This is a genomic window from Klebsiella sp. JN_Kp127 (assembly GCF_040062505.1).
GTDB classification, from domain to species: Bacteria; Pseudomonadota; Gammaproteobacteria; order Enterobacterales; family Enterobacteriaceae; genus Klebsiella; species Klebsiella quasipneumoniae.
Map to the genome: position 1 here is coordinate 56,132 of NZ_JBEAHS010000033.1, position 57,671 is coordinate 113,802.

Genomic DNA, 57,671 nt, shown 5'->3' on the forward strand with positions numbered 1-57,671 from the left:
GTTGTCAAATCGACGGATAGCGCCGCCCATGGTGATAAATCCGCTGTGCGGATCGACATAGCCCGGCGCGCTGATGGCTATACCTTCGCACGACGGGTGGGCCGCCAGCCACGACAGGATGGTCTGTAAGATATGATCGCCATCGCTGTCATTGATTGACTGCTTCGCGGTTTCCAGCAGCCTGCCGTCGCGGGTCATGACGCCCATCTTTAGCGCGGTGCCGCCGATATCAAATGCCGCAATCTTCATTCATCCCTCCCCTGTCGAGCATAATGCACCGGTGATCCACACGGCGGCCAGTCACAGAAACCGGTTTCAGTCGTATGATGAGGATTCCCTGGCACGGAGGCAAGCACAAGGCTGTACCCGGTTTCATTTTCGTGAGCAGTATCAAATTTGACCATCCGCCAACGGTTTTACGCCGACTGTAAAGCAGGCTCGCAAACGTTTGCTTTCCCTGTTAGAATTGCGCCGATTTTTCTTGCTTACCGCAAACGCGTGGAGACTTCGCAGTGACCGACAAAACCTCTCTCAGCTATAAAGATGCCGGCGTGGATATTGATGCAGGCAACGCTCTCGTCGACCGTATTAAGGGCGTGGTGAAGAAAACCCGTCGCCCGGAAGTGATGGGTGGACTGGGCGGATTCGGCGCGCTGTGCGCACTGCCGCAGAAATACCGCGAGCCGGTACTGGTCTCCGGCACCGACGGCGTCGGTACCAAGCTGCGTCTGGCAATGGATCTGAAGCGTCACGACACCATCGGCATCGACCTGGTCGCCATGTGCGTGAACGACCTGGTGGTTCAGGGCGCTGAGCCGCTGTTTTTCCTTGATTATTACGCCACCGGTAAACTGGACGTCGATACCGCAGCCAGCGTCATCAACGGCATCGCCGAAGGCTGCCTGCAGTCCGGTTGCGCGCTGGTGGGCGGTGAGACCGCAGAGATGCCGGGGATGTACCACGGCGAAGATTACGACGTGGCGGGTTTTTGCGTCGGGGTGGTGGAAAAATCAGAAATCATCGACGGCAGCAAAGTCGCTGACGGCGACGTGCTGGTGGCGCTGGCCTCCAGCGGCCCGCACTCTAACGGCTATTCGCTGGTGCGTAAGATTATTGAAGTTAGCGGCGTTGACCCGCAGACCACCGACCTTGACGGCAAACCGCTGGCCGACCATCTGCTGGCGCCGACCCGCATCTATGTGAAATCGGTTCTCGACCTGATTGCCAGCGTTGACGTCCACGCCATCGCCCATCTGACCGGCGGCGGCTTCTGGGAAAATATTCCGCGCGTGCTGCCGGACAACACCCAGGCGGTGATTGATGAGTCTTCCTGGCAGTGGCCATCCGTCTTCAACTGGCTGCAAACCGCCGGTAACGTCAGCCAGCATGAGATGTACCGTACCTTTAACTGCGGCGTGGGGATGGTTATCGCCCTGCCGGCTGCAGAAGCAGACAAGGCCATTGCCCTGCTGAACGAGAAAGGTGAAAACGCGTGGAAAATCGGGTATATCAAAGCCTCCGATTCCGAACAGCGTGTGGTCATTGCATGAAAAACATTGTGGTGCTGATTTCCGGTAGCGGCAGTAATTTGCAGGCGATCATCGACGCCTGCGGCCGGAAACAGATCAACGGCACCCTGCGTGCGGTATTCAGTAACAAGGCCGATGCGTTCGGCCTTGAGCGCGCGCGCGCGGCCGGGATCCCGGCCCACGCGCTGGCGCAAAGTCAGTTTGCCGACCGGGAAGCGTTCGATCGTCAGCTGATGCATGAAATTGACGCCTACGCCCCGGATCTGGTGGTGCTGGCGGGCTATATGCGTATCCTTAGCCCCGCCTTCGTCAGCCACTATCAGGGACGTCTGCTGAACATCCACCCTTCGTTACTGCCGAAGTATCCTGGCCTGCATACCCATCGCCAGGTGCTGGAAAACGGTGACGAGGAGCATGGGACCTCGGTGCACTTCGTCACCGACGAGCTGGACGGCGGTCCGGTTATCCTGCAGGCCAAAGTGCCGGTCTTTGCTGGCGACAGCGAGGAAGAGGTCACGGCGCGGGTTCAGACCCAGGAACATTCCATTTATCCGCTGGTGATAAGCTGGTTCGTCGAGGGACGTCTGCGCATGGAGGGCAACCACGCCTGGCTGGATGAACGACAGCTTCCCCCCCAGGGCTATGCCGCTGAAGAATGAACAACAGCCCCGCCTTTCGCCATCGCGGGGCTTTTTTTAATTAAAATTGTTTATTAATCAAGTATCTCACAGAAATAATTCTTCTTACTGTCATATAGTTGTGACACAGTAAATCGCTATGCAGAAAAATTCGTCATAATAGTCTACGTCCTGTGAGTAAAACGGAGTGTGAGCGGTAATGGGCCAGGAAAAGCTATACATCGAAAAAGAACTCAGCTGGTTGTCTTTTAACGAGCGCGTGCTGCAGGAAGCGGCGGACAAGAGTAACCCGCTGATTGAGCGCATGCGCTTCTTAGGGATCTACTCCAACAACCTTGATGAGTTTTACAAAGTGCGCTTCGCTGAGCTTAAGCGCCGGATTATTATCAGTGAAGAACAAGGTAGTACCGCCCATTCTCGCCACCTGTTAGGCAAAATCCAGGCCCGCGTGCTGAAGGCCGATCAGGAATTCGATAGTCTGTATAACGAACTGCTGCTGGAGATGGCGCGCAACCAGATCTTCCTGATCAATGAGCGTCAGCTGTCCGTCAATCAGCAGGCCTGGCTGCGCAACTACTTTAAACAGTATTTGCGCCAGCATATCTCGCCGATCCTGATTAACCGCGAAACGGACCTTGTGCAGTTTCTGAAAGATGATTACACCTATCTGGCGGTGGAGATTATCCGCGGGGAAAACATCAATTATGCCCTGCTGGAAATTCCCTCGGATAAGGTCCCGCGCTTCGTAAACCTGCCGCCGGAAGCGCCTCGTCGCCGTAAGCCAATGATCCTGTTGGATAACATTCTGCGCTATTGCCTGGACGACATCTTTAAAGGCTTCTTTGATTACGATGCGCTGAACGCCTACTCGATGAAAATGACCCGTGACGCCGAGTACGATCTGGTGCATGAGATGGAGTCGAGCCTGATGGAGCTGATGTCCTCCAGCCTGAAACAGCGCCTGACCGCCGAGCCGGTTCGCTTCGTCTACCAGCGCGATATGCCGGACGCGATGGTCGAAATGCTGCGCGATAAGCTCTCCATCTCCAACTATGACTCAATGCTGCCGGGCGGCCGCTATCACAACTTTAAAGACTTTATCGGCTTCCCGAACGTGGGTAAGGCCAATCTGGTCAATAAACCTATGCCGCGCCTGCGTCATCTGTGGTTTGATAAATTCCGCAACGGCTTCGACGCCATTCGCGAACGCGATGTGCTGCTCTACTACCCCTATCATACTTTTGAGCATGTGCTGGAGCTGCTTCGCCAGGCCTCGTTCGACCCCAGCGTACTGGCGATCAAAATCAACATCTACCGCGTGGCCAAGGATTCGCGCATCATCGACGCGATGATCCACGCCGCCCACAACGGTAAAAAAGTCACCGTGGTGGTGGAGCTGCAGGCGCGTTTTGACGAAGAGGCCAACATTCACTGGGCGAAGCGCCTGACGGAAGCGGGCGTTCACGTGATCTTCTCCGCGCCGGGCCTGAAGATCCACGCCAAGCTGTTCCTTATCTCGCGTAAAGAAGGCGATGAGGTGGTGCGCTACGCCCACATCGGCACCGGTAACTTCAACGAGAAGACCGCGCGGATCTATACCGACTATTCGCTGTTAACCGCCGATGCGCGCATTACCAATGAAGTCCGCCGGGTGTTTAACTTTATTGAAAACCCCTACCGCCCGGTCAGCTTCGATTACCTGCTGGTGTCGCCGCAGAACTCGCGTCGTCTGCTGTATGAGATGATCGACCGCGAGATCGCTAATGCGCAGAACGGGCAGCCGTCCGGTATTACCCTGAAGCTGAACAACCTGGTGGACAAAGGGCTGGTGGACAGACTGTATGCCGCCTCCAGCTCCGGTGTGCCGGTCAACCTGTTGATCCGCGGCATGTGCTCGCTGATCCCCGGTCTGGAAGGCATCAGCGAAAATATTCGCGTCATCAGCATTGTGGACCGTTTCCTCGAGCACGACCGGGTCTACTGTTTTGAAAACGGTGGCGATAAGCAGGTCTGGCTCTCCTCTGCCGACTGGATGACGCGTAATATCGATTATCGTATCGAAGTTGCCGCCCCGCTGCTCGACCCGCGCCTGAAACAGCGGGTGCTGGATATTTTTGATATCCTGTTCAACGATACGGTAAAAGCGCGCTATCTTGATAAAGAACTGAGTAATCGCTATGTGCCGCGCGGCAATCGCCGTAAAGTGCGCGCTCAGATGGCGATTTACGATTATCTCAAATCACTCGAACAACCCGACTAACCTATGCCAATAAACGAAAAAACCCCTCGACCGCAGGAGTTCGCTGCGGTTGACCTTGGTTCGAACAGTTTTCATATGGTGATCGCCCGTGTCGTTGACGGCGCCATGCAGATCATCGGACGCCTGAAACAGCGCGTACATCTGGCCGATGGCCTCGATGAAAACTCGGTGTTGAGCGAAGAAGCCATGACCCGCGGGCTGAACTGCCTGTCGCTGTTTGCCGAACGCCTGCAGGGATTTTCTCCCTCCAGCGTCTGCATCGTCGGGACGCATACGCTGCGTCAGGCGACCAATGCGGCGGAGTTTCTTAAACGCGCGGAAAAAGTGATCCCCTACCCGATCGAGATCATCTCCGGTAATGAAGAAGCGCGCCTGATATTTATGGGCGTGGAGCACACGCAGCCGGAGCGCGGCCGTAAGCTGGTGATTGATATCGGCGGCGGTTCGACCGAGCTGGTCATCGGTGAAGATTTTGAGCCCCGCCTGGTGGAAAGCCGCCGCATGGGGTGCGTGAGTTTCTCCCAGGCCTACTTCCCGGGCGGGACGATCAATAAGGAAAATTTCCAGCGCGCTCGCCTGGCGGCGGTGCAAAAGCTGGAAACCCTGGCCTGGCAGTTCCGTATTCAGGGCTGGACCGTGGCGCTGGGCGCCTCCGGCACCATTAAAGCCGCCCAGGAAGTGCTGGTGGCGATGGGCGAGAAGGACGGGTTTATTACGCCGGAACGCCTCGAAATGCTGGTCAGTGAGCTGCTGAAACATAAAAACTTCGACGCGCTCAGCCTGCCCGGCCTCTCGGAAGACCGTAAAGCGGTCTTTGCCCCGGGGCTGGCGATCCTGTGCGGCGTGTTTGACGCGTTAGCCATTAAAGAGCTTCGTCTGTCTGATGGCGCGCTGCGTGAAGGCGTGCTGTACGAAATGGAAGGCCGTTTCCGCCACCAGGATATTCGTAGCCGCACGGCGCAGAGTCTGGCGAATCAGTACAACATCGATCGCGAACAGGCGCGCCGGGTACTGGAAACCACCACCCTTATGCTGGAGCAGTGGCAGGAGCAGAATCCGAAGCTGGCCAATCCACACCTCGCGGCGCTGTTGAAGTGGGCGGTGATGCTCCATGAGGTGGGCCTGAATATTAACCACAGCGGCATGCACCGCCACTCGGCCTACATTCTGCAGAACAGCGACCTGCCGGGCTTCAACCAGGAGCAGCAGATGCTGATGGCCACGCTGGTGCGCTATCATCGCAAAGCGATAAAACTCGACGACCTGCCGCGCTTTACGCTGTTCAGGAAAAAGCAGTTTCTGCCGCTGATCCAGCTGCTGCGCCTCGGCGTGCTGCTGAATAACCAGCGTCAGGCCACCACCACGCCGCCGACGCTACGGCTGCAGACGGAAGCTCACCACTGGACGCTGACCTTCCCGCACAACTGGTTTAGCCAGAATGCGCTGGTGCTGCTGGATCTGGAAAAAGAGCAGCAGTACTGGGAAGGTGTGCCGGAGTGGCTGCTGAAGATTGCGGAAGAAGAGCCAGACGCCTGATCGCCTCTGTGGATAGCATTCGAGCCGGGCCATCGCGCCCGGCTTTTTACCGCTTCAGGCGCTCATCCCCTCCGCCAGCTGCGCCAGAGGTACCGGAACGCCAATATCATAGCCCTGCATATAATCTATCCCCAGCGCGATGACCGCCTGGCGTATCTCCGGCGACTCGACATATTCGGCCACCACTTGCATGTTCTTCATCCGCGCCAGACGACAGATAGAGTCCACCACCTGGTAATCAAGACTGCTGGCGAGCAGATTGCGAATAAAGCTGCCGTCGATTTTAAGAATATCGACGTTCATCGTTTTTAACCGCGCATAGCTGGCGTAGCCGGTACCAAAATCATCGATCGCCACCCGGCAGCCCAGCGCACGCAGACGCTCTAATGTCTGGCAAACCAGCTCGGGGTTGCTGAGCGCATAGTTTTCGGTCAGCTCGAAGATAATCTGCCATGGCTCAATGTTATAGGCCTGCAGCAGGTTTTCCACCTCCTCGGGAAACTGACTGCGGCTCAGCGAGACCGGAGAGAGGTTGATCGCCAGCCGCAGACCGGGCAGCGCCCGCCGGTTGGCATCCATAAAGGCCAGGGTGTGCTCAATGACCCACTGATCCACGCGCGTGGACAACCCAAACTCGTGCGCCACCGGCAGGAACTCGTTTGGCCCCGTCAGTTCCCCCGACTCCCCTTTCATCCTCAACAACACTTCATGGTAGTTGTCGCCGCGAATGCCCTGGATAGGTTGCGCCATCAGGACAAAATGGTCTTGCTCCAGCGCCTTGAGGATGCGGTTCATCATCACCACTTTGTCTTTCAGATCCTGCTGGACATGCCCGGCGCCGCGGCGCTGCAAATTCTCCGGATGGCCGCTGGCCAGCGACATGTCGGCAATCGTGTTCAGCTCGCCAAGCAGCAAATACAGATGCTTCACCGGCGAGCGGACGTTGCAATAGCTCATGCCGATCCTCGGCTGCAGGGGGACCCCGTCCCAGTGAAAACGGAACTGTCGCAGGGAGCGCTCAATTAAGTGAATGCGCGCCTGGTGCCCTTCGCTGTTGAGACGAAACACTAAATCGTGACCGGCAAGATGATATACCGCTTCGTTCGGCTGCAGCAGCGCACGCAGGTGATTCGCCAGCATTTGCTTATACTGAATGCGCAACAGCACCCCATAGTGGCGGCCCAGCAGCTCAAGCTCAGGAATACGCAAAAAACAGAGCGTCGACCAGCTCGCGCCGTTCAGCGCCCGGCTCAGCGCCCGCAGATTCGGCATATGTACCACCGGGTCGAGGAAGGCCATCTGTCGGACGCGGGCGTAGATCAGCCGCTGCTGTGTCGCCAGCATCGCCGTATAGGCGACAATAAACGAGAACACCAGATAGCTTGACGAAGTGATCGCCAGCTGAGTGTTATAACTTGGATAAATGGGTAAATAACGGTAATGAAAATGGATCACGGCGATCAGTACCGGCGTCCAAATCAGCGAGATAAAGCGATAGCCAAAACGCATCGCCCCCCACAGCATCACCGGCATCAGTAAGGATAATGTATAATTTGTACTGAATATAGTGCTGCTATCATTAAGCGGCATCAATAATAGCCCCAGCAGCAGGATTAATATCGCCACCCAGCTGATGATTTCAATTTTTTTTATTTTTGGATCAATTTGTAAGCGAACCTGAGAAATAAATCCGCGCAAATAAAAAGGGTTACGAATTACCCGCAGCAGTAAATAACATAAGGGCACGCCGGTCAGGCACCCTACCATCAGCGCCTGAAAGGTGATTAACGACCGTAAACTAAACGGCGAGACGCCGGTCATCTCCGTTGTGCGCGGATGCAGCCCCAGAAACTCGGCGATCTGCGACAGAATCAGAAAAATGACCGAAGGGAGCAGCATTTGCCAGAACAAACGATGCGGCATCAGTCTGACGTTACCGTGCGATACCTGCTGCCGTTGGGGAACAAAGATGCGGTATCCGCCCCAGCAGAGTACGCAGGGGATCAGAAAATGGAACAGTACGCCAAAGGCCTGTTCCGGCGTCATGCCCCGGGCCAGCGTAAGCAGCAGGCCAACGATAATACCGGGGATCGCCGCCCAGCCGAAAAACATCATCAGGCTGAGCACCAGCGCCAGGGGAAGATAATAAAGATAAACCATGTGACCATTCAGCACGGTATATGTATTCATCCCTCTGGCAAGGGGTAATAACAGCACAGGCAGGAGAAGCGGTAAGGCCCACCATTTGTCGCGATATTGTTGATAGTATTTTAATAAATTCATAGGTGCTCTACAGAGAGCCTCTGATCCTGCGAGGCATATTCAGGCAGGCATCCAACCACCCCATGCTGACCGCATAAGTAATTACGATACGGTAACGTCCGCTGATTTTAGTGGCCAAGAGAATGAGGCTGTTGATATAAATCAACAAATGCTGACACCAACATTAATAAAACTTATTTTTTCACCTTTCCCTGGCTAATAAAGTGAGCATGTAAATACGCCGATTATCTTATATAACATTAATTAATGTTTTCTCTGCCGCACTTTTACATCTGCATCAATTGACCCCACCTCGTTCCTGTGCCTTAATACCCCCATCGCCCATCTTCGGGTATACTTCAAGGAACCTTTTGTGAGTCAGGCACCCAGTATGCGTAAACGACATCGATTTAACCGTCGCATGACCCGTATCGTACTGCTTATCAGCTTTCTCTTCTTCTTTGGACGCTTTGTCTACTCCTCCATTGGCGCCTGGTACCATCACCAGGATAAAAAAGCGTCGCAGGAGTCAACACTCACCGTCGAGCCTACCGCCCGCGAGTAACCCGTTGAGCCCGATGCCGGGTGCGCCCCCAACCGCTGTCAGAGACGCCCGTTTTCGAGACTCTATCCCTGACGAGGCATATGTTGCTGCTGGCGATTTATAAGCGCACGGCCTGTAGCAGACGCAGCATTTCCGCCATTCCTTTGGTAATCACTTTATCCTGACGCATGACAACCGCCAGCTGACGGTACAGCGACGGGGCCAGAGAATGTACCGTTAAGCCACAGCGATCCTCCGCCTGCTCCACCGCCATGCGGGGCACAATACTGTAGCCCAGCCCGGCCCGCACCATGCGTTTGATCGCCTCGATGCTTCCCAGCTGCATCACCGGCGTGACCGCCAGGCCCGCCGAACGGAACCAGCGGTCAATCAGATCCCGCGTGCCGCTGCCCGCCTCGAAGGCAATGAGCGGCAGCGCCTGCAGCGCTTCAGGGGTGCACACCGCCGGGATCCCCGCCTCGTGGCTGGGATGAATGACCACGAACTCCTCGTCAACCACTGCGGTCACTGCCAGACTGCGCCCCTGCACGGGCAGGGTAACCAGTCCAAGATCGAGCCGGTTTTCCTCCACCGCCCGGACGATATCCAGCGTGTTGCCGGTGGTTACCCCCACCGTCAGCAGCGGGTGCTGCTGACGAAGATGCTGCAGAAGCGGCGGAAGAAGATGAATGCAGGCCGTCGCGCCGGTCCCCAGCGTCAACGAGCCATTAACTTCCTGGCTAAATGCGCTGACCGACTGCACCGCGCTTTTCACCGCCCGATCGATCTGCTCGCTGTGGGCCAGTAGCGCCATTCCCGCCGCCGTCGCCTTGATCCCACGCCCGGTGCGCTCCAGCAGCCGAGTCTGTAAAAATTGCTCCAGCTGACGCACCTGCAGGCTAACGGCAGGCTGGGAGATCCCCAGCGCGTCGGCGGCGGCGGAGAAGCTGCCGCGCTGTACGACCAGCCGGAAGGTCGCCAGGTTTCCCAGGTTCAGTGTTGTCATGCAAAGTTTCTCTTATACCGCGCATAAGGTGGCCGCTCTGCCAGAACAATAGCCTGCCGGGTATGCTCAGGACAACTGTCTTAACGGAATGAAAAACCATGGAAACACCGGCTATTCCCCGACGCCTCGCCTTCACGGCGGGCGCTCAGCAACTGATCAACTGGGGTATCTCTTTTTATATGCCCGGCACCTTTGCCGGGGCAATCGCCGCCGACAAGGGATGGAGCTCGCCGCAGATTTATCTTGGCCTGACGCTTGCGATGCTGATCATGGCGGCGGTCTCCCCGTTGGTCGCCAGGCTGCTGGCTCGCTTTGGCGGACGGCTGGTGGTCACCAGCGGAACCTTACTGATAGCCGCCAGTTGCGCGATGATGGCCTGGCGCCCTTCGCTGGTCGGCTGGTACGGCGCCTGGCTGCTGACCGGCGTCGGCATGCGGCTGTCGTTGTATGACGCCCTGTTCGCCGCGGTAGTAAATCTTTACGGCCAGCAGGCGCGGAAAACCATCTCTCACATCACCCTCGCCGGCGGCCTGGCCTCTGCCCTCTTCTGGCCGCTGGGGGAGGCTTTACTCACGGTGATGTCCTGGCAGGATGCTCTGGGGATCTATGCGCTGTTTGGCCTGCTGAGCGCATGGCTGAGTTATCAGCTGCCCCGCCAGCGGCTCGGCTCAGCGACGAAAGCGAAAGCTCCGACAGCGGATGGCGATCGGCGTAACGGCATACGTTATGCGCTCTTTATTGCGCTGATCACCTTCATCTCCACCGGCACCTCCACCCATCTGCCGGAGTTTATCAGCCACTTTGGCCTGCCGGTTGCCCTCGGAATGCTGTGGGGATTGGGCCAGACCGGCGCCCGGCTGGGGGAAGTGCTGGCCGGTCGACGCGTCACCCCGCTCGCGCTGACGCGTTTTACCGCGCTCGCCATGCCACTCTGTTTTCTCGTTGGCGTGAGCAGCACGGCTTATGCCGGGTGCGCAGCCGGGTTTGTGCTCGGCTATGGCGCGATAAACGGGCTGGTGACGATTGTTAAAGCGACGCTGCCGCTGGCGCTGTTTAGCGCAGAAAGCTACGCCAGCCGCACGGGTCTCCTGCTGATACCCGGGCAACTCATGGCGGCGGCCGCACCCTTTGCCTATGCATGGCTGAACCATCGGCTGGGCATCGTAGGGGGAATGTGGATTTCCACCGGGTTAACGCTGATCGTTGCCGGACTGGCGCTGGCGATGGTGCGCTCGGCGGGTAAAACAGAGCCGGGCAAGCGTCCAGCCCTCCGCCCGGAGGCAAAACGCGGGCCGGCTGAACATCTGCCGGAACCGTAAACGGCTACATTCACCGGGGACAGGTAGATCCGTCGGAAAGCCCGCAATGGCGGATAGCATTCAGGGATGACAGGATTGAGGATAGGCATAAATTAAAAAACCCTCTGTAACAACAGAGGGTTTCGTTTTATTCAACTCACGCCGGGGATTATTCCCACTCGATCGTTGCTGGCGGCTTACCGCTGATGTCATACACCACGCGGGAGATACCGTTCACTTCATTGATAATGCGGTTAGAGACGCGGCCGAGGAAATCATACGGCAGGTGCGCCCAGTGCGCGGTCATGAAGTCGATGGTTTCCACCGCACGCAGGGAAACCACCCAGTCGTATTTACGGCCATCGCCCATCACGCCGACGGAGCGAACCGGCAGGAACACGGTGAACGCCTGGCTCACTTTGTTGTACAGGTCAGCTTTGTGCAGCTCTTCGATGAAGATAGCGTCGGCGCGACGCAGCAGGTCGCAGTACTCTTTCTTCACTTCGCCCAGCACGCGCACGCCGAGGCCCGGACCCGGGAACGGATGACGGTAGAGCATATCGTACGGCAGACCCAGCTCCAGACCGATCTTACGCACTTCGTCTTTGAACAGCTCGCGCAGCGGCTCAACCAGCCCCATCTTCATCTCTTTCGGCAGGCCGCCCACGTTGTGGTGAGATTTGATGACGTGCGCTTTACCGGTAGCGGAAGCGGCAGATTCGATAACGTCAGGGTAGATGGTGCCCTGCGCCAGCCATTTGACGTCGTCCAGCTTCAGCGCTTCTTCGTCGAACACTTCCACGAAGACGCGGCCGATAATCTTACGTTTCGCTTCCGGATCGTTCTCGCCTTTCAGCGCGTCGAGGAAGCGCTGCTCGCCTTCGACGTGAACAATGTTCAGGCCAAAGTGGTCGCCGAACATGTCCATCACCTGCTGGGCTTCGTTCAGACGCAGGAGACCGTTATCCACGAATACGCAGGTCAGGTTTTTGCCGATGGCGCGGTGCAGCAGCATCGCGGTCACCGAAGAGTCCACGCCGCCGGAGAGGCCGAGGATCACTTTGTCATCGCCAACCTGCTGGCGGATACGCTCAACGGCGTCGTCGATGATTTTCGCCGGGGTCCACAGGGCTTCGCACTGGCAGATGTCGCGCACGAAGCGCTCCAGCATACGCATCCCCTGACGGGTATGGGTCACTTCCGGGTGGAACTGCACGCCGTAGAAGCGTTTTTCTTCGTTGGCCATAATGGCGAACGGGCAGTTGTCGGTGCTGGCGACGGTGACGAAGTCAGACGGGATGGCGGTGACTTTGTCGCCGTGGCTCATCCACACGTCCAGCAACGGTTTGCCGTCCGCGGTCAGAGAGTCCTCGATACCGCGCACCAGCGCGCTGTCGTTAACCACTTCAACCTGCGCGTAGCCAAACTCACGCTCGTTAGAGCCTTCTACATGGCCGCCCAACTGCATCGCCATGGTCTGCATACCGTAGCAGACGCCAAATACCGGCACGCCGGCTTCGAACACATACTGCGGCGCGCGCGGGCTGTTCTCTTCGGTGGTGCTTTCCGGGCCGCCGGAAAGAATGATGCCGCTTGGATTAAATTCGCGGATCTGTGCTTCCGTGACATCCCATGCCCACAGCTCACAGTAGACGCCCAGCTCACGCACGCGACGCGCCACCAGCTGTGTATACTGTGACCCGAAGTCGAGAATGAGAATGCGATGTTTATGAATGTTTTCCGTCATTGACGCTAATTCCGAGGCAAGTGAAACAGAGTAAATAAATCGCCCGACGCAAGGTCGGGCGAAGAAATCAGGAGCCCAGACGGTAGTTCGGGGACTCTTTGGTGATGGTCACGTCGTGAACGTGGCTTTCCTGAATGCCCGCACCGCTGATGCGTACGAATTCAGCTTTGGTACGCAGCAGGTCAATGGTACCACAGCCGGTCAGACCCATACAGGAGCGCAGGCCGCCCATCTGCTGGTGAATGATCTCTTTCAGGCGGCCTTTATAGGCCACGCGGCCTTCGATACCTTCCGGCACCAGTTTGTCAGCGGCGTTATCGCTCTGGAAGTAGCGGTCAGAGGAGCCTTTCGACATCGCGCCGAGGGAGCCCATCCCGCGATAGGATTTGTAAGAGCGCCCCTGGTAGAGTTCGATTTCGCCCGGGGATTCTTCGGTACCGGCCAGCATGGAGCCGACCATCACTGCCGCCGCACCGGCCGCGATCGCTTTAGCGATGTCGCCGGAGAAACGGATACCGCCGTCGGCGATAACCGGAATACCGGTGCCTTCCAGCGCTTCCACCGCGTCGGAAACCGCGGTGATCTGCGGCACGCCTACGCCGGTCACGATACGGGTAGTACAGATGGAGCCCGGGCCGATGCCCACTTTCACCGCGCTGCAGCCGGCTTCCGCCAGCGCGCGCGCGCCTGCGCCAGTGGCGACGTTGCCGCCGATGATTTGCAGGTCCGGGTATTTCGCGCGCGTTTCACGAATACGTTGCAGAACGCCTTCGGAGTGGCCGTGAGAGGAGTCGATCAGCAGGACGTCAACGCCCGCAGCCACCAGCGCGTCAACACGCTCTTCGTTGCCCGCGCCGGCGCCGACCGCAGCGCCTACGCGCAGACGGCCCTGCTCATCTTTACAGGCATTCGGTTTACGTTCCGCTTTCTGGAAGTCTTTTACGGTGATCATCCCGCGCAGGTGGAAGCTCTCATCCACAACCAGCGCCTTCTCAACGCGTTTTTCGTGCATCTTCGCAAAGACCACTTCACGGCTTTCGCCTTCACGAACGGTAACCAGACGCTCTTTCGGGGTCATGTAGACGCTGACCGGCTGGTTCAGATCGGTGACGAAACGCACGTCGCGGCCAGTGATGATGCCGACCAGCTCGTTCTCTTCGGTAACCACCGGGTAGCCGGCGAAGCCGTTACGCTCGGTCAGCTCTTTCACTTCACGCAGGGTGGTGGTCGGCAGAACGGTCTGCGGGTCGGTGACCACGCCGGACTCATGTTTCTTCACGCGGCGAACTTCTTCCGCCTGGCGCTCGATGGACATGTTTTTGTGAATAAAGCCGATGCCGCCTTCCTGTGCCAGGGCAATAGCCAGACGCGCTTCCGTTACGGTATCCATGGCTGCGGAGAGCATAGGAATATTCAGACGAATGGTTTTCGTCAGCTGAGTGCTGAGATCGGCTGTATTCGGCAGAACGGTAGAATGAGCGGGAACGAGGAGGACGTCGTCAAACGTCAGGGCTTCTTTAGCGATACGTAGCATGGGCAATATCTCGACCAGGGTGGATAAATATTGCCGTGGCATTATACAGAGCGTAACCGATTGCATCTACCCTTTTTTGCAAATAATACTTGCCATCCCCTCTGAGCGCGTTACTATCGACTGAATAACCTGCTGATTTAAAGTTTGATCTTGCTCACATGTTACCCTCTCAATCCCCCGCAATTTTTACCGTTAGCCGCCTCAATCAGACGGTGCGTCTGCTGCTTGAGCGCGAAATGGGCCAGGTCTGGATCAGCGGCGAGATCTCTAACTTCAGCCAGCCCTCTTCCGGCCACTGGTACTTCACCTTAAAAGACGATAACGCCCAGGTGCGCTGCGCGATGTTCCGCAACAGCAACCGCCGGGTCACGTTTCGCCCGCAGCATGGGCAGCAGGTGCTGGTTCGCGCCAACATCACCCTGTATGAGCCGCGCGGCGACTACCAGATTATCGTCGAAAGCATGCAGCCCGCCGGCGAAGGGTTGCTGCAGCAGAAGTATGAGCAACTGAAAGCGCAGTTAACCGCGGAAGGGCTGTTCGATCAAAAACATAAGCAGGTGCTCCCCTCCCCCGCCCGCTGCGTCGGGGTCATCACCTCGAAAACCGGCGCCGCGCTGCACGATATTCTTCATGTCCTCAGACGCCGCGACCCCGGGCTGCCGGTGATCGTCTACCCGACCGCGGTCCAGGGTGACGATGCCCCCGGGCAGATTGTGCGCGCCATCGCGCTGGCGAACGCGCGTCAGGAGTGTGACGTGCTGATTGTCGGACGCGGCGGCGGTTCGCTGGAGGATCTGTGGAGTTTTAACGATGAGCGGGTGGCGCGCGCTATCTTCGCCAGCCAGATCCCTATCGTCAGCGCCGTCGGCCATGAAACCGACGTCACTATCGCTGATTTTGTTGCCGACCTGCGAGCGCCGACCCCTTCTGCCGCCGCGGAGATCGTCAGCCGTAATCAGCAGGAGCTGCTGCGCCAGCTACAGGCCGGGCAGCAGCGGCTGGAGATGGCGATGGACTATTTCCTCGCCAGTCGCCAGCGCCGTTTTACCCAGTTGTTCCATCGTCTGCAGCAGCAGCACCCGCAGCTGCGGCTGGCCCGCCAGCAGACCGCACTGGAACGCCTGCGCCAGCGGATGCGCATCGCCGTGGAATCGCAGCTTAAACGCGCCGAGCAGCGGCAAAAGCGCACTGTTCAGCGCCTGAATCACTATAACCCGCAGCCGCGTATCCACCGGGCGCAATCGCGCGTCCAGCAGCTGGAATACCGGCTGGCGGAAACGATGCGTAGCCGCCTCAGCGAGCGGCGTGAACGGTTTGGTCACGCGGTGACCCATCTGGAGGCGGTGAGTCCCTTAGCCACCCTGGCGCGCGGCTATAGCGTCACTTCGGTGAGCGACGGCACGGTGTTGAAGCAGACAAAACAGGTCAAAACCGGCGATCTGCTCACCACCCGCCTGAAAGACGGCTGGGTCGAAAGCGAAGTGAGGCAGATTGCGCCGGTGAAAAAAACGCGGGCCAGAAAGCCATCGCCGCCTAAACCAGCGGAATAAACTCCACCCGTTTTTTCGAGATCAGGCCGTGCCCGTGCTGGCAAAAGTAATCCACCGCGCCGCACGCCTTCAGCACCTCCAGCGGCTGGTGGCATTCCGGGCAGCGCGCCTCAAGGGCAAATACCCTTTCGCACTGAGCGCAATGCGCGCTGCTGCCTTTGACATCTAACGGCGCGTGGCACAGAGGGCAATCAAGTTCCATAACCATTCCTTTCAACGTTTATCTGCACCTATTTTATCATGTTCCGGGTTTAATGAGGGCCGCGTAATTGCTGCTGCAACCTGAGCAGCCATTCCACTTCCTCAAGCCGACGCCGCGTCAGCCCGGCCACGCTTTCGGGCGCCCGGGTAAACACATTCTCCGCGCCAAGGATCTGCTCATCGAGACAGTGCGCATAGATCGCTCCGGGCCGGGTCCAGCGCTGGATCCGCTCGCCGTCCTGTAGCGTCGCCACCTCGCCATCAGGGGCGCGATCGAGGGCAAGCAGTCGCCCGTCCCGCAGCCCTATCCGCATTCCCTTTTGCCCGCCCGCGGGACCGGCATATTTGTTAAGCCAGATATTCAGCGGGATATCGCCCAGGCGTCCCTCCAGATGCGCCTCTCCCTCGGCAGTGACCGTATCCCCATGAGCAATATCTCGGCCGAGACGGTCTTTCGCCGCCCGAACGGCGAGGTCCAGCGTCACATCGCCCCCGCAGTCGAGCAGCGTTTCCCGCAGCATCGCCAGGACATGGGTACCGATATCGAGGATCACGCCGTCAGGATGACGCAGCCGCCGGCTATCCAGCTCGCCGGTGGCAAAGTTAAGCGCGACCGGTTCTCCGGCAGCGTTAAAGCCGCTTGGCTCCTGCAAATAGCCTTCTATCCAGGCGATATCCTGCGCTGAAAGGTGCGGCGGCGGCAGGCCGCTGCCCTCCTCTTCCGCCTGCCACGGCGGAGCAAGAGCGTTCAGGGCTAACCCACGCGCCATCCAGTGGTCGAGGGCCAGCACCCGACCGGCCTCCCCCGCCGGCGCCAGCAGCGCCCGCAGCCGCGCGGCCTGCTCAAGGTTGGCCACTATCGGTTTCTCCACCACGATGCGGGGAATGGCGCTGGCTAACGCCCTCTCCAGCACGGGCAGGTGCTGGAGGGATGACGTGGTGATGAAGAGCGTATCCAGGGGTTTGGCCAGCAGCGCCGACAGCGAACTGCAGCGCTGGATCCCCGGCAGCGCTCTGCTGCTGTCCAGGTCATAGCCCTGGCAGCTGTCAATACGATATCCGAGGCGACGCAGCGCGGGTAAATAGGCGGTTTCCACCACCGCGCCGAGGCCGATAAATCCAATTTGCATGTTTAGTCCACCCCTGAGCCGATCTGTTCCCGGCGAAGTATCGCGGGATTATGGCGGATGGTTTTGACATTTACCGGCATGGCGGCCACAAAAAAACCCGCCGAAGCGGGTTTAATGATTATTTGCTTTTCTTGATGTGCTTGATCAGGCGCTTACGTTTCCGCATCTGGTTCGGCGTCAGGGTGTTGCGCTTGTTGGCGAACGGGTTTTCCCCTTCCTTGAACTGGATACGGATTGGCGTACCCATCACGTCCAGGGATTTACGGAAATAGTTCATCAGATAGCGCTTGTAGGAATCCGGCAGATCCTTCACCTGGTTACCGTGGATCACCACGATAGGCGGGTTGTAGCCCCCGGCGTGGGCATATTTCAGCTTCACGCGACGGCCGCGAACCAGCGGTGGCTGATGATCTTCCGCCGCCATGTTCATGATCCGGGTGAGCATCGCGGTGCTTACGCGGCGGGTTGCGCTATCGTAGGCTTCACGTACCGATTCAAACAGGTTGCCGACGCCGCTGCCGTGCAGGGCGGAGATGAAGTGCACCCGGGCAAAGTCAATAAAGCCCAGACGATAGTCGAGGGTCTCTTTCACCTGCTCCTTCACTTCCTGGCTCAGGCCGTCCCATTTGTTGACGACGATCACCAGGGAGCGGCCGCTGTTGAGGATAAAGCCCAGCAGCGACAGATCCTGATCGGAAATGCCTTCGCGGGCATCAATCACCAGCAGCACGACGTTGGCGTCTTCAATCGCCTGCAGCGTCTTGATGACCGAGAATTTCTCCACCACGTCAGTAATTTTGCCGCGCTTGCGCACCCCGGCGGTATCGATGAGCACGTATTCGCGCTCGTCACGCTGCATCGGGATGTAAATGCTGTCGCGGGTGGTGCCCGGCATATCGTAGACCACCACACGATCTTCGCCGAGGATGCGGTTGGTGAGCGTCGATTTACCGACGTTAGGACGTCCGACAATCGCCAGCTTGATCGGCAGATCCTGCGGATTGAAATCGTCTTCCGGCTCTTCTTCCGCTTCACCATTCTGCTCAGCTTCGAATTTTGCCCAGTATTCGGCGTCTTCATCCACTTCTTCCTGAGGATTAACCTCATCGACCCATGGCAGCAGGGCCTGCTCAAGCAGGCTGGTCACGCCGCGGCCGTGCGAAGCGGCAATAGGATAGATATCGCCCAGGCCGAGCGACCAGAAGTCCGCCATCGCCTGGTCGACGTCGATGCCGTCGGTTTTGTTAGCCACCAGGAAGGTGGGCTTTTCACGAGAGCGCAGGTGTTTAGCGATCGCGATGTCCGCCGGCATCAGGCCCGCGCGCGCATCGACCATAAACAGCACCACATCGGCCTCTTCGATTGCCAGCAGCGACTGCTCCGCCATCCGGGTTTCCACGCCCTCTTCCGTACCATCAATACCACCGGTATCGATACAGATGAATTCGCGGCCTTCGACTTCGGCCCGACCGTACTTACGGTCACGAGTCAGCCCCGGGAAATCCGCAACCAGCGCATCACGAGTGCGCGTCAGGCGGTTAAAGAGCGTGGATTTTCCAACGTTAGGGCGCCCGACAAGCGCGACCACAGGTATCATGTTAAATGCCTCATACAATCACTAAGCAACATCGTCATAACGACGTTTTTAAAAAAGTCAAAACGGCCCCTGTCTGCCAGGGGCCGTTTCTTAATCACTCACGACAGCGGTAATTAACGCGTAATCGCGTACAGCGTACCGTCTTTCGCCTGGATCAGCAGTCGACCATCGGCCACAACCGGGTCGGTCAGGAAACCGGAGCTGTCCACTTTCTGCTGCGCCACAAAATGGCCATCTTCCGGGTTCACCCAGTGCATATAGCCTTCGCTATCGCCGACCACCAGATTGCCATTATACAACACCGGCGCGGTCAGCAAACGGTGCAGCAGATCGCTTTGTGTCCACAGGGTCACGCCGCCATCGGTAGTCAGCGCCAGCAGGCGGTCATTCTGGTCAACCAGATAGATACGGTTGCCATCGACGATGAAATCATTCACCGAACCCAGCTCGCGCTTCCACATAATCTGGCCGCTGCGCAGATCCAGCGCGGTCAGGTTACCGTTGTAAGCCAGCGCATAGACAACGCCGTTGACGATAATCGGCGTGGTGTCGACGTCGCTCAGACGGTCGATTTCCGTCGGCCCGGTGGCCGTGGAAATACGCTGCTGCCAAATCATCTGCCCCTGCTGCATCAATACCGCGCTGACGCGGCCATTGTCGCCGCCCACGATCGCCGCGCCGTAGGCGGTGGCCGGAGCGGATTCGCCGCGCAGGGAGAGCGCAGGCATATCCAGGTTAACCGTCCACTTCACGGCGCCATCGGTCTCATTCAGCGCCTGCAGCTGGCCGTTACTGGTGTGGACCAGCACCATGCCATCGCTCACCACCGGGCGCGACAGCGCTTCGCCGGCGACGCGGGTTTGCCAGGCAACGGTACCATCGCTGGTATTCAGCGCATACAGCTGCGCTTTCTCACTGCCGATATAAACATGGCCGCCCGAGACGGTCACCCCGCCGGAAAGCAGCGCCGGGGTGCGCGAGAACCAGCCATCTTTCTCCGCCAGATTCACCGACCACACCTCTTTGCCGTCGTCAGCGCTCAGCGCTTTGACGGTGCCTTTACGGTCAGCGGCATAGACCACGCCGTCGGCGAAGGCCGGATGAAGGTTAGAGTAAAATTCGCCGATACCATCGCCAACCGAGGTGCTCCAGGACGTGGACGGCGTAAACTGGTTTTCTACCGTCGGCAGCGGTGACATTTTCACCACATCTTCTTCGCTATTAAACAGCGAACACCCGCTCAGCAAGGTAACGGAAAGCAGCCCTGGCAAAAGTAATTTACGCAATTGCATCGAGTCCCTCTCAGATGGACAAATTATTCATTTTCATACGCATCATTTCGCTGAGCGCAGGAGAAGCATCGCTTTTCACGCCAGCTTCCCACGCCGCACGGGCCCCTTGCTTATCGCCTTTGCTCAACAGAATTTCGCCGCGCAAATCAGCCACAATCGCGGTCCAACCTTCGCCTTTAATGCTGTCGAGGGTTTTCAGCGCCGCATCAGCCTGCTTCATCTGCAGCTGAACGCGGGCAAGACGCATACTGATAACCGATTTCAGGTTATCATCAGACGCGGCCGCCAGCCCCTGCTGAAGCTGCTTTTCGGCGTTCGGCAGATCGTTCTGTTCAACAAAATGCTGTGCCAGCTCGAGAGAGGCGAAGGCGCCGTAGGTATTTTTATTGTCAGCCGCGAACTTCTCCGCCCCTGACAGCACGTCTGGCGTATTTGATTTCAGCGCGGAAGTCGCCTTTTCGTAAGCCAGCGACGCGTCTCTGGCGGTATCCTGCTGATGGGAGGTCCAGTAGCGCCAGCCAACCAGCGCGCCAATCCCTAAAATCACCCCGACCGCCAGCGCTTTGCCGTTTTCGGCAAAGAAGCGCTTCAGCGCATCGACCTGATCGTTCTCGTTGTTAAAAGTTTCCACGCAGTCCTTCTCCTGACTAATAATTCCCGGGAGATTAACCCAGAAGTGTGCGCAAATGCGCGGCAACGCTCTCCTGCGTTACGGTAGTTTGCTCACCTGAGCGTAAATCCTTCACTACCACGTTTCCGTCAGCGATCTCTGACTCACCCACCACCAGGGCGATACGTGCGCCCCATTTATCGGCACGGGCGAACTGCTTCTTAAAGTTGCCGCCGCCGTGGTTGGTCATCAGTTTCACGCCGGGCAGCGCATCGCGAACCTGCTCAGCCAGACGCATGGCGGCGGACTGAGTATCGGTCCCGGAGGCTACCAGGTATATATCGACAACAGGATCGGCTTTAAATTCCGGATTCACTGCCTGGACCAGTAAAACAAGACGTTCCAGACCCATGGCGAAGCCCACGCCCGGGGTGGCACGACCGCCAAGCTGCTCAACCAGGCCGTCGTAACGGCCGCCGGCGCAGACGGTGCCCTGAGAACCGAGACTGGTGGTCACCCACTCAAACACGGTGCGGTTATAGTAGTCGAGGCCGCGCACCAGGCGCTGGTTGACGGTATAGCGGATCCCGGCATCGTCAAGCAACGCGCACAGGCCGGCAAAGTGGGCTTTCGACTCTTCGTCGAGATAATCGCCGAGCGCCGGCGCGTCGTTCAGCAGCGCCTGCACGTCCGGGTTTTTGGAGTCCAGCACCCGCAGCGGATTGGTATACATCCGGCGTTTGCTGTCTTCATCAAGCTTATCGGTAAACTGCTCGAGATAAGCCACCAGCGCGTCGCGGTAGTTGGCGCGGGCTTCAAGAGAACCGATGGAGTTCAGCTCAAGGCTGACATGATCGGAGATGCCCAGCTCACGCCACCAGCGCGCGGTCAGCATGATCAGCTCCGCATCGATGTCCGGCCCCTGCAGGCCGAAAACTTCGGCGCCGATCTGATGGAACTGGCGGTAACGGCCTTTCTGCGGACGCTCGTGGCGGAACATCGGCCCGACGTACCACAGGCGCTGTTCTTGATTGTACAGCAGACCATGTTCGATGCCGGCTCGTACGCAGCCCGCCGTCCCTTCCGGACGCAGCGTCAGGCTGTCGCCATTGCGGTCCTCAAAGGTGTACATCTCTTTTTCAACCACGTCGGTCACTTCGCCGATCGCGCGTTTGAATAACGGGGTCTGCTCTACAATCGGCAAACGGATTTCGCTGTAACCGTAGCTACCGAGCACCTGCTTCAGTGAGCCTTCAATGCGCTGCCAGAGAGCGGTTTCGCCCGGCAGATAATCGTTCATGCCACGGATGGCTTGAATGTTCTTTGCCACGTTTATTCTCTTTATATATACAAAAATGAACCCCGGCGCCTCGCGCCCGCAGGTTCAATCATACACGGGAAGCGTATCGCTTCCCAACACGTTATTTTGCTTCAAGCTGTTGAACGTCAATCCGACGGGCTTCATCGAGCATCGAGGCTTTGGCGCGGATCCGCGCTTCCAGCTGGTCGATCATGTCGTTGTTGTCCAGGCGATCTTTACGCACGCCGTCTTCATACAGGCCGCTTTTCTTGTTGCCGCCGGTCACGCCGAGGGTGGAAACCAGCGCTTCGCCCGGGCCGTTCACCACGCAGCCGATGATCGAAACATCCATCGGAGTGATGATATCTTCCAGACGTTGCTCCAGGGCGTTCACCGTCCCGATAACGTCAAACTCCTGACGCGAACAGGTCGGGCAGGCGATGAAATTAATACCGCGGGAACGAATACGCAGCGATTTGAGGATATCGAAGCCGACCTTGATCTCCTCCACCGGATCCGCCGCCAGCGAGACGCGCAGCGTATCGCCGATCCCTTCGGACAACAGCAGCCCAAGACCGATCGCCGATTTCACCGCGCCGCTGCGCGCGCCGCCCGCTTCGGTGATCCCGAGGTGCAGCGGTTGATCGATCTGTTTCGCCAGCAGGCGATAAGACTCTACCGCCAGGAAGACGTCGGAGGCTTTAACGCTGACTTTAAACTGATCGAAATTGAGGCGATCGAGATGATCGACGTGGCGCATGGCGGATTCGAGCAGCGCCTGCGGCGTCGGCTCGCCATATTTTTCCTGCAGATCTTTTTCCAGCGAGCCGGCGTTAACGCCGATGCGGATCGGGATATTTTTATCGCGCGCGCAATCTACGACCATGCGGATGCGCTCTTCGTTGCCGATGTTGCCCGGGTTGATACGCAGGCAGTCGACACCGTATTCCGCGACTTTCAGCGCTATACGGTAGTCAAAGTGGATATCGGCGACCAGCGGGACGTTGACCTGCTGTTTGATCAGTTTGAACGCCTCGGCGGCGTCCATCGTCGGAACAGAGACGCGGACAATATCCGCGCCCACGCGCTCTAACGCTTTGATTTGATTTACGGTTGCCGCCACATCAGTGGTGCGCGTATTAGTCATTGACTGAACGGCGATGGGAGCCCCATCGCCAATTGGCACATTACCAACGTAAATACGTTTAGATTTTCTACGTTGAATCGGAGCCTGGTTATGCATGAAAAATCTCCCGCGTTACCCGTCTGTTACTGCGCCGGTGATGATTCGGCATTAAGGGTCAGACGCGCAACCTGGTTAGTTCTGATAAAACGACTTAAATCGACAGGCTTGCCCAGATACTGGATCTCTACCGCAGCCGGGGCGCCAATTTTCAGCTTATACGGCGCCTGACCGCTCAGGTTCAGGTTGCCGCCTTTACGCTGCAGGCCGCTGAACAGTTTTTTGCCGGTGGCATCGCTCACTTCCAGCCAGCAATCGGCGGAAAAGTTCATCACCAGATCCTGCGCCGCCGCCGGGTTCGTCACGTTCGCCTGATCGGTCGGCAATGGCGAGGCCGGGGTAGCCGGCGCCGTCGGCGCCGCGCCTGCGGTATCGACATTGGCCTGGGAAGGCGCGACAACGGCGTTATTGTCCGCCGGCGTCTGGGCCGGGGCGCTGGTGGTCGGGGCGCTGGCGGTATCGGTTGGCGCGCTGTTCGCAGCGCTATCGGCGGTCGGGGCTGCCGGGGCGCTGGTATCCAGCGGCACGCTCTGGCTGCTGGTGTCGCCGCTGTTCAGCTCAGCGGAAGACTGATCGGCCATGGTGGAGATCTCTTCCTGCTGCGCCTTATGGTCTTGCCACCACCAGGCGCCGCTCAGGCCGATAACCACAAACAGCACCAGCCAGGTGAAGCTCATCAGCCAGCCGTCGCGTTTTTTGCGACGTTTACCTAAAGAGAAGCTCTGCATTGGCGCGACTTTCGCCGCGCGGATGGGCGCTTGCTTGGCCATCATCGGCAGCAGCTCGTCTTCCGGGATATGTACGAGGCGAGCATAGGAGCGGATGTACCCGCGCAGGAAGGTGGAAGCGAGGTCGGCAGGCGCCTTATCGTCTTCAATATCACGAACCGTGGACACCTTCAGGCATAAGCGTTCTGCCACCGCTTGCTGGCTAAGTCCGAGTTGTTCGCGGGCGTGACGCAGACGCGCGCCCGTGGTGTTTGCTTCTTGATGATCTTGAGTGGCTTCAGTATTCATTCGCTACAACTACTGGTACGTGAAATTTAAAGTTCAGCGCGGGAAAAAGCCGGCGCCGCGAGACATCTGTGGTACGTCAGCCTCACAGTATAGGACTGTCAGCCGCGCGATCACAGAGACGAATCAAAATTGAATGCTAAGCGGTTGTTGTGCCGCTACATACTGCCTCAAAGTCGACAAAAACGCACCGTAATTATTAACCGAATCAGCGTATTTCGCCTGGCTATTGGTCATAAATATGACCCGTGCCGCCTGCGCTGCACGGGCCATCATTTGTCAGACCGCTTTTACGTCAATCGCTTCGCCCTGCATCCGCTTACGCAGCGTGCGCTTGGTACGGTCGATGACGTCGCCCGCCAGCTGACCGCAGGCGGCATCGATATCGTCGCCGCGCGTTTTACGCACGATGGTCGTAAAGCCGTACTCCATCAGGACTTTGGAGAAACGGTCGATGCGGCTGTTGGAGCTGCGTCCATACGGCGCGCCCGGGAACGGGTTCCATGGGATCAGGTTGATCTTGCACGGCGTATCTTTCAGCAACGCCGCCAGTTCGTGGGCGTGCTCGGTGCCGTCGTTGACATGATCCAGCATCACGTACTCGATGGTCACCCGGCCCTGGTTGGCGTTGGACTTCGAAATATAGCCGCGCACCGAGTTGAGGAAGGTCTCGATGTTGTACTTTTTGTTGATCGGGACGATTTCGTCACGAATGGTGTCGTTCGGCGCGTGCAGGGAGATGGCCAGCGCGACGTCGATCATATCGCCGAGTTTATCCAGCGCCGGCACCACGCCGGACGTCGACAGGGTGACGCGACGTTTGGAGAGGCCAAAGCCGAAATCGTCGAGCATGATTTCCATTGCCGGAACGACATTGTTGAGGTTCAGCAGCGGCTCGCCCATGCCCATCATCACCACGTTGGTGATCGGACGTACGCCGGTGGTCTTCACCGCGCCGACGATTTTCGCCGCGCGCCAGACCTGGCCGATAATTTCGGAAACCCGCAGGTTGCGGTTAAAGCCCTGCTGGGCGGTGGAGCAGAATTTACACTCCAGCGCGCAGCCTACCTGGGAGGAGACGCACAGGGTGGCGCGGTCTTCTTCCGGGATATAGACGGTCTCGACGCGCTGATCGCCAACGGCAATCGCCCATTTAATGGTCCCGTCGGTTGAGCGTTGCTCTTCAACCACTTCCGGGGCGCGGATCTCCGCCACTTCTTTCAGTTTACTGCGCAGGACTTTGTTGATGTCAGTCATCTCATCAAAGTCGTCGCAGCAGTAGTGATACATCCATTTCATCACCTGATCGGCGCGGAAAGGCTTCTCGCCCATGTTTTTGAAAAACTCGCGCATCTGCTGACGGTTTAAATCCAGCAGGTTGATTTTGGCATCTTTGTTCGGCACCGTCAGAGCGGCGGTATCAGGCGTGACAATTTGTTCAGACATAATGTTTTCCGGCCTCGTTATTACACGTTATGGCCCCAGGTGGGTTGAAAAAGAAACGCCCCGGAGAGCGACAGCTCGTCCAGGGGCGCTATATTCTACAAATTCTGGCGCATGGAAGCCATGCCTGCACGTAGTCAATGATAAAAAAATCGTAACCGTGTGCTTAATCCTCTATGGCTTTTCGATTGTCGCAAGGCGGCAAGCAAGTGAATCCCCGGAAGCATAGATAACTATGTGACCGGGGTGAACGCGCGTGGCCAACGCCGCGACGGTCGAAAAGACGAGGTTCGTATCTCCAAAGTATTTCAGGTCACAGCGAGGCGGCGAGTTCGCTAATCCCCGGGAGCATAGATAACTATGTGACCGGGGTGCGCGAAGGAAGCCAACAATGCTGTGGCGTGAAAGACGCAGGAGATTAGCGAGTGCGCGGGCAAACCTCGCCTTCAGCAAAGAAGAACGCGATTTCGCGTGCAGCGGATTCTACAGAGTCGGAACCGTGGGTGCCGTTCTCGGTGAAGCTGTCAGCGTAGTCAGCGCGCAGGGTACCCGCCAGGGCGTTTGCCGGGTTGGTGGCGCCCAGCAGGTCACGGTGACGCTGAACGGCGTTTTCGCCTTCCAGGACGGAAACCACGATCGGGCCGGAGGTCATGAACTCAACCAGACCGTCGAAGAACGGGCGACCTTCGTGCTCAGCATAGAAACCACGAGCCTGCTCTACGGTCAGGTGCAGCATTTTGGTGCCGACGATTTTGAACCCTGCAGCTTCAAAGCGGGAAAAGATGCTGCCAATAACGTTTTTTGCCACCGCGTTTGGTTTGATGATGGAAAAAGTACGTTCAATAGCCATGATTACCTCTAATTAAATGTTCTGTTGTTGCGCATACGATCGTATGGCCTGGCGCGCATTATAATGAGCATCCCCGCCCCTGCCTACGGCTGAAGGTAACATTTTGTTAAAATAAGATGAGTATTGAAAACACAAACCGCCAACAACAAATTTACCCTGGTTATTGCAGGGTAAAACGCGCGGCCGCCGTTTGTCCTGCCTCATCCATCACCACCAGCTGCCACTCGCCGGGCTTATCCAGAGTTAGCGTGGTTCTCGCGCCGGCGGCATCTATCGGCTGGCCGTTGATAAACCACCAGCGCCGCCCTTCACCACCGCTGGTTTGCAGGGGCAACATCACCCGCGCCTCCCCCGGCAGACGTTTAATCACCGCCCCCTCGCGAACCCCGGAGAGCACCAGCGGCGCGGCATCCTGAGTTTGCAACGGCGGGCATGCCTTCGATGCCGGCCCCAGACGCGCGGAGCGACGTTCCCCCGGCGGTAGCCAGGGATCCAGCGGCAGCGGCCAGACCTCCACCACACTTTCGCGCGCCCCGGGACAATCCGCCGCCACCCGTTCGCCGTGTTCATTGCGCCACACCGGGAAGCGGATCCCGCGCACGCCCTCCTGCCCCGGCAACAGCAGGGTCGGCGGCTGGCTGTCTTCCAGCAGCCAGCTGGCCAGGCGACGACGGCAGTTGCTGTCGCCCGCCGGCAGCGCCTGGCCGCCGGGCCAGCAGAGCGTCCCGCGGCTAACCGTTGCCGGTCGCGGATCGATCGGCAGGCCGCCGCGGCTCATCGCCGGGCGGGCGAGCAGCAGATTATTGACCTGATTGAGCAACGGCACCGCGCTGGCGAAGCCAAACTGCCCCACCACCGGCGTACCGTCCGGACGCCCGGTCCAGATGCCAATCAGATAACGCGCATTGAGGCCCACCGCCCACGCATCGCGATACCCGTAGCTGGTGCCGGTCTTCCAGGCCAGCGGCACCACTTGCGGGAGTGAGGCATCGGGAACCGGCTGCGCTTCGCCGGCCAGGATGCGCCGGACGATCCACGCCGCCCCCGGGGATATCAGCGCCCTTTCCACCAGCGGGTCTCCGGGCGTCATGCGCAGCCGCGCCGCCTTCCCGTGGCGGGCAAAGGCGCTGTACGCCGCGACGATATCTTCCAGCCTCGCTCCGGCGCCGCCGAGGATCAACGACAGATTCGGCTCGGCGCCGGCGGGCAGCATCAGGGGCAACCCGGCATTGCGCAAATTCGCCGCGAAACGTTTGGGCCCGTAGGCTTCGAGCACCTGGACCGCCGGCAGATTCAGGGAGCGCACCAGCGCGTCGCTGGCGCTCACCGGGCCGTGAAAGCCGCTGTCAAAGTTACCGGGGCGATAATCGCTAAAGCGCCGCGGCACATCCTGCAATAACGACGCCGGATGGATCAGCCCTTCATCCATCGCCAGCGCATAAATAAAGGGTTTCAGCACCGACCCCGGCGACCGGACCGCCGACGCCATATCAATGTGGCCAAAGCGACTGTCGTCCGTAATATCCGCCGACCCCACCCAGCCGCGGACTTTCATATCCGTGTGGTCGACGACAACCATCGCCAGCGAACTGCGCGGCGGCAGGCGCGACTTCCAGTTCAGCGCCAGATCCTCGAGCTGTCGCTGCAGTCCGGCATCGAGGGTCGTCACCACCTTTTCCTCACGACTGGTCGCCAGCGCCCGGCGGGCGAAGAGCGGCGCCAGCTGCGGCATCTGCCGCGGAAACAGCCACACCGGCTCCTCCATCGCCTCCTTTACCGCCAGCCTCGGCCAGACGCCCTGGCTGACCATGCGCGCAAGGACTTTATCCCGCGCCGCCTGGGCCCGCTGCGGCCAGCGGTCCGGACGTAAACGGCTGGGCGCCTGGGGCAGCACCGCCAGCAGCGCCGCCTCGCCGTAGCTGAGCTGCGCGGGCGGCTTGCCGAGATAAGCCCAACTGGCCGCGCCGATCCCCTGCAGGGTTCCGCCAAAGGGCGCACGATTCAGATACAGGGTCAGGATTTCGCTCTTTGACAGATGCCACTCCAGCTGCAGCGCCCGCCACAGCTGGCGCAGCTTGCCGCCGAAAGTGCGGGGGTGGGGATCGAGCAGGCGCGCCACCTGCATGGTGAGGGTACTGCCGCCGGAAATGACCCGCCCGGAGGTGAGATCCTGCCAGGCGGCGCGCACTACAGCGAAGGGATTGACCCCCGGATGGCGCCAGAACCAGCGGTCCTCATACTGAATAAGCGCCTGCAGATAGCGCGGCGACACGTCGGCGAGAGTCACCGGATAACGCCAGACGCCCTGCGCGTCGGCAAACCGCCACAGGGGGGTCCCGTCCTCCGCCACGACCACCCGGGCAGGCGTGACGTCATGCAGCGGCAGCGGCCACAGGCGATCGGCGGTCAGAACCGCCAGCCACAGCAGAAAAATAAACGCCGCCAGCCAGCGCCAGCGGCGTTTTACCCGATGCACTACGCGCATTTACGGCGTCACGGTGAGCGGACCGCTGGCGGTCCCGGTCGCCCGCCACTGCGGCACATACATCGATTCCACCTGCGGCTGCGGGACCTGGTAGGTGCCCGGCGTGACCGCCCGCGCCAGGTAGACCAGCGTCACCGGCTGACCTTCATTGACCGCGACAGCGGCGACGAAGCGGTCGTCGCGGAACTCGATATGCTGAATATCGGCCTGCTGCATCTGGTTAAGGAGGTTTTGCACCGCTTCGCCATTCTCCTGCAGGCTGGCGCTGCTGTTGGCCAGATTCTGGTTTTCCAGCTCGAGTCCCGCCGGCAGCAGGTCAACCACCAGCGCGTCAGGCACGTTGCGTCTGGCGGTCACCTCCAGCTTGACCAGCACCAGTTCGCCGCTGCGCAGCGACGACAGCGACTTTTGCCGCCCCTGGGTATCGAAAACGGCGCGTTCAATCCCCAGGACGTTGCCGCCCGGCTGCGGCGCGCTTTGCGGATAGCCGCTGCTGTCCAGACGCAGCCACAGCGGTTGACTGCCGGTGTTGCTCACCTGCAACGTCGCCAGCCGATCGCCGTCGAGGTTACGGGTTTGCGCTTTATCGCCGGCCAGCGGCTCAGCCTGCAGCGAGGTTTGCGCCTGCCAGTCGCCCGGCAGGTCGGCAAGCGTACGTCCGGCAAGGAACAGGGCGTTGGCTTCCTGGGTCGACAGCCAGCGCTGGCCGTAGGCCTCTTCCGACAGCGTGCTCAACAGCGTGTTTTGCGCCTCCGGCAGCAGCTTGTTCTCTTCCAGCAGCGCCAGCTTCAGCGCGTCATCGCGAAGCGAGCTGCCGTAATCGCCCAGCCAGCGATTCTCATCATGGCGCGGCGTGGCAACCGCCAGCTTCATGGCCTCATCGCCGCGCGGCGCATCGCCCATGGTTTTCAGCGCAATGCCGAGCTGCAGCAGCGGCAGGCCGGATCGCGCCTGGTCGTGACGGCTCCAGATTTCACGCAATGCGCCGAGCGGGGCTTTTTGCTGACGCGCCAGCACCAGCGCGGCATAGGCCTGAGCGGCAAAGCGGCTGGCCTGGGCGTCGTCGCTGTAGCGCACGGTCATCAGCCCCGGCTCCTGAAGATAGCGCAGCAGGCGTTCGTTACCTTTATTAATGGCGTTGACCGGTACGCTATAGCCCTGCTCGCCCGCGCGAACAAGGAAATCCATGGCGTAAGCGGTCAGCCAGTACTCTTCCGGCCCCTCTTTATCCCATAGCGCAAAGCCGCCGTTTTCCAGTTGCATCTGCAGCAGGCGCGAGATCCCGACATCGATTGCCGCGCGACGTTTTTCGTCGCTGTCCCCGCTGATGCCCAGCGCTTTTAGCTGCGCCGCGCTGGTATACAGGGACGGGAACAGGCCGCTGGCGGTCTGCTCAAGGCAGCCGTAAGGATAGGCTTTCAGGTCGCGGATATAGCGCGCGAGATTCAGCGGCGGCTTGCCGCTGAGCAGCAGCTGGCCCTGCAGCGTCTGCGGGGCGAAACCTGCCGATTGCGCCGCTGGCGCCTGCCAGCTTTCGCCGGGCTGCAGCACGGCGCCGCTGTTGACGGTCTGCGCCGGGAACGCCGGACGAACGCCGATTTTCCACTGCTTCTGCAGCGGGGCGAAGGTTTCCCCCGGCAGGCTCAGGCCGCTGATAGTGGCGCTCACCTGGCCATCGCCAAAGCCCGGCAGCGCGCTCACCGGCACAAACAGCGTGCTGCGCGCCCCCGGCGCCAGCTGCACCGACGGCAGTTGACCCTCGGTCAAGGTCACCAGTCCGCTGGCGGCAAGGTGTACCTGCAGAGTTTGCGGTTTATCGGTCAGGTTGCTGAGATCCAGCGCCAGACGGGTGGTGTCGCCGCTGGCGAGGAAGCGCGGGGTATTCAGCTCGGCGATGACCGGGGCGGCCACCACCACTTTATCTTCGCTGCTGCCGAAGTCATCCGCCGTCCAGGCCTGAGCCATCACCCGCAGCTCGCCGTTAAAATCACCGATCGGCAGCGTCACCGTCCCTTCGCCCTGATCGTTCAGTACCACCGGCTGCGCCTGCTGGGCGATGATGGTCACATGGTTAACCGGCGGTTTACCGCCACGTTTTAACTCGTCGCCATCGCCGCCGAAGCGCAGACTGGCCACACGCCCCTGCCCTTCAATCACCTGGCCGTAAATATCATAAATATCCGCCCCATAACGTTTCTGGCCGAAGAAGGCGTTCCACGGATCCGGGGTGGCGTAATCGGTAATATTCAGCACCCCGCTATCGACAGCAGAGAGCAGAACGTTAACCTGCTTCGGCGCCTCTCCCTCTTTGACGCTGGCTTTCACTTTCACCGTCAGCGGCTGGTTGGGGCGCATTTTATCCGGGGCCTCCAGCGCCAGCGTCAGGCGACGGTTTTCATCGCCCAGCGGCAGATGCAGCAGGCCCACCGCGCGTTTCGGCGTCGCCGAGCGGGATTTATCGCCGGGGCGAACCACCAGCGTGCTGAGGTAGAGGTCGTGGCGATTCCAGGCGTTATCCACCGGGATCGACAGGTCCATCCCCTCGGCGGGTACGTCAATCTCCTGCCACCACAGCGGCCCTTCGCTGGATTCCACCATCGCGTAGCCTTTACCCGCCGCCGGGGCGGCGATGTGCAGCCTGATGGTGTCGCCCGGCTTATAGCTCGGTTTATCCAGCTTCATGGTGACCCGGTCCGGGCGCGCTGCGCCGGTGCCTTCGCTGTTATCCTGCCAGCTGTAGCCCGCCCAGAAGCGCACGCTGCTGACGACATCGTCCGGTCCTTTCACCTCCAGGCGATAGGAGCCCCACTCTACCGGAAAGCTCACTTTACCGATCTGGCCGGCCTGCAGATCCAGCGACTCCTCGCCCTCCTGCAGATCTTTTTGATCGAACTGCGACTGCCAGCCTTCGCTATCGGACCAGTTCCAGTAATAATCCCGGCGCTCGCGGATCAGCCGTACCTGCAGGCCGGAAACGGCTTTTTTCTCGCCTTTGGCGTCGGCATAGACGATATCGAACGCGGCGTTGCTGTTTTCATCCACCACCGGCTGCTTCACCGTGGTGTCGGTGCGGTAGTCGTAAACGTCCTTCAGGGTAAATTGCGGGCGGATCCCCGGCAGCGCCTCGGCAGGCCAGATCGGCTGCTTAACCGTACGGGTGACCGGACGCCCACCGGACTCCAGCAGGCTCGCCTGCAACACCACCTGCAGCGGCGAATGGCTATCCTGCCACTGGCTGGAGGTGGTCACTTCGCCATGGCCTTTTTCATCCAGCGTCAGCTGGACTTCATCAAGGCTGCGGGAGAGATTTTCTTCTGCGATATCGCCGAACTCAAAGCCCGGCAGCGCGGCGACGGCGTCGCGAAGCGGGCGCAGGAACAGTTTGCCCTGCAGCGGGTTGCCGCTGGCCGGCGCGCCGTAGAGATAAGCGCCGCTGACGTCAAAGGCGACATCGGCATTCGGCGCGACCGGCGCCGCCTGCGGCGTCAGCTTCAGCGCCATGCGTTCCGGCATAAAGTCTTCGACGTGGAAATCCCACTCGCGGGGCTGGTTGTCGCCGGTGCTGGCGCGAATGTGCCACATGCCGGTGGCCGCGCCGCTGTCGAGCGGATAAGTAAACTGGTACAGGCCGTTAACCGGTTTGCTCATCACCGAGCGGATCACCTGGCCATCCGGCTGGACCACCTCCAGCTTCACCGGCTGTTCCGCCAGCGGCTTGCCGTCGCTATCGCGCAGCAGCGCATTGAGGATCACCGTTTCGCCCGGACGATAGAGATCTCGTGGGCCAAACATAAAGAACTGTTTGCTGAAGCCAGGCGCGCCGGCAATGGAGAACTCCGCCAGATCCAGCGCCGGCAGTTTGAGGTCGAGCAGCGTGGTCTGTCCCTCTTTGCGCGCCAGCAGCAGCGCGGCTTCTTTATCGGTTTGCAGGGTGACGTGGCCCTGGCTATCGCTTTTCGCCTGCGCCAGGGTCTGCCCTTTGGCGTTGAGCAGCTGGACATCGATACCAGACTGGGCGGCGCCGTTTTCCAGGCTCTGGGTAAAGACGTCCAGCCGGTTGTGGTAGCGATGCGCCGACACGCCGATGTCGCTAAGGGTAAACAGCGTCGCCGCGTTGCTGTAGCTATAATGACCCGCCGGGTTCATGACCGCCACGTAGACGCCAGGCTGCTGGAGCGGCTTGATGTCGCTCAGCGGCAGCAGCAGCTTTTCGCGGGTATTGCGCGCCGGATTGAGGTCAAAGCGGCCGCTGTATACCAGATCGGCCATTTTCAGCAGCTCGTCGGATTCCCAGTTGCTTAATGAATTGCGGTATTCCCACTGGCTGACGAAGGCCGAGAGCGATTCCGGCTTAATGCGGAAGAAGTTCACGTCGACGTTATCGACGTTCAGCGCCATCACCGGCAGCCCGGCGATCACGTTGCCCGGCAGCAGCGAGCCGCGGCTGGCAAATCCGACGCTTGGCGCGATATCGCGGGTAGTCAGGGTCTTCTCGAACGGTTTATCGAGCGTCGCCTTGTTCAGGGCGGTCAGCGTCGGGTCGACCGAGACAATCAGCTCGCGCTTTGGCTCAAGGTGACGCAGACGCAGCTCTTTCAGGTTCGGCGCCAGCTCCCACGCGCCATCTACCTTACCGCTCTTCTTATCCACCAGGTGCACGCTGCGGGAGAAATCCTGGTCCGGCTGCAGCGGTACGGAAAAGGTCAGCACCAGGGTCGCGGCGCCATCCAGCTGCACCTCCGAGGCGTCGAGCAGCGTCAGCGCTTTGCCCTGGCTTTTTTCCGCCAGCGCCGCCAGCTGGGCGCTGTCCGGTTTTGCCGCCGCGCCAGGGCCGCTATCGGCGGCCGGCGTCGGGGCCGTAGCCTGCGGTGTACCGCTGTCATCACACCCGGTTAATGAAAATGCGGTAAGGAGCGCCAGTGACAGCGCCGCTAAACGAAATGGTTTCATCCTTCTAACCCCTCGGCCGGTGGGCCTGATGCAAATTATCACTTTTTATTATGCGTTAAGGCGGCGCTTCTCAACAGTGATGACGCGGGTTTCTGCCGATTAATCAGAAAAGTGCCGTGACGTCGTCCCCACTCTGGCGTCCTTAACTTGTCAGCACCCGATAAAACGCCGACAATTCAGTCATGAATAGTAAAACGGAGGCACCTATGTCCACCTCGTTTTTTGTCGCCGCCGACTGGCTGGCGGAACATATTGATGACCCGGAGATCCAGATTATCGACGCCCGCATGGCGCCCGCCGGGCAGGAGGCCCTGCGCGATATGGCCGCGGAGTACCGCGCCGGCCACGTGCCCAACGCGCTGTTTTTCGATATCGAGGCGCTGTCCGATCACACCAGCCCGCTGCCGCATATGATGCCGCGCGCCGAGGCGTTTGCCGTGGCCATGCGCGAACTGGGCGTCTGCAGCGATAAGCACCTGGTCGTCTATGACGAAGGCAATCTGTTTTCCGCCCCGCGCGCCTGGTGGATGCTGCGCGCCTTTGGCGTGGAGAAAGTGTCGATTCTGGCCGGTGGGCTGGAGGGCTGGCGTCGCGACGAGCTGCCGCTGGAACAAGGGGTGCCGGAGGTGGCCGAAGGAGAATTCGACGTACGGTTCGATCCTCAGCAAATTAAGCGCCTGACCGACGTGCTGCTGGTCAGCCATGAAGGATCGGCGCAAATTGTCGATGCGCGTCCGGCAGCCCGGTTTAACGGCCAGGCTGACGAACCGCGCCCCGGCCTGCGGCGCGGGCATATCCCCGGCGCGCTGAACGTCCCGTGGACGGAGCTGGTGATTAACGGCGAGCTGAAGACCGTCGACGAGCTGAACGACATCTTTTTGCGTCAGGGCGTCGATTTTGATCGGCCCATTATCGCCAGCTGCGGGTCCGGCGTGACGGCGGCGGTGGTCGTGCTGGCGCTCACCACGCTTGGCGTGAACGGCGTCTGCCTGTACGACGGCTCATGGAGCGAATGGGGGGCGCGCAGCGATCTGCCGATTGAACCGGCTCCTGCCGCTCAGTAAACGCCGCATGGCCGCGGACGTCCCGTCCCGCGGCCACTAAATAATTTCTGATTTTCTCCGCCTCATTCTCCTGCCAGTCGCTAAACCAGCTACTCTGTGCTGCCGCAGGGCTTGCGCCTGCCGTGTTGGCTTTACTGCCGCCCACTATATAAGGAAATTGAATGATGGCTTTTTCATTAGCGGATCTCATGGATGTCGTACACAAGCACAACCGCAATCCCACCCCGAAACCGATGCCTGTAGACGAAGTGGATCGCCTGCGCGTCCGGAAATACCGTGATCCGCAAAATAGCGAAACCGTGGCGCTTCCGGAGAGTCTGAAAGCGCTGCTGGCCTACGATTGCCAGCTGACAAGCCCCTACGGTCAACGGGTGCTGGAATCGGTTCTGAACGCCATTGATGAATATGGCGTCCTGCTTTCCGACTCACTGGATGAAGAGGCTTATTATATGAATGGCCTTGATATGATCGGGCTGGATTTTGAAGAGCTAATGCCCGTCTGGAACGACGATCCGCGTCTTCCTGCCCTGATTCGCTTCTGCCATCCCGGGGATCAGCAGGTATTTATCTATGTCACCGAGCGTGATGAACAGGGTGAATATCCTGTCGTCCGCTTCGAGGGTAAAGAGAATGAGCTTTGGCTGGCAGAATCGTCACTGATTGAATATTTGCAGGGGATTTTTACCGGTGGAAAGGAGAGCCACGACGAATGGCAGCATCAACAAGCCCTCAACGAGTCACGCGATGGCGCCTTGCTGGAGCTGGAATATATTCATGAGGATCTTTACGCCAGGCTCGAAGGTTGTCCTGACTAATTCACCATCTCCCACCGATAGCGCGATTAACGCGCGCCGTCGGGGCCAGCGCCAGGAGTGAGCGTTTAATCTATAACCTGATGGCACCACAAGGAGTGAAAATGGCATTAGTCTCCAACCCACATTCTGCTTATTCCCCGCGCCTTCCCTGGCTGGGAGGCATAGCTGGCCTGCTGGTCGGCGGCGCAATCCTCTATTTTTGGCCGCAATGGAACCGGACATGGTTAAGCCTGGTTCCTGCGCCCGTTTCCGTTTATACCCGCTTTCTCGGCGTCACTTTGGAAGACGTCCCGCTGATCACCTATGGTCATCAGGCGCTGCTGGGTTTTCTGATGGTGCTGCTCGCCGGGCTGGTAGCAGCGCTACGCTATCTGCTGGGAGAGGAAAGGTGCCGTGCCTGGCGCGGGGATATGGCGCTCTTCAACGGCGTCGTCACGCTGTGCGTGACGGGATTTCTGCTCTATAACATGGCGTCAGCCTATCCGCGGATCGTTGCCGCCCTGCATTAACCTTTGCAACTCCGCTGTTGCATCGAGCTGAAAGCATACCGAAACCGGGGGCAGCCGCCCCCGCTGTCAGATAATGCGGTTTTGTTTGAAATCGCGCAGGAAGCTGCCCCAGCGCTTTTCATAGAACGGCGTGATATGGGCAATCATAAAGTGGCTGATGCCCTTCTCGCCTTCCACCACCTGGCAAATATCGATCGGCTCATCGCCGGGCAGGGTATCGGTGGCCACGCTGCCGGTGGTCTGAATGATGGACTCGATATCCCCTTCCGCTTCAATGCCGATCAGCAGATTAGCGGGCGCGTCGGCGTGCTCTTTGATCGAGCACAGGAACGCCCGCTTGACGGTTTTCAGCGTTTTGAACAGCGTGGTCAGCGAATCCACCATCTGCGCCGGCGGCTCGGCGACTTCAGACAGCAGCAGCGCTTCCCCCCCTTCCAGCACCGTCTGGGTGCTGAGCGGGCTGCCCTCTTCCCCGAGCAGATGGCTGATTTCGCGCGGGGTAAACGCTTTACCGTTCGGCAGCTTCGGGTTGAGGAACAGCGATTCACCGAGAGTCATCGCCATCAGCGTGCGGGCCGGCATCATCACGAAAGCCTGTTCGTCTTCCACCGCCTGTTGCAGGGCCTCAAGCGAAGTGAAGAACGGAATGACCGACGTGCCGTCATCTTTTTCCCAGTGCTGCAGATCCAGCGCGCTATCTTCGACAATCTGCTCGCCATCGGCTGCGCGGCCTGGTACCCAGACGGTGGCCTCAAGCAGCGCGCTGAAAAATGCCGGACGATGAGCGGGCTCGGTAGCCGCTTTTTCCAGCAGGGTTTCTAATTCGTTTTTGGTTTCGGACATAGTTTGGCTACTTCAAAAATCGCCCGGCGGCGCTACGTCCGCACGGGCCTGCGGATTTTCCAGGCCGGGTAAGCGTCGCGCCACCCGGCAAGGCCATTACTCAGCCGTCAGCAGATTGGCGATAGTACGTACGCCAAGCCCCGTCGCGCCCGCCGACCACTGCTCAACGGCAGATTTGCGGTAGGTTGCCGAACAGTCGATATGCAGCCAGCCCTGGTGGTAGTTTTCCACGAAATGGGACAGGAAGCCCGCCGCGGTGCTGGCGCCGGCCGGATAGGCGGCGCTGCCGGTATTGTTCAGTTCCGCGAAATTAGACGGCAGCTGATGACGGTGGAATTCGGCCAGCGGCAGACGCCAGAACGCTTCATTTTCCGCCTGAGCGCTCGCCAGCAGGCGATTCGCCAGCGCATCGTCAAAGCTGAACAGCGCGTGGTAGTCGTTGCCGAGCGCGGTTTTCGCCGCGCCGGTCAGGGTGGCGGCATCGATGATCAGCTCCGGCTTCTGCGCCGAAGCGTCAATCAGGCCATCCGCCAGCACCAGACGACCTTCGGCGTCGGTGTTCATGACTTCGACGGTTTTGCCGTTGCGATAATGAATAATATCGCCCAGTTTGAAAGCGTTGCCGCTGATCAGGTTGTCGGCGCAGCACAGATAGAGCTTCACGCGCTTGTTCAGCCCGCGGGTAATAGCGAAGGCCAGGGCGCCGGTGATAGTCGCCGCGCCGCCCATATCGGATTTCATTGAATCCATAAAGGCGCTCTGTTTGATGCTGTAGCCGCCGGAATCAAAGGTGATGCCTTTACCTACCAGACAGGCGTATACCGGGGCTTCTTTATCGCCGGTCGGGTTATAGTCCAGCGCCAGCAAAACCGGCGGACGCTCGGAGCCGCGGCCCACGGTGTGCAGGCCGAGATAGCCCTGCTCACGCAGATCTTCGCCTTTGGTGATGCGATAGCTCATCTTCTCGCCAGCCACGCTGCACAGCAGGTCGACGGCGCGCTGCGCCAGCTGTTCCGGGCCCAGCTCTTCCGCCGGCGCATTGATGGTGTCGCGCACCCAGTCAATAATGGTCAGACGGTTATCCAGCTCGCTTTTCTGCGCATCGTCCAGCGTCGGCCATTCAACTTTACGAGTGCCTTTCGGGCCTTTATAACCCGCCCAGAACGCCCACGCGCGGTCGGTGTTCCAACCTTCGCCGCTTAACGCGACATGCTTGATCCCCATGCCGTCAATTTTACGCGCCGCGCGCTGAATCAAGCCCAGGTCGTCTTTGCCGTTGAGATGCAGGGCGATGCCGTCATGATTAATGCTGTAAGACGCCTTTTCTCCCCAGCGCGCATCGGCTGGCTGAGTGGAAAGCGTAATCTTCATGGCTTCGGTCATTATCATTATCCTTCTTAGCAAACGGGCCACCGTATGGCAGCCCGTAACGTTCTCTCGCTCAATGATTCATCCGACTTTATACCGCCGCATAAATCATGATGCGAAAATTATTCGGCTTCGTCTAACCAGACTAACAGAATCGCCTCGAGAATTTTTTCATTGGATGCGTTCGGGTCATCATCAAACTCTTCCAGATCGCAAATCCACTGATGCATGTCGGTAAAGCGAACGGTTTTTGGGTCGAGGTCAGGGTAAGCGTCATACAGCGCTTCGCCGATTTCACGACTGTCGGTCCATTTCAGTGCCATATTAGTGCTCGCGTGCGTGGTTGATGGTGTAACGCGGGATCTCAACGACCAGATCTTCGTCGGTGACGCGCGCCTGGCAGCTCAGGCGGCTGTCAGGCTCCAGTCCCCAGGCTTTATCCAGCATATCGTCTTCATCTTCGGTACTTTCCGCCAGCGAGTCAAAGCCTTCACGCACGATGCAGTGGCAGGTGGTGCAGGCACAGGATTTTTCGCAGGCGTGTTCAATCTCGATGCCGCTACGCAGCGCCGCATCCAGAATAGTTTCACCGGTCTCAGCTTCCACAACGATGCCATCCGGACACAGGTCCTGGTGGGGCAGAAATACAATTTTTGGCATTTTAAACCTCGTCCACGGATTGGCCTTTCAGCGCGATACGGACCGACTGATCCATACGGCGGGCGGCGAATTCCTGGGTTTGTGTGTCGATATTTTTAATCGCTTCTTTAATGGCGTCGGCGTCGTCGCCTGCCGCGGCGGCGCGTACCTGCTCCGCAGCGGCATCGATAGCCTGACGCTCCGCGGCGCTTAACAGCGCGGCGTCGGCGGCCAGCGCGCTTGTCAGGCTCTCCAGGACGCGTGCGGCTTCCACTTTCTGTTCAGCCAGCATGCGCGCCTGAATATCCTGTTCGGCGTAGCTCATCGAATCTTTAATCATGGTGGCGATTTCGCCATCGGTCAGACCGTAAGACGGTTTCACCTGAATAGAGGCTTCCACGCCGGTCGACTTTTCCATCGCCGTGACGCTCAGCAGGCCATCGGCGTCCACCTGGAAGGTGACGCGAATATGCGCCCCGCCCGCCGGCAGCGCCGGGATACCGCGCAGCGCAAAGCGCGCCAGGGAGCGGCAATCCTGCACCAGCTCACGCTCGCCCTGCATCACATGAATGGACATCGCCGTTTGGCCATCTTTGAAGGTGGTGAACTCCTGGGCGCGGGCCACCGGAATGGTGGTATTACGCGGGATCACTTTCTCCACCAGGCCGCCCATGGTTTCCAGCCCTAACGACAGCGGGATAACGTCGAGCAGCAACAGTTCGCTGTCCGGCTTGTTGCCGACCAGAATATCGGCCTGGATCGCCGCGCCAATGGCGACGACTTTGTCAGGGTCGATGGTGGTCAGCGGGGTGCGACCGAAGAATTCGCCGACGCGCTCGCGCACCAGCGGCACGCGGGTGGAACCGCCGACCATCACCACTTCCAGCACCTCTTGCGCCTCAACGCCAGCGTCTTTCAGCGCCCGGCGGCAGGCCATTAACGTGCGTTTTACCAGCGGGGCGATCAGATCGTTAAACTGGCTGCGAGTGATATCGACCTGCCAGCCGCCGACCTCAACGTGCGCCACCTCGGCATCGCTAAGGGCGATTTTCGCCGCGATGGCGGCATCCAGCAGCTCACGCTGCAGGCGGTTGTCGCTACGGTCGCTGAAGCCCGCCTGCTCGCGCAGGTAGTCCGCCAGCAGATGATCGAAATCATCGCCGCCGAGGGCCGAGTCGCCGCCGGTGGCCAGCACTTCAAACACCCCGCGGCTTAAGCGCAGAATAGAAATATCAAAGGTGCCGCCGCCGAGATCGTAGACCGCAATCACCCCTTCCTGGCCGGAATCAAGGCCATAGGCGATAGCCGCCGCGGTCGGTTCATTAAGCAGGCGCAGCACGTGCAGACCCGCCAGGCGCGCCGCGTCTTTGGTCCCCTGACGCTGGGCGTCATCAAAGTAAGCGGGGACGGTGATGACCACGCCGTCGAGCTCGCCGGCCAGCGCTTCAGTGGCCCGGGCGGCCAGCGCTTTCAGGATATCGGCGGAGACGCGAATCGGGTTTAGCAGGCCGCCGGCGGTCTGGATCATCGGCAGGCCGTTTTCACTGGCCTGCAGCTGATACGGCAGATGCGGATAGCGGTGTTGGATATCGGCGAGGGAGCGCCCCATCATCCGTTTCACGGAGCTGATGGTATTGGCGGGATCCTGGGCGGCGTTCAGCCGGGCGTCATAGCCGACGGTCAGCCCCGATGCGTGGTAATTCACCACCGACGGCAGCAGATAGCGGCCTTGATGATCGGGCAGAGTCTCGGCCTGGCCGCTACGCACGGTAGCCACCAGAGAATTGGTGGTGCCCAGGTCGATACCGGCCGCCAGACGACGCTGGTGCGGCGCGGCGCTCAGGCCGGGCTCACTAATTTGTAATAAGGCCATAATTGCTTCCGAAAATTAAAAATCGAGCAGTTTTTCTTCGAGTTCTTCAGCACTGCTGCGCAGTTTATCGAGGAAACGGAGCTTACGAACCGTGTCCGCCGCCGCTTCCCAGCTCTCATTATGCAATTGGTCAACCATCAGCTGATGGCGGGTATCAAACAGCGCTTTCACTCGTTTGATAAAGCCTTCCAGCCGCGCTTCGTCTTTCGCCTGGCCGATCTCATCCAGCTCTTCGCGCAGTTCCAGCTGTTCCATCAGGAACGCGGTATCGCGAACGGTATGCTGCTCGCTGGCCAGATCGAAGCCATGCAGCGAGAGGAGGTATTCTGCGCGGGTCAGGGGATGGCGCAGCGTCTGCCAGGCCTGGTTAATGGTGGCGGAATACTGAACCGCCGCAAGCTGTTCCGCAGCGGGCGCGCTGGCAAATTTATCCGGATGGTACTGGCGCTGCAGATCCTGATACCGGACAGCCAGTTGTTCAAGCGAGAGGGTATAGCTGGCTGGTAACCCGAAGAGGGTGAAATAGTCCATAGTAACCTCAGGGTCATGCATCTAAACGAAAACCCCACGCGCGGCGTGACCGCGGTGGGGTTGGGGAGTACCGATTATACGTTAAAGCTTTCGCCGCAGCCGCACTCATCTTTGACGTTAGGGTTAGTGAACTTGAACCCTTCGTTAAGGCCTTCTTTGACGAAGTCCAGCTGCGTGCCGTCGAGGAATTGCAGACTTTTGCCGTCGATCACGACCTTCACGCCTTTGTCTTCAAACACGGTGTCTTCAGCCGCCGGCTCGTCAACAAACTCCAGTACATAGGCCATACCTGAGCAGCCGGAGGTTCTCACGCCCAGGCGCAGGCCAAACCCTTTTCCGCGGTTTGCCAGGAAGGCATTGACTCGCGCTGCTGCACTGTCGCTAAGAGTAATCGACATAACAAAACCTCAACTAATTATTTTGCTTCACGTTTGCTTTTGTAATCCGCAATCGCGGCTTTAATCGCGTCTTCCGCCAGAATAGAGCAGTGAATTTTCACCGGCGGCAGCTCCAGTTCATCGGCGATATCGGTGTTCTTGATCGCCTGCGCTTCGTCCAGGGATTTACCCTTCACCCACTCGGTGACCAGAGAGCTGGAAGCGATAGCGGAACCGCAGCCGTAGGTCTTGAAGCGCGCGTCTTCAATGATACCTTCATTGTTGACTTTAATCTGCAACTTCATCACGTCGCCGCAGGCCGGCGCGCCGACCATGCCGCTGCCGACATTCTCGTCGCTGTTGTCAAAAGAGCCGACGTTGCGCGGGTTCTCGTAATGATCGATAACTTTTTCGCTGTAAGCCATGATGAATTCTCCTTATTGGTGCCGAATTAGTGATGTGACCATTCAATACTGTTCAGATCCACGCCCTGTTTGAACATTTCCCACAGTGGAGAAAGCTCGCGCAGACGGCCAATGGATTTACGAATCAGGTTGATGGCGTAGTCAATCTCTTCTTCGGTAGTGAAACGACCTAAAGAGAAACGAATAGAACTGTGCGCCAGTTCATCAGTCATGCCTAACGCGCGCAGCACGTAGGATGGCTCAAGGCTCGCGGAAGTACAGGCTGAACCGGAGGAAACCGCCAGGTCTTTCAGCGCCATAATCAGCGACTCGCCTTCAACATAGTTGAAGCTGACGTTTAGAATGTTCGGCGCGCCCTGCTCGAGGTCGCCGTTGAGGTACACTTCTTCCATATCCTTCACGCCGTTCCACAGACGGTTGCGCAGCGTGCGCAGACGCGCCATCTCGCTTTCCATCTCTTCTTTGGCGATACGGTAAGCTTCACCCATGCCGACGATCTGGTGAACAGGCAGAGTACCGGAACGCATACCGCGCTCGTGGCCGCCGCCGTGGATTTGCGCTTCGATACGAATACGCGGCTTACGACGCACGTACAGCGCGCCGATGCCTTTCGGACCGTAGATTTTGTGACCGGAGAAGGACATCAGGTCAACTTTCAGCTGGCTCAGATCGATAGGCAGCTTGCCCACGCTCTGGGTGGCGTCTACGTGGTAAATGATACCGCGGGCGCGACACATCTCGCCGATGGTAGCGATATCCTGCACCACGCCGATTTCGTTATTCACATGCATGATGGAAACCAGGATGGTGTCGTCACGCATCGCCGCTTCCAGCTCTTTCAGATCGATAATCCCGTTGCTCTGCGGCGCCAGGTAGGTCACTTCGAAGCCTTCGCGCTCCAGCTGACGGCAGGTATCCAGAACCGCTTTATGCTCGGTTTTGCTGGTGATGATGTGCTTGCCTTTTTTCTGATAAAAGTTGGCTGCACCCTTGATCGCCAGGTTGTCGGATTCAGTCGCACCAGAGGTAAAGACGATTTCGCGCGGGTCGGCACCGACCAGCTCGGCAATCTGATTGCGGGCGATATCAACAGCCTCTTCAGCCTGCCAGCCAAAACGGTGGGAACGGGAGGCCGGGTTACCAAAGGTCCCGTCCATGGTCAGGAACTGCATCATTTTCTCGGCAACACGCGGGTCCACCGGCGTGGTTGCGGAGTAATCGAGGTAAATCGGTAATTTCATTGCTCTTAAACTCCGTACATCACTCAATGCAAGGAATCAGGCAACCGGCTTGATGTACGACCGAGTACACGGAATGTCGGAGCATCCCGGCCTGATTCTGAAAGCTCTTTATAATCGTTGTCCCGCCGTTTCGCGCTGCCTCGCCCTGTCAGCCGCAGCCCGAAACGGGACGGGTCACTCAGGCGCGCAGTTTAACGTCGATCGCGTCCTGGGTGCGCGCATTGCGCTGGGTTTCGTGCTGATGCTGACGACCGGAAACATCGAGGATCTCCTGGTTATTCACCAGTTCCCCGAGGGTGATATTGTTCAGGAAGCCGGTCAGGCGTTCGCTCAGATCGCGCCACAGCGCGTGAGTCAGGCATTTATCGCCGCCCTGACAGCCGCCCTTGCCCTGGCAACGGGTAGCGTCAACGGATTCGTCCACGGCGCTAATGACTTCGCCGACGGCGATACTGCCGGCATCTTTACCTAACAGGTAACCGCCGCCTGGGCCACGAACGCTGGAAACCAGGCCATTTTTACGCAGGCGAGAGAACAGCTGTTCCAGATAGGAAAGCGAAATTCCCTGACGCTCTGAAATATCTGCCAACGGCACCGGGCCCGTTTCAGAGTTGAGCGCAACGTCAAGCATCGCGGTCACGGCATAACGCCCTTTAGATGTCAGTCTCATGTCTTACTTAACCTCAAACTCGCCCCTGGCCGGGCTTTTTATTAATATGGGTATTGCATAGCAGGGCCAAGTCTGACATTCCCGAGTAATTTGGTCAACTATTTACTTGACTGTTTTAGTCAGGTATTTGGCTTTCCGTGCCGTTTTCCTTCCGCGTTGCCGGGCGCCCTCACCCCGGCCCTCTCCCACCAGGAGATAGCAAGGGCCGCGTGATTTGCATGCCGGATAAGCGCAGCGCCATCCGGCATCAACGCGGTTACTTGCCTTTATTCTGCTGGTCAATCGAGGCCAGCATGCCGCGCAGGATGTTCAGCTCCTGGCTTTCCGGGCGCGCACGAGTGAACAGACGACGCAGTTTGTTCATCACCTGCCCCGGATGATTCGGGCGAATAAAGCCCGTCGCCAGCAGCGTCTGCTCAAGATGACCGTAGAAACGCTCCAGGTCATCCACCAGCGGGTACGGCGCTTCTTCGTGCTCAACCGCCGGCTGCGCTTGCTCCTGCGCCGCCAGCCAGGCCATCCGCACTTCGTAGGCGATAACCTGCACCGCCATCGCCAGGTTCAGCGAGCTGTACTCCGGGTTGGCGGCGATGGCCACATGGTAGTGACACTTCTGCAGTTCGTCGTTGGTCAGGCCAACGCGCTCGCGGCCAAACACCAGCGCCACCGGCGCATGCTGGCCTTCGGCGATGCTTTTCAGGCCGCATTCGCGGGGATCGAGCATCGGCCACGGCAGCGTGCGGGAGCGCGCGCTGGTGCCAACCACCAGGCTACAGCCCGCCAGCGCTTCATCAAGGGTATCGACGATCTGCGCGTTGCCAATGACGTCGCTGGCGCCCGCGGCCAGCGCAATGGCCTGGGAATCAGGTTTCACCAGCGGATTGACCAGCCACAGGTTGGTTAAGCCCATGGTTTTCATCGCGCGGGCAACGGAGCCCATATTGCCGGTGTGGGAGGTTTCTACCAGTACGATTCGAATATTTTGCAGCATTATGGTTCTTCGGCTAAAGATTATTCGGGCATGCTACCATAAAACGGAGACATAAGCAGAATTCGCTGTTATTATATGCGCCGTTTTTTCCCGTTCTTTAACATCCAGTGAGAGAGACCGATGCATCCGATGCTGAACATCGCCGTGCGCGCCGCGCGCAAGGCGGGTAATTTAATTGCCAAACACTACGAAACGCCAGACACCGTAGAAACCAGCCAGAAAGGCAGCAATGATTTTGTGACCAACGTCGATAAAGCCGCCGAAGCGATTATTATCGAAACCATTCGCAAATCTTACCCGCAGCACACCATTATCACCGAAGAAAGCGGTGAACACGCTGGTGAAGAGCAGGATGTTCAATGGGTTATCGATCCACTGGATGGCACCACCAACTTCGTTAAACGTCTGCCGCACTTCTCTGTTTCCATCGCCGTACGCATCAAAGGCCGTACTGAAGTCGCGGTGGTTTACGATCCGATGCGTAACGAACTGTTCACCGCGACCCGCGGCCAGGGCGCGCAGCTGAACGGCTACCGTCTGCGCGGCAGCAACGCTCGCGACCTCGACGGCACCATCATCGCGACCGGCTTCCCGTTCAAGGCGAAGCAGCACGCCACCACTTACATGAATATTCTCGGCAACATGTTCACCGAATGCGCCGATTTCCGCCGCACCGGCTCCGCCGCGCTGGATCTGGCCTACGTTGCCGCCGGCCGCGTTGACGGTTACTTTGAAATTGCCCTGAAACCATGGGATTTCGCCGCAGGCGAGCTGATCGCCCGTGAAGCAGGCGCTATCGTTTGCGACTTCACCGGCGGTCATAACTATATGCTGACGGGCAACATCGTTGCCGGTAACCCGCGTGTGGTGAAAGCGATGCTGGCGAATATGCGCGAGCAGCTGAGCGACGCGCTGAAGCGTTAATCTCTTGCAGATGTAAAAAGGAAGCCGCGGCTTCCTTTTTTTATGTTCTAAAACGGTCGCAAACCGCCGCCTGGCGCGATCGCGCTACTCCACATCACGACAGCGGCCACCAGCAGCGCCACGCCGCCGGCCAGCGCCAGCGTCAGCCAGCCCACCTGGCGCCACAGCGGCGGCGCCTGATGCCGACCCAGCTTCACCGCCAGCTGGCGAAAACTGTGCACCAGCAGCGCCAGCGCCGTGATAGTTAATGAGGTCCCTGCCGCCATCGCCAGCGCCGCCGCCATCCCCCAGTTGAACACCCCGATCACCTTGCTGAACAGCAGGACCATGATCGCCCCCGAGCAGGGACGCATGCCCATCGACAGGACAATCACGGTGCGAGCCCGCCAGTCGTCGCCGGCCTGCAGCTGCTCAGGGGCCGGGAGATGCTGATGCCCGCAGCCGCAGTGTTCGTTATGAACATGATGCGGGGTAAACGCGGTAAACGTTGGCCGGCTCAGCAGCAGACGCAGCTTTTTCAGCGCCCGCCAGCAGAGCAGCAGACCTAACGCGCCCACCAGCAAATAGCTCCCCTTCTCGAGCCAGAAACTACTGAGATGCAGCTGGCGCGCCGGCAGCTGCAGCAGCGCCAGCACCACTACCACCAGCGCGATAGCCACCAGCCCCTGCAATAAAGAGGCGGCCAGCGTCAGGTTAATACTCGATTTCAACTTCGAGGGATGGGTGGCAAGCCAGGTGGTAATGACAATTTTGCCGTGGCCGGGCCCTAAGGCATGGAGCACCCCGTAAACGAAGCTGAACCCAAGCAGCGACAGCCCCGCCGCCGCCGGGTTCTCCGCCACCGCCTGCAGCAGGCGGCTGAGCTCCAGATTGAGCGCGCGCTGCCAGACCGCGCTCTGCATCAGCACCTGCGGCCAGGCCTGCCACAGCCAGAAGCCGCCCGTGACGCTCACGGCCAGCAGTAGCGCCAACGGCCACAGCGCTTTCCAGCGCGACGCGCGCGTGCGCGGGGTAAAAATTACTGACATGTCAGGGTCACCTTCTGGGCAAAATAGCTGCCCAGCGCCATATCCTCCGGCGGCGCATCCGCTTTATCCAGCGACTGGGCGTATGAGAGCATTTTGTCATTCGGTTTTGGCGTCATTACCGTTGCCTTACAGTCGGCCTGCAGCGCTGCGGGCAGGGAAAAATCGCTATCTTTGTCATAAAACATGTCGACATAGTAGGTCGGGTCGAAAGTGGAAAAGGTAAATGTCTGTCCGGCAACGGGTTGCGGCGTCGCCAGCGGCAGGATGAAGGTCAGTACCGCCTGCAGGCCGTCGCGCTCAAGACCGTAGCCGTCGGGGCGATTTTCAAATTTCACCCGCTGGCCGTTGTGCCACAGCTCGCTGAAATAGTGCTGGCCGAGCACGTTGGCCATCACCTCCGCCGCCAGTTTTTTCCATACTTCGCTGCCCGGTTTAGCGTTTCCGGCGTCGTAGAGCAGATCCGATGAGGTAATTTCATCCATCGTCCAGCGCATTTTAAACCCGCTCAGCAAGCCGTCTTTGACCACCGGCTCGCTCTGCAAACTGATGAAGCTATGCGGATGCGCGGCGGCTGTCCATGATAAAACCATGAAAAACGCCGCGCTGGTGCATTGTTTCACTCTGTTCATCTGTTCCTCACGTGAAAAATTCTGTGAACTTCGCCAGCAATCCTGAGCTAAAGCGGGCGCACTTCCCTGCCCCCGCCGCTGTCATTGTCTATTCTTAGCGGAAACCCTAACTGGAACTTACCAGATGATGACCGTCATTGAACCACCATCTGCGCTTTCCAGTCCACAGCGCCGTAGCCAGGTGCTCCTGATGTTTTATCTGCCCGGACAGTCGGTAACGACTGAACGGCTTGGCAGAATCAACCTCGTTGATGAGACCACGGCCCGGCAGGATATTGAGGAGACCGGACGCGAAATTCAGCGTTACCACCGCCTGACCCTTCGGTCACAGGTGGACGGCAGCTATCGGATTGAAGGCGCCGCGCTCGACCAACGTTTATGCCTGCTGCATGCGCTGCGGCGGGGCCTGCGCCTGTGCCCGCAGTTCGTAAACCATCATTTTACCCCGGCGCTGAAAACGCAGCTTAAACAGGAAGGCATTGCCCGTACCCTCTACGATGATACTAACCTGCAGGCGCTGGTGAACCGCTGCGCGCGAGCGCTCAATCGCCAGTTCGACTGCCGGGACGTTCAGTTTCTGCGCCTGTACCTGCAGTACTGTCTGCTTGAGCATCACCGGGGATATTCACCCGACTTCAATGATGAACAGCAACGCTGGGCGCAGACCGCCGCCGAGTTCACCCTGGCGCAGGAGATTGTCCGCCACTGGCAGCGTCGGGTCGGCGCGGCGCCGCATGTCGGAGAGCCTTTTTTCCTCTCGCTGCTGTTTATGATGCTCAAAACCCCCGATCCGCTTCGCGATGGTCACCCGCAGGATCGACGCCTGCGGCTGGCTATTTCCGGCCTGATCCACCGCTTCCAGATGCTCGCCGGCAGGTCGTTCAGTGACGAGCAGGGGCTGAGCGATCAGCTTTATATTCACTTGTCGCAGGCGTTGATCCGCAGCGTGTTTGCTATCGGCATCGATAACACGCTCACAGAGGAAGTGAGCCGGCTCTATCCTCGCTTACTGCGTACCACCCAGGCGGCATTGAGCGAATTCGAAGAGGCCTGGCACGTCCGTTTTAATGAGGAAGAGACCGGCTTAATTGCGGTGATCTTTGGCGCCTGGCTGATGCAGAAAAGCGACCTGCATGAGAAGCAGGTCCTGCTGCTGACCGATGATAATCCGGATATGGAGGCGGCCCTGGAGCAGCAGTTGCGCGAACTGACGCTGCTGCCGCTGAACATCAAATACCAGAGCGTAGAGCGCTTTCAGAAAGAGGGGGCGCCCAAAGGGGTGACGCTTATCGTCACCCCCTATGCGACGGCGCTGCCGCTGTTTTCACCGCCGCTGATCCACGCGGAGAACTGCTTCACTGAACGCCAGCAGCAGCATATCTGCGCGATGCTCGAAGACTAGGCCGCCACCGTTTTTGGCCGGATAGCCAGCGCCGGGATGGTCAGCAGCGCCATCACCCAGAACACGCCCTGGTGCAGGTGCTGGTAGAGGAAGCCGGCGAAGACGGTCATGATGGCAATACTGCCGCCCATCGCCACCGCGGAGTAGACGGCCTGCAGGCGGATCACTTCGCTGCCCTGCCGGGCGGCGATATAGCGCATCGCCGCCAGATGACACACCGTAAAGGTGCCGCAGTGAAGGATCTGCGCGAGGATTAGCCCCGGCAGCGCCGTGGTCCAGCCCATCAGCGTCCAGCGGACCAGCCCGCACAGGGCAGAGAGCAGCAGCAGATCCCGCGCGCTGAAGCGGCGGAACACCTTTTTACTCAGCGCGAAGATCACCACTTCCGCCACCACGCCTAGCGACCACAAATAGCCCACCGCCGAGGCTGAATAGCCTGCCTGCTGCCAGTAAATGGCGCTAAAGCCGTAGTAGGCGGCGTGCGCCCCCTGCAGCAGGCAAACGCAGGCGAGAAAGCGCCAGCTCTGGCGCACCAGCGTCAGCCAGGCCGCCAGCCCGGCCCCCTGCTGCTGGCGCGACGCCCCCTCGGGCATCACCGACGGTTTCAGCAGCATGCCGAGCAGCATCGAGGCGACGCCCAGGCTGAGCATCAGCAGGATCGCCCGGTAATCAAACAGGCTCACCAGCTTGCCGGTCAGCGCCGAACCAATCACAAAGGCGATGGAGCCCCATAGCCGCACCCGGCCATAGTCCATGGTGATTTGCTTTTGCCAGGTATTGGCCAGGGCATCCGTCAGCGGCACCAGCGGCGAAAAGAACAGATTGAAGCCCACAATGATCGCCAGCAGCCATGCGACATGGCTGCCGGCCCAGAAGGCCAGCGCGAAGAGCAAGGTTAACAGCGCCAGCACGCGCAGCGCGGCGATCAGCCGGGAGGGGTCGCTCACCCGCGGGGCGATCAGCAGGCTGCCGAGAAAACGGGCTACCAGACCGGCGCCGAGCAAGATGCCGATGGTTTCCGGGGTCAGTCCGTTGCCGGCCAGCCAGACGCTCCAGAAGGGCAGAAAAATACCGTAGCTAAAAAAGTAGGTGAAGTAACTGAGCGCCAGCCAGCGCGTGGAGTGCAAGACCATGATTTCCTCCCGAATGGTGGCGACAGTCTGGCGATAAACCCCGGCGGACGCAAGTCAGGCAGAAAGCGGAAAAAGGCGGTTTATTCACCATGGTGCCTCGTTCTCCGGGCGACGCCCCTGGCGGAAAAAATGGCATTCCGGCGGATACCGCGGCTGAAACGCAGTGCCCGAGGCGTTGGAGGTAGCCATGGCGTAGGATGACAGACCAGACAGTCTGACAGACATAACCCTGAAAGTTTGCGTTAAAATCGTGAAGTTCATCACAGCTTACGACCGACGTTCAGGCGCCGCCGCCCGTCAGCGGTCCGCTACAGACAGGAGATTATCCTGCAGCCGCATGCTCTCTGGCCGTGGCGATAAAATCGGCCAGCGCCGGCTTGATGGTGCCTTTTTTCCATGCCATCAGCAGCGCAATGGTCGGGGCATTGCCGGCGATAGGACGAAAAACCACCCGGCCAGTATTAAAATGATTCATATAACCGGGTATCAAAGTCACCCCGAGCCCCATCCCCACCAGATTCATGGTCACCAGAATATTGGTCGCCACCTGGACAATACGCGGCTGGCTTTTTTGCTGTTCGAACCACGCCTGGACGATCGGCGCCAGCGCCCCAGAGTACGCCGGGTCAGTGCTGACAAAATCAACGCCGTCCAGCTGGCTGGCGCTCACCTTCTCTGCTTTCGCCAGCGGATGATCTACCGGCAGCACCACCACCAGCGGTTCATGGAGCAACTCAAGATAGTCAATTTCCGGACTGTAGATCGGGTGGCGCATCAGTCCGATATCCAGTTCACCGCTGCGAATTTTATCTTCCTGCTCGGTGGTGATAAGACTGACCAGCTCAACCCGGGTATTCGGTTGTTTGCGGCGAAACAAGGGCAGAACGCCGGGCAGCAAATTGACTTCGGCCGACGGAACAAAACCAATCGCCAGGTGGTTATCGTGCTGGACGATTTTTCGCGCGCGCATTTTGGCACTCTCTGCCTGGTCGAGTATCGCCTTAGCATCCTGCAGAAAACACTCCCCCGCCGCCGTCAGCGTCACCTTGCGTTTGTCGCGCTCAAGCAACGACACGCCGACGCAGTGTTCCAGATCGCGAATTTGACTGCTCAGCGAAGGTTGCGAGGTATGCAGTTTTTCTGCCGCGCGGGTGAAGTTAAGTTCCTGCGCCACCGCGACGAAATAGCGCAGGTGCCTCAATTCCATCAACCCCTCCTTGTTATCGATAAAACATCTCAGCTGGTAGAAATTAACTATTTCACACATTGATAACCCACAAGCAACATAAGGATGACACAAAAAAGAGAAGGTCAATACCTCTTACCCCACAGGATGAAAAAAATGACCACCAAAATGAAAACCGATGTCTACCAACTGGTCGACCCGCAAAACGGTCGCGTCACCCCACTGATCTATACCGACCCTGAGATCTATCAGCTTGAGCTGGAGCGGATCTTTGGCCGCTGCTGGCTGTTTCTGGCCCATGAAAGCCAGATCCCGCGGGCAGGGGATTTCTTTAACACGTACATGGGTGAAGATGCCGTGGTGGTGGTCCGCCAAAAGGACGGCAGCATTAAAGCCTTTTTAAATCAATGTCGTCACCGCGCGATGCGCGTGAGCTACGCCGACTGCGGCAATACCCGGGCCTTCACCTGCCCCTATCACGGCTGGTCTTATGGCATCGACGGCGAGCTGATCGACGTCCCGCTCGAGCCGCGCGCCTACCCGCAGGGGCTGTGCAAGTCCCACTGGGGGCTCAATGAAGTCCCGTGTGTGGAAAGTTACAAAGGCCTTATTTTCGCCAACTGGGATCCTACAGCCCCCACGCTGCGTGACTATCTGGGCGATATGGCCTGGTATCTTGACGGCGTCCTCGACCGTCGTGAAGGCGGGACCGAGATCGTTGGCGGCGTACAGAAGTGGACCATCGACTGCAACTGGAAATTCCCCGCCGAGCAGTTCGCCAGCGACCAGTATCACGCGCTGTTCAGCCACGCCTCGGCGGTGCAGGTGCTGGGCGCGAAAGATGATGGCAGTGAAAAGCGCCTGGGCGAAGGACAGACCGCCCGCCCGGTGTGGGAGACTGCCAAAGATGCGCTGCAGTTTGGTCAGGAGGGGCACGGCAGCGGCTTTTTCTTCACCGAACAGCCGGACGCTAACGTCTGGGTCGACGGCGAGGTCTCCCGCTATTACCGCGATACCTTTGCCGAAGCCGAGCAGCGGCTGGGCACCGTCCGCGCCCTGCGCCTCGCAGGTCACAATAACATCTTCCCGACCCTCTCGTGGCTAAACGGTACCGCCACGCTGCGCGTCTGGCACCCGCGAGGACCGGATCGGGTTGAGGTCTGGGCATTCTGTCTCACCGATAAAGCCGCCTCCGATGAGGTCAAAGCGGCGTTCGAAAACAGCGCCACGCGCGCCTTTGGTCCGGCTGGTTTCCTCGAGCAGGATGACTCGGAAAACTGGTGTGAAATTCAAAAACTGCTGAAAGGACACCGGGCGCGTCACACCAGCCTGTGTCTGGAGATGGGATTAGGCGAGGAAAAACGCCGCACAGATGGCATTCCGGGGATAACCAACTATATCTTTTCCGAAACTGCCGCCCGCGGTATGTACCAGCGCTGGGCCGATCTGTTAAGCAGCGAAACGTGGCAGGAAGTGCAGGAAAAAACCGCCGCTTACCAGCAGGAGGTGATGAAATGAGCGCCTTAGTCTCTGCTGAACTGCACTACCGCATCAGCCAGTTCCTCTACGAGGAGGCGCGTCTGCTGGACGACTGGCAGTTTCGCGACTGGCTGACGCAGCTGGACGACGAGATCCGCTACACCATGCGCACGACCGTCAACGCCCAGACCCGCGACCGTCGCAAAGGGGTCCAGCCGCCGACCACCTGGATCTTTAATGACAACAAAGACCAGCTTGAGCGCCGGATTGCTCGCCTGGAGACCGGCATGGCATGGGCAGAGGAGCCGCCATCCCGCACCCGCCATCTGATTAACAACCTGCAGATCAGCGAAACCGGACAACCGGATCGCTTCGCCGTGCGCCTTAACTATCTGCTATATCGCGCGCAAAAGGAGCGTGACGAGACCTGCTACGTCGGCACGCGGAGGGACACCGTCCGCCGTCTGCCTGGCGGCGAGTGGCGCCTGACGGCTCGAGAGATCGTGCTCGATCAGGCAGTGATCGTGTCCCACAACCTGAGCGTACTCTTCTGATGAATCGAATATTCGCCTGCTCCACCGTGGAGCTGCCGGAGGGGGAAGCCCTCCGCCTGGAGACCTCTCCCGTTATTGCCCTGTTCCATATTGGCGGAGCGTTTTATGCCGTTAACGATCGCTGCAGCCATGGCAACGCGTCGATGTCCGAAGGCTACCTGGAAGACGACGCGACGGTGGAATGTCCACTACACGCCGCCAGTTTCTGCCTGAAAACCGGCAAAGCGCTGTGTCTGCCCGCCACCGAGCCGCTGACCACCTATACGGTGCACGTGGAAGGCGGTGAGGTGTTTATTGATATTCCTGAGGAGGCCTGATGAGCGATTTACGCGATAACGTGGTGTTGATTACCGGCGGCGGTTCCGGCCTGGGTCTGGCGCTGGTTGAGCGCTTTATTGACGAGGGGGCGAAGGTCGCGACCCTCGAACTGTCCGGCGCGAAAGTCGCCAGCCTGCGCCAGCGCTTTGGCGATCGGGTGCTGGCGGTGGAAGGCAGCGTAACCCGCTACGGTGATTATCAGCGCGCAGTGGATCAGATCCTCACCACCTATGGCCGTCTGGACTGTTTTATCGGCAACGCCGGCATCTGGGATCATAACGCCTCCCTGATGGACACCCCGGCGGAGGCGCTGGAGAATGGCTTCCATGAGCTGTTCAACGTCAACGTGCTGGGCTATCTGCTCGGCGCCAAGGCCTGCGCCCCGGCATTAATCGCCAGCGAAGGCAGCATTATTCTGACCCTCTCCAACGCGGCCTGGTATCCGGGCGGCGGCGGCCCGCTCTACACCGCCAGCAAACATGCGGCGACCGGCTTAATTCGCCAGCTGGCCTACGAGCTGGCGCCGAAGGTGCGGGTCAACGGCGTTGGCCCCTGCGGGATGGCGACCGATCTGCGCGGCCCGCAGGCGCTGGGGCAAAGCGACACCACGATAATGCACTCCCTGACGGCGGAGAAGATCGCCGCCATCCTGCCACTGCAGTTTTTCCCCGAACCGGTCGATTTCACCGGCCCGTACGTCATGCTGGCTTCCCGACGTAATAATCGGACGCTGAGCGGGGTGATGATCAATGCCGATGGCGGGCTGGGGATCCGCGGGATCCGCCATGTCGCCGCCGGACTAAACCTTTAAGGAGTGATGATGAGCGAACCGATGATTGCCATTATCGGCGGTGGACAGGCCGGGGCGATGGCCGCTGCGGCCCTCCGCCAGCAGGGTTACCAGGGTCCCCTGCACCTGTTTTCTGATGAACCCCATTTACCCTATGAGCGCCCGCCGCTGTCGAAAGCGATGCTGCTGGATGCAGATCCGCAGCGACAGCCGGTGCTCCCCGCCAGCTGGTGGCAGGACAACAACGTCCAGCTGCATCTCGGTGTGACGCTGCGCGATATCGATCGTCAGGCGCAGAGCCTGACGCTGGCAGACAATCGCGTCTTTCACTGGCGACAACTGCTGCTGGCGACCGGAGCCGCCGCCAGGCCGCTGCCGCTGCTCGATGCGCTGGGGGAACGTTGCCAGACCCTGCGACACGCCGGCGATGCTGCGCGTCTGCGCGCGGCGCTGCAGCCAGGGAGCGAGGTGGTTATCGTCGGCGCAGGCACCATCGGCCTGGAGTTGGCCGCCAGCGCAATTCAGCGCGGCTGTCGCGTCACGGTGGTGGAGCAGGCGTCGACGGTGATGGGTCGCAACGCCCCGCCGCCGGTCCGCGATTACCTGCTGGCCCGCCATCGCCAGGCCGGGGTACGGGTGCTGTTGAACAGCGCCATCGAACAGGCGGAACAGGGAACCCACCTCACCCTCACTTTACAGAGTGGCGAAACCCTGCGCGCCGGGACGGTCGTATATGGCATTGGCATCGTGGCTAACGATGCTCTCGCGCGCCGCGCCGGGCTGGAGACCGACAAAGGCATCGTCGTGGATGCCGACGGCAGGACCTCGGACCCGGCTATTTTTGCCGCCGGCGACGTCACGCTGACGCGGCAATCAGATGGTTCGCTGTCGCGCGTCGAGAGCTGGGAAAATGCCAATATCCAGGCGCAGATTGCCGCTGCGGCCATGCTTGGCAAACCACGCCCCGCCAGGGCGCCAGGCTGGTTCTGGACCGATCAGTACGAAGATAACCTGCAGTTTATTGGCGATATGCAGGGCGAAAAGTGGTGGTGTCGGGGAGCGCCCGCCGATCGCAAAGCGATCTGGTTCCAGCTGCGTGACGGCGTGTTAACCGGCGCGGTCACCCTCAATCACGGTCGCGAGATCCGCACGCTGCGCAAGCTCATCCAGAGTGGTCAAGCGGTGAACGCCGAAACGCTATGCGATGAAAGCGTCCCGTTAAAAATGCGGTAATTTCGTTGTTCAGCGGACCGGGGATGTTGCCAGAACTAACGTGGCGGGAAGCAAAAACGTGTATTACGTTTAAAGGACACTTCTCTCATAACGAGCTGATTATGAACACACTCCGCTATTTTGATTTTGGCGCATCCCGCTCTCTGCTACTGCTTATCGCCCGCATCGCCGTGGTAGTTCTGTTTATTCTTTTTGGCTACCCCAAACTGCTGGGCTTTGACGGTACGGTGCAGTACATGGCCGCCTCCGGCGCGCCGATGCCGACCCTGGCGGCGATTATCGCCGTCATTATGGAAGTGCCTGCCGCCATTTTAATTGTGCTGGGCTTTTTCACCCGCCCGCTGGCGGTCATCTTTATCTTCTACACCCTGGGCACCGCGGTGATTGGCCATCACTACTGGGATATGACTGGCGATGCGGTATTGCCGAACATGATTAACTTCTGGAAAAACGTCAGCATCGCCGGCGCTTTCCTGCTGCTGGCGGTAACCGGCCCCGGAGCGATTTCGCTCGACCGCCGCTAATCTCCAGACGCAAAAAAGGCCGCAAACGCGGCCTTTTTGATGTCAACGCTAACGCTTACGCATAAACCGGGAAGCGGGCGCAGATATCCAGGACTTTGCCTTTCACGCGCTCAATGACCGCGTCGTCATTGATATTGTCCAGCACATCACACATCCAGCCAGCCAGCTCTTTGACTTCCGCTTCTTTAAAGCCGCGGCGAGTCACCGCCGGAGAACCGATACGGATACCGGAGGTTACGAACGGGCTCTTCGGATCGTTCGGTACGCTGTTTTTGTTGACGGTGATGTTGGCGCGGCCCAGGGCAGCGTCAGCTTCTTTACCGGTCAGGTTTTTATCCACCAGGTCCAGCAGGAACAGATGGTTCTCAGTACCGCCAGACACCACTTTGTAGCCGCGGTTCAGGAACACTTCCACCATTGCTTTGGCGTTTTTCGCAACCTGCTGCTGGTAAACTTTAAACTCTGGCTCCATCGCTTCTTTCAGCGCCACCGCTTTCGCCGCGATAACGTGCATCAGCGGGCCGCCCTGCGCGCTTGGGAATACCGCAGAGTTCAGTTTCTTGTACAGCTCTTCGCTACCGCCTTTCGCCAGGATCAGGCCGCCGCGCGGACCCGCCAGGGTTTTGTGGGTGGTGGTGGTCACGACGTGAGCATGCGGAACCGGGTTCGGATACACGCCAGCGGCAATCAGGCCTGCCACGTGCGCCATATCGACAAACAGGTATGCGCCGATGCTGTCAGCGATTTCACGCATTTTTGCCCAGTCAACGATACCGGAGTAAGCGGAGAAACCACCGATGATCATCTTCGGTTTATGTTCCTGAGCCTGCTTCGCCATGTCGTCATAGTCAATTTTGCCGGACTCATCAATACCGTAAGGGATGATGTTGTACAGTTTGCCGGAGAAGTTAACCGGAGAGCCGTGAGTCAGGTGGCCGCCCTGCGCCAGGTTCATCCCCAGCACGGTATCGCCCGGCTGCAGCAGCGCGGTATAAACGGCAAAGTTAGCCTGGGAGCCGGAGTGCGGCTGGACGTTAGCATAGTCAGCGCCGAACAGCTCTTTCGCGCGGTCGATAGCCAGCTGCTCAACCACGTCGACATATTCGC

General features: G+C 59.3%; 50 protein-coding genes and 1 pseudogene (2 of these 51 running past the window's edge). 18 read left to right on the plus strand and 33 right to left on the minus strand.

Annotated elements, in window-relative coordinates; genetic code table 11:
- Positions 1–249, minus strand: partial view of a beta-glucoside kinase BglK gene (bglK, locus tag ABLV04_RS11120; protein WP_023290623.1) — the start only. The gene continues 645 nt to the left of window position 1, outside the view; only the first 249 of its 894 coding nucleotides appear in the window; the start codon lies at positions 247–249; its stop codon lies off the left edge, out of view.
- A 263-nt stretch (positions 250–512) separates the two neighbouring features.
- Here bglK and purM point away from each other — a divergent pair, with 263 nt between their 5' ends.
- From purM to ppx, 4 genes are all read left to right on the plus strand, one after another.
- Positions 513–1,550, plus strand: a complete 1,038-nt coding sequence (gene purM / locus ABLV04_RS11125; protein WP_004201922.1) for a phosphoribosylformylglycinamidine cyclo-ligase — start codon at positions 513–515, stop codon at positions 1,548–1,550.
- Positions 1,547–2,188, plus strand: coding sequence for a phosphoribosylglycinamide formyltransferase (gene purN / locus ABLV04_RS11130; protein ID WP_180265869.1), 642 nt, complete (start codon positions 1,547–1,549; stop codon positions 2,186–2,188). Before purM ends, purN begins: the two co-directional genes overlap by 4 nt.
- 178 nt (positions 2,189–2,366) lie before the next feature.
- Positions 2,367–4,427 (plus strand): polyphosphate kinase 1, encoded by a 2,061-nt coding sequence (gene ppk1, locus ABLV04_RS11135; RefSeq protein ID WP_002913838.1) that lies wholly within the window; start codon positions 2,367–2,369, stop codon positions 4,425–4,427.
- 3 nt (positions 4,428–4,430) lie between these two features.
- Positions 4,431–5,963, plus strand: a complete 1,533-nt coding sequence (gene ppx, locus ABLV04_RS11140) for an exopolyphosphatase (RefSeq protein ID WP_004201914.1) — start codon at positions 4,431–4,433, stop codon at positions 5,961–5,963.
- Between the two features lie 54 nt (positions 5,964–6,017).
- Here the strand turns inward: ppx and ABLV04_RS11145 are convergent, their stop codons facing one another.
- Entirely contained in the window at positions 6,018–8,246 is a 2,229-nt protein-coding gene (locus tag ABLV04_RS11145; protein WP_032453707.1) for an EAL domain-containing protein, read from the minus strand.
- Positions 8,247–8,616: 370 nt separating this feature from the next.
- On the opposite strand from ABLV04_RS11145, the gene ABLV04_RS11150 reads away from it, so the two are divergent.
- Positions 8,617–8,790, plus strand: a complete 174-nt coding sequence (locus ABLV04_RS11150; protein ID WP_025711502.1) for a YfgG family protein — start codon at positions 8,617–8,619, stop codon at positions 8,788–8,790.
- Positions 8,791–8,887: 97 nt separating this feature from the next.
- Here the strand turns inward: ABLV04_RS11150 and ABLV04_RS11155 are convergent.
- Positions 8,888–9,800: pseudogene (locus ABLV04_RS11155) on the minus strand (LysR family transcriptional regulator).
- Positions 9,801–9,873: 73 nt separating this feature from the next.
- On the opposite strand from ABLV04_RS11155, the gene ABLV04_RS11160 reads away from it, so the two are divergent.
- The gene (locus ABLV04_RS11160; protein ID WP_180265871.1) at positions 9,874–11,094 is read left to right on the plus strand and encodes an MFS transporter; all 1,221 of its coding nucleotides are present in this window, start codon (positions 9,874–9,876) and stop codon (positions 11,092–11,094) included.
- Positions 11,095–11,242: 148 nt separating this feature from the next.
- Here the strand turns inward: ABLV04_RS11160 and guaA are convergent, their stop codons facing one another.
- Complete coding sequence (gene guaA, locus ABLV04_RS11165; RefSeq protein WP_008803811.1) at positions 11,243–12,820, minus strand: glutamine-hydrolyzing GMP synthase; 1,578 nt, start codon at positions 12,818–12,820, stop codon at positions 11,243–11,245.
- A 67-nt stretch (positions 12,821–12,887) separates the two neighbouring features.
- Positions 12,888–14,354, minus strand: a complete 1,467-nt coding sequence (gene guaB, locus ABLV04_RS11170) for an IMP dehydrogenase (protein ID WP_004151980.1) — start codon at positions 14,352–14,354, stop codon at positions 12,888–12,890.
- A gap of 158 nt (positions 14,355–14,512) precedes the next feature.
- Between guaB and xseA the strand changes: the two genes are divergently transcribed.
- Entirely contained in the window at positions 14,513–15,904 is a 1,392-nt protein-coding gene (gene xseA, locus ABLV04_RS11175; protein ID WP_101992175.1) for an exodeoxyribonuclease VII large subunit, read from the plus strand.
- On the opposite strand, the gene ABLV04_RS11180 is transcribed toward xseA, so the two are convergent.
- From ABLV04_RS11180 to ABLV04_RS11235, 12 genes are all read right to left on the minus strand, one after another.
- A complete protein-coding gene (locus ABLV04_RS11180) occupies positions 15,888–16,106 on the minus strand; it encodes a zinc ribbon domain-containing protein (RefSeq protein ID WP_004201901.1) in 219 nt (72 codons plus the stop codon). The two genes, xseA and ABLV04_RS11180, sit on opposite strands and share 17 nt — an antisense overlap.
- Positions 16,107–16,155: 49 nt before the next feature.
- The gene (locus ABLV04_RS11185) at positions 16,156–17,235 is read right to left on the minus strand and encodes a Gfo/Idh/MocA family oxidoreductase (RefSeq protein ID WP_112201306.1); all 1,080 of its coding nucleotides are present in this window, start codon (positions 17,233–17,235) and stop codon (positions 16,156–16,158) included.
- 118 nt (positions 17,236–17,353) lie between these two features.
- Positions 17,354–18,832, minus strand: a complete 1,479-nt coding sequence (gene der, locus ABLV04_RS11190; RefSeq protein WP_004144309.1) for a ribosome biogenesis GTPase Der — start codon at positions 18,830–18,832, stop codon at positions 17,354–17,356.
- Between the two features lie 113 nt (positions 18,833–18,945).
- Positions 18,946–20,124 carry an outer membrane protein assembly factor BamB gene (gene bamB / locus ABLV04_RS11195; RefSeq protein ID WP_023290632.1) on the minus strand — a complete coding sequence of 393 codons (1,179 nt, stop codon included), beginning with the start codon at positions 20,122–20,124 and terminating at the stop codon, positions 18,946–18,948.
- Between the two features lie 10 nt (positions 20,125–20,134).
- Positions 20,135–20,755, minus strand: coding sequence for a YfgM family protein (locus tag ABLV04_RS11200; protein WP_023290633.1), 621 nt, complete (start codon positions 20,753–20,755; stop codon positions 20,135–20,137).
- Positions 20,756–20,789: 34 nt separating this feature from the next.
- Positions 20,790–22,064 (minus strand): histidine--tRNA ligase, encoded by a 1,275-nt coding sequence (gene hisS / locus ABLV04_RS11205; protein WP_012540880.1) that lies wholly within the window; start codon positions 22,062–22,064, stop codon positions 20,790–20,792.
- Between the two features lie 91 nt (positions 22,065–22,155).
- Entirely contained in the window at positions 22,156–23,277 is a 1,122-nt protein-coding gene (ispG, locus tag ABLV04_RS11210) for a flavodoxin-dependent (E)-4-hydroxy-3-methylbut-2-enyl-diphosphate synthase (protein WP_004201890.1), read from the minus strand.
- Positions 23,278–23,303: 26 nt separating this feature from the next.
- Positions 23,304–24,293, minus strand: a complete 990-nt coding sequence (rodZ, locus tag ABLV04_RS11215; RefSeq protein WP_049013894.1) for a cytoskeleton protein RodZ — start codon at positions 24,291–24,293, stop codon at positions 23,304–23,306.
- A 276-nt stretch (positions 24,294–24,569) separates the two neighbouring features.
- Complete coding sequence (locus tag ABLV04_RS11220) at positions 24,570–25,736, minus strand: bifunctional tRNA (adenosine(37)-C2)-methyltransferase TrmG/ribosomal RNA large subunit methyltransferase RlmN (RefSeq protein ID WP_002913894.1); 1,167 nt, start codon at positions 25,734–25,736, stop codon at positions 24,570–24,572.
- A gap of 415 nt (positions 25,737–26,151) precedes the next feature.
- On the minus strand, positions 26,152–26,583 hold the full coding sequence (gene ndk, locus ABLV04_RS11225) for a nucleoside-diphosphate kinase (protein WP_004144312.1): 432 nt from the start codon (positions 26,581–26,583) through the stop codon (positions 26,152–26,154).
- A 160-nt stretch (positions 26,584–26,743) separates the two neighbouring features.
- Entirely contained in the window at positions 26,744–29,068 is a 2,325-nt protein-coding gene (gene pbpC, locus ABLV04_RS11230) for a peptidoglycan glycosyltransferase PbpC (protein ID WP_064157311.1), read from the minus strand.
- Positions 29,069–34,018 carry an alpha-2-macroglobulin gene (locus ABLV04_RS11235; protein ID WP_180265873.1) on the minus strand — a complete coding sequence of 1,650 codons (4,950 nt, stop codon included), beginning with the start codon at positions 34,016–34,018 and terminating at the stop codon, positions 29,069–29,071. It lies immediately after the preceding gene.
- A gap of 206 nt (positions 34,019–34,224) precedes the next feature.
- On the opposite strand from ABLV04_RS11235, the gene sseA reads away from it, so the two are divergent.
- From sseA to ABLV04_RS11250, 3 genes are all read left to right on the plus strand, one after another.
- Entirely contained in the window at positions 34,225–35,082 is an 858-nt protein-coding gene (gene sseA / locus ABLV04_RS11240; protein WP_023290638.1) for a 3-mercaptopyruvate sulfurtransferase, read from the plus strand.
- Positions 35,083–35,246: 164 nt separating this feature from the next.
- Complete coding sequence (locus tag ABLV04_RS11245) at positions 35,247–35,897, plus strand: DUF5066 family protein (RefSeq protein ID WP_180265882.1); 651 nt, start codon at positions 35,247–35,249, stop codon at positions 35,895–35,897.
- 101 nt (positions 35,898–35,998) lie between these two features.
- Complete coding sequence (locus tag ABLV04_RS11250) at positions 35,999–36,406, plus strand: hypothetical protein (RefSeq protein WP_087776050.1); 408 nt, start codon at positions 35,999–36,001, stop codon at positions 36,404–36,406.
- Positions 36,407–36,472: 66 nt separating this feature from the next.
- Here ABLV04_RS11250 and sseB read toward each other — a convergent pair whose 3' ends face one another.
- From sseB to trmJ, 11 genes are all read right to left on the minus strand, one after another.
- Positions 36,473–37,249 carry an enhanced serine sensitivity protein SseB gene (gene sseB, locus ABLV04_RS11255; RefSeq protein ID WP_023290641.1) on the minus strand — a complete coding sequence of 259 codons (777 nt, stop codon included), beginning with the start codon at positions 37,247–37,249 and terminating at the stop codon, positions 36,473–36,475.
- A gap of 96 nt (positions 37,250–37,345) precedes the next feature.
- A complete protein-coding gene (gene pepB / locus ABLV04_RS11260) occupies positions 37,346–38,632 on the minus strand; it encodes an aminopeptidase PepB (protein ID WP_023290642.1) in 1,287 nt (428 codons plus the stop codon).
- A gap of 107 nt (positions 38,633–38,739) precedes the next feature.
- Positions 38,740–38,940, minus strand: a complete 201-nt coding sequence (gene iscX, locus ABLV04_RS11265) for a Fe-S cluster assembly protein IscX (protein ID WP_002913954.1) — start codon at positions 38,938–38,940, stop codon at positions 38,740–38,742.
- A gap of 1 nt (position 38,941) precedes the next feature.
- Positions 38,942–39,277, minus strand: coding sequence for an ISC system 2Fe-2S type ferredoxin (gene fdx / locus ABLV04_RS11270; RefSeq protein WP_004201872.1), 336 nt, complete (start codon positions 39,275–39,277; stop codon positions 38,942–38,944).
- Between the two features lies 1 nt (position 39,278).
- Positions 39,279–41,129, minus strand: a complete 1,851-nt coding sequence (gene hscA / locus ABLV04_RS11275; protein WP_180265874.1) for a Fe-S protein assembly chaperone HscA — start codon at positions 41,127–41,129, stop codon at positions 39,279–39,281.
- A 15-nt stretch (positions 41,130–41,144) separates the two neighbouring features.
- On the minus strand, positions 41,145–41,660 hold the full coding sequence (hscB, locus tag ABLV04_RS11280) for a co-chaperone HscB (RefSeq protein ID WP_023290644.1): 516 nt from the start codon (positions 41,658–41,660) through the stop codon (positions 41,145–41,147).
- 74 nt (positions 41,661–41,734) lie between these two features.
- On the minus strand, positions 41,735–42,058 hold the full coding sequence (gene iscA / locus ABLV04_RS11285; protein WP_002913979.1) for an iron-sulfur cluster assembly protein IscA: 324 nt from the start codon (positions 42,056–42,058) through the stop codon (positions 41,735–41,737).
- A 17-nt stretch (positions 42,059–42,075) separates the two neighbouring features.
- On the minus strand, positions 42,076–42,462 hold the full coding sequence (gene iscU / locus ABLV04_RS11290) for a Fe-S cluster assembly scaffold IscU (protein ID WP_002913991.1): 387 nt from the start codon (positions 42,460–42,462) through the stop codon (positions 42,076–42,078).
- Between the two features lie 26 nt (positions 42,463–42,488).
- Positions 42,489–43,703: a cysteine desulfurase gene (gene iscS, locus ABLV04_RS11295; protein ID WP_017900428.1), complete on the minus strand. Its 1,215-nt coding sequence runs from the start codon at positions 43,701–43,703 to the stop codon at positions 42,489–42,491.
- A gap of 178 nt (positions 43,704–43,881) precedes the next feature.
- A complete protein-coding gene (gene iscR / locus ABLV04_RS11300; RefSeq protein WP_002913993.1) occupies positions 43,882–44,373 on the minus strand; it encodes a Fe-S cluster assembly transcriptional regulator IscR in 492 nt (163 codons plus the stop codon).
- A gap of 256 nt (positions 44,374–44,629) precedes the next feature.
- Entirely contained in the window at positions 44,630–45,364 is a 735-nt protein-coding gene (gene trmJ, locus ABLV04_RS11305; protein ID WP_023290645.1) for a tRNA (cytosine(32)/uridine(32)-2'-O)-methyltransferase TrmJ, read from the minus strand.
- Positions 45,365–45,484: 120 nt separating this feature from the next.
- Between trmJ and suhB the strand changes: the two genes are divergently transcribed.
- Positions 45,485–46,288 carry an inositol-1-monophosphatase gene (gene suhB, locus ABLV04_RS11310; RefSeq protein ID WP_002913995.1) on the plus strand — a complete coding sequence of 268 codons (804 nt, stop codon included), beginning with the start codon at positions 45,485–45,487 and terminating at the stop codon, positions 46,286–46,288.
- 47 nt (positions 46,289–46,335) lie between these two features.
- Here suhB and ABLV04_RS11315 read toward each other — a convergent pair whose 3' ends face one another.
- Both ABLV04_RS11315 and ABLV04_RS11320 read right to left on the minus strand, forming a co-directional pair.
- Positions 46,336–47,316: a nickel/cobalt transporter gene (locus ABLV04_RS11315; protein ID WP_023290646.1), complete on the minus strand. Its 981-nt coding sequence runs from the start codon at positions 47,314–47,316 to the stop codon at positions 46,336–46,338.
- The gene (locus ABLV04_RS11320; protein WP_101862562.1) at positions 47,307–47,945 is read right to left on the minus strand and encodes a DUF1007 family protein; all 639 of its coding nucleotides are present in this window, start codon (positions 47,943–47,945) and stop codon (positions 47,307–47,309) included. The genes ABLV04_RS11315 and ABLV04_RS11320 overlap by 10 nt, the downstream gene beginning before the upstream one ends.
- Positions 47,946–48,069: 124 nt before the next feature.
- On the opposite strand from ABLV04_RS11320, the gene csiE reads away from it, so the two are divergent.
- Positions 48,070–49,347, plus strand: a complete 1,278-nt coding sequence (csiE, locus tag ABLV04_RS11325; RefSeq protein WP_135719576.1) for a stationary phase inducible protein CsiE — start codon at positions 48,070–48,072, stop codon at positions 49,345–49,347.
- On the opposite strand, the gene ABLV04_RS11330 is transcribed toward csiE, so the two are convergent.
- Both ABLV04_RS11330 and hcaR read right to left on the minus strand, forming a co-directional pair.
- Entirely contained in the window at positions 49,344–50,480 is a 1,137-nt protein-coding gene (locus ABLV04_RS11330) for a 3-phenylpropionate MFS transporter (protein WP_048336304.1), read from the minus strand. The genes csiE and ABLV04_RS11330 overlap by 4 nt on opposite strands.
- Before the next feature lie 322 nt (positions 50,481–50,802).
- The gene (gene hcaR, locus ABLV04_RS11335; RefSeq protein ID WP_023290650.1) at positions 50,803–51,687 is read right to left on the minus strand and encodes a DNA-binding transcriptional regulator HcaR; all 885 of its coding nucleotides are present in this window, start codon (positions 51,685–51,687) and stop codon (positions 50,803–50,805) included.
- A 135-nt stretch (positions 51,688–51,822) separates the two neighbouring features.
- Here hcaR and hcaE point away from each other — a divergent pair, with 135 nt between their 5' ends.
- From hcaE to ABLV04_RS11365, 6 genes are all read left to right on the plus strand, one after another.
- A complete protein-coding gene (hcaE, locus tag ABLV04_RS11340) occupies positions 51,823–53,184 on the plus strand; it encodes a 3-phenylpropionate/cinnamic acid dioxygenase subunit alpha (RefSeq protein WP_180265877.1) in 1,362 nt (453 codons plus the stop codon).
- The gene (gene hcaF, locus ABLV04_RS11345) at positions 53,181–53,699 is read left to right on the plus strand and encodes a 3-phenylpropionate/cinnamic acid dioxygenase subunit beta (RefSeq protein WP_348815741.1); all 519 of its coding nucleotides are present in this window, start codon (positions 53,181–53,183) and stop codon (positions 53,697–53,699) included. The genes hcaE and hcaF overlap by 4 nt, the downstream gene beginning before the upstream one ends.
- Positions 53,699–54,016, plus strand: a complete 318-nt coding sequence (gene hcaC, locus ABLV04_RS11350; protein ID WP_044524356.1) for a 3-phenylpropionate/cinnamic acid dioxygenase ferredoxin subunit — start codon at positions 53,699–53,701, stop codon at positions 54,014–54,016. The genes hcaF and hcaC overlap by 1 nt, the downstream gene beginning before the upstream one ends.
- A complete protein-coding gene (gene hcaB, locus ABLV04_RS11355) occupies positions 54,016–54,828 on the plus strand; it encodes a 3-phenylpropionate-dihydrodiol/cinnamic acid-dihydrodiol dehydrogenase (RefSeq protein WP_060590182.1) in 813 nt (270 codons plus the stop codon). Before hcaC ends, hcaB begins: the two co-directional genes overlap by 1 nt.
- 9 nt (positions 54,829–54,837) lie before the next feature.
- Positions 54,838–56,040: a phenylpropionate dioxygenase ferredoxin reductase subunit gene (gene hcaD, locus ABLV04_RS11360; RefSeq protein WP_147734019.1), complete on the plus strand. Its 1,203-nt coding sequence runs from the start codon at positions 54,838–54,840 to the stop codon at positions 56,038–56,040.
- Positions 56,041–56,141: 101 nt separating this feature from the next.
- Complete coding sequence (locus ABLV04_RS11365) at positions 56,142–56,564, plus strand: DoxX family protein (protein WP_023290656.1); 423 nt, start codon at positions 56,142–56,144, stop codon at positions 56,562–56,564.
- Positions 56,565–56,619: 55 nt separating this feature from the next.
- Here ABLV04_RS11365 and glyA read toward each other — a convergent pair whose 3' ends face one another.
- On the minus strand, positions 56,620–57,671 hold the 3' portion of the coding sequence (glyA, locus tag ABLV04_RS11370; protein ID WP_002914027.1) for a serine hydroxymethyltransferase. It continues 202 nt past the right edge of the window; only the last 1,052 of its 1,254 coding nucleotides appear in the window; the start codon falls outside the window, past its right edge — the gene reads right to left on this strand; the stop codon is at positions 56,620–56,622.

Excerpts from the sequence above, each read along its gene's own strand:
- ABLV04_RS11180 (WP_004201901.1), bottom strand. The coding sequence starts at position 16,106 with ATGGAACTTGATTGCCCTCTGTGCCACGCGCCGTTAGATGTCAAAGGC.
- hcaD (WP_147734019.1), top strand. The coding sequence starts at position 54,838 with ATGAGCGAACCGATGATTGCCATTATCGGCGGTGGACAGGCCGGGGCG.
- sseA (WP_023290638.1), top strand. The coding sequence starts at position 34,225 with ATGTCCACCTCGTTTTTTGTCGCCGCCGACTGGCTGGCGGAACATATT.
- hscB (WP_023290644.1), bottom strand. The coding sequence starts at position 41,660 with ATGGACTATTTCACCCTCTTCGGGTTACCAGCCAGCTATACCCTCTCG.
- iscX (WP_002913954.1), bottom strand. The coding sequence starts at position 38,940 with ATGGCACTGAAATGGACCGACAGTCGTGAAATCGGCGAAGCGCTGTAT.
- iscS (WP_017900428.1), bottom strand. The coding sequence starts at position 43,703 with ATGAAATTACCGATTTACCTCGATTACTCCGCAACCACGCCGGTGGAC.
- sseB (WP_023290641.1), bottom strand. The coding sequence starts at position 37,249 with ATGTCCGAAACCAAAAACGAATTAGAAACCCTGCTGGAAAAAGCGGCT.
- iscR (WP_002913993.1), bottom strand. The coding sequence starts at position 44,373 with ATGAGACTGACATCTAAAGGGCGTTATGCCGTGACCGCGATGCTTGAC.
- hcaB (WP_060590182.1), top strand. The coding sequence starts at position 54,016 with ATGAGCGATTTACGCGATAACGTGGTGTTGATTACCGGCGGCGGTTCC.
- ABLV04_RS11365 (WP_023290656.1), top strand. The coding sequence starts at position 56,142 with ATGAACACACTCCGCTATTTTGATTTTGGCGCATCCCGCTCTCTGCTA.
- pbpC (WP_064157311.1), bottom strand. The coding sequence starts at position 29,068 with ATGCGCGTAGTGCATCGGGTAAAACGCCGCTGGCGCTGGCTGGCGGCG.
- ABLV04_RS11220 (WP_002913894.1), bottom strand. The coding sequence starts at position 25,736 with ATGTCTGAACAAATTGTCACGCCTGATACCGCCGCTCTGACGGTGCCG.
- ABLV04_RS11160 (WP_180265871.1), top strand. The coding sequence starts at position 9,874 with ATGGAAACACCGGCTATTCCCCGACGCCTCGCCTTCACGGCGGGCGCT.
- ppk1 (WP_002913838.1), top strand. The coding sequence starts at position 2,367 with ATGGGCCAGGAAAAGCTATACATCGAAAAAGAACTCAGCTGGTTGTCT.
- guaA (WP_008803811.1), bottom strand. The coding sequence starts at position 12,820 with ATGACGGAAAACATTCATAAACATCGCATTCTCATTCTCGACTTCGGG.
- hcaF (WP_348815741.1), top strand. The coding sequence starts at position 53,181 with ATGAGCGCCTTAGTCTCTGCTGAACTGCACTACCGCATCAGCCAGTTC.
- ABLV04_RS11315 (WP_023290646.1), bottom strand. The coding sequence starts at position 47,316 with ATGTCAGTAATTTTTACCCCGCGCACGCGCGCGTCGCGCTGGAAAGCG.
- der (WP_004144309.1), bottom strand. The coding sequence starts at position 18,832 with ATGATACCTGTGGTCGCGCTTGTCGGGCGCCCTAACGTTGGAAAATCC.
- ABLV04_RS11150 (WP_025711502.1), top strand. The coding sequence starts at position 8,617 with ATGCGTAAACGACATCGATTTAACCGTCGCATGACCCGTATCGTACTG.
- ABLV04_RS11145 (WP_032453707.1), bottom strand. The coding sequence starts at position 8,246 with ATGAATTTATTAAAATACTATCAACAATATCGCGACAAATGGTGGGCC.
- fdx (WP_004201872.1), bottom strand. The coding sequence starts at position 39,277 with ATGCCAAAAATTGTATTTCTGCCCCACCAGGACCTGTGTCCGGATGGC.
- hcaE (WP_180265877.1), top strand. The coding sequence starts at position 51,823 with ATGACCACCAAAATGAAAACCGATGTCTACCAACTGGTCGACCCGCAA.
- pepB (WP_023290642.1), bottom strand. The coding sequence starts at position 38,632 with ATGACCGAAGCCATGAAGATTACGCTTTCCACTCAGCCAGCCGATGCG.
- ABLV04_RS11320 (WP_101862562.1), bottom strand. The coding sequence starts at position 47,945 with ATGAACAGAGTGAAACAATGCACCAGCGCGGCGTTTTTCATGGTTTTA.
- xseA (WP_101992175.1), top strand. The coding sequence starts at position 14,513 with ATGTTACCCTCTCAATCCCCCGCAATTTTTACCGTTAGCCGCCTCAAT.
- ppx (WP_004201914.1), top strand. The coding sequence starts at position 4,431 with ATGCCAATAAACGAAAAAACCCCTCGACCGCAGGAGTTCGCTGCGGTT.
- iscA (WP_002913979.1), bottom strand. The coding sequence starts at position 42,058 with ATGTCGATTACTCTTAGCGACAGTGCAGCAGCGCGAGTCAATGCCTTC.
- purN (WP_180265869.1), top strand. The coding sequence starts at position 1,547 with ATGAAAAACATTGTGGTGCTGATTTCCGGTAGCGGCAGTAATTTGCAG.
- suhB (WP_002913995.1), top strand. The coding sequence starts at position 45,485 with ATGCATCCGATGCTGAACATCGCCGTGCGCGCCGCGCGCAAGGCGGGT.
- hcaR (WP_023290650.1), bottom strand. The coding sequence starts at position 51,687 with ATGGAATTGAGGCACCTGCGCTATTTCGTCGCGGTGGCGCAGGAACTT.
- ABLV04_RS11330 (WP_048336304.1), bottom strand. The coding sequence starts at position 50,480 with ATGGTCTTGCACTCCACGCGCTGGCTGGCGCTCAGTTACTTCACCTAC.
- hscA (WP_180265874.1), bottom strand. The coding sequence starts at position 41,129 with ATGGCCTTATTACAAATTAGTGAGCCCGGCCTGAGCGCCGCGCCGCAC.
- ndk (WP_004144312.1), bottom strand. The coding sequence starts at position 26,583 with ATGGCTATTGAACGTACTTTTTCCATCATCAAACCAAACGCGGTGGCA.
- ABLV04_RS11185 (WP_112201306.1), bottom strand. The coding sequence starts at position 17,235 with ATGCAAATTGGATTTATCGGCCTCGGCGCGGTGGTGGAAACCGCCTAT.
- hcaC (WP_044524356.1), top strand. The coding sequence starts at position 53,699 with ATGAATCGAATATTCGCCTGCTCCACCGTGGAGCTGCCGGAGGGGGAA.
- ABLV04_RS11250 (WP_087776050.1), top strand. The coding sequence starts at position 35,999 with ATGGCATTAGTCTCCAACCCACATTCTGCTTATTCCCCGCGCCTTCCC.
- guaB (WP_004151980.1), bottom strand. The coding sequence starts at position 14,354 with ATGCTACGTATCGCTAAAGAAGCCCTGACGTTTGACGACGTCCTCCTC.
- trmJ (WP_023290645.1), bottom strand. The coding sequence starts at position 45,364 with ATGCTGCAAAATATTCGAATCGTACTGGTAGAAACCTCCCACACCGGC.
- ABLV04_RS11245 (WP_180265882.1), top strand. The coding sequence starts at position 35,247 with ATGGCTTTTTCATTAGCGGATCTCATGGATGTCGTACACAAGCACAAC.
- iscU (WP_002913991.1), bottom strand. The coding sequence starts at position 42,462 with ATGGCTTACAGCGAAAAAGTTATCGATCATTACGAGAACCCGCGCAAC.
- ABLV04_RS11235 (WP_180265873.1), bottom strand. The coding sequence starts at position 34,018 with ATGAAACCATTTCGTTTAGCGGCGCTGTCACTGGCGCTCCTTACCGCA.
- bamB (WP_023290632.1), bottom strand. The coding sequence starts at position 20,124 with ATGCAATTGCGTAAATTACTTTTGCCAGGGCTGCTTTCCGTTACCTTG.
- ispG (WP_004201890.1), bottom strand. The coding sequence starts at position 23,277 with ATGCATAACCAGGCTCCGATTCAACGTAGAAAATCTAAACGTATTTAC.
- rodZ (WP_049013894.1), bottom strand. The coding sequence starts at position 24,293 with ATGAATACTGAAGCCACTCAAGATCATCAAGAAGCAAACACCACGGGC.
- csiE (WP_135719576.1), top strand. The coding sequence starts at position 48,070 with ATGATGACCGTCATTGAACCACCATCTGCGCTTTCCAGTCCACAGCGC.